Annotated in this window: 48 protein-coding genes, 2 pseudogenes, 1 CRISPR repeat array and 1 riboswitch (1 of these 52 only partly in view); of the genes and pseudogenes, 40 read left to right on the top strand and 10 right to left on the bottom strand. The window is 58.8% G+C overall.

Annotated elements, in window-relative coordinates; all coding sequences use genetic code 11:
• The 6 genes from cas8c to udk all read left to right on the top strand — a co-directional run.
• On the top strand, positions 1–1266 hold the 3' portion of the coding sequence (gene cas8c / locus VE23_RS13560; protein WP_049868269.1) for a type I-C CRISPR-associated protein Cas8c/Csd1. 648 nt of this gene lie to the left of the window's left edge; the window shows 1266 of its 1914 coding nt (coding positions 649–1914); the start codon falls outside the window, past its left edge; its stop codon occupies positions 1264–1266.
• Positions 1267–1329: 63 nt separating this feature from the next.
• Positions 1330–2199, top strand: a complete 870-nt coding sequence (gene cas7c, locus VE23_RS13555) for a type I-C CRISPR-associated protein Cas7/Csd2 (protein WP_049868268.1) — start codon at positions 1330–1332, stop codon at positions 2197–2199.
• Positions 2186–2866, top strand: a complete 681-nt coding sequence (cas4, locus tag VE23_RS13550) for a CRISPR-associated protein Cas4 (protein ID WP_049868267.1) — start codon at positions 2186–2188, stop codon at positions 2864–2866. Before cas7c ends, cas4 begins: the two co-directional genes overlap by 14 nt.
• Entirely contained in the window at positions 2863–3894 is a 1032-nt protein-coding gene (gene cas1c / locus VE23_RS13545; RefSeq protein WP_049868266.1) for a type I-C CRISPR-associated endonuclease Cas1c, read from the top strand. The genes cas4 and cas1c overlap by 4 nt, the downstream gene beginning before the upstream one ends.
• Positions 3895–3910: 16 nt before the next feature.
• Positions 3911–4201: a CRISPR-associated endonuclease Cas2 gene (gene cas2 / locus VE23_RS13540; RefSeq protein WP_049868265.1), complete on the top strand. Its 291-nt coding sequence runs from the start codon at positions 3911–3913 to the stop codon at positions 4199–4201.
• Between the two features lie 193 nt (positions 4202–4394).
• A CRISPR array of direct repeats spans positions 4395–6387; the repeat unit is 33 nt; unit sequence GTCGCTCCCCGTGTGGGGAGCGTGGATTGAAAC.
• Between the two features lie 851 nt (positions 6388–7238).
• Positions 7239–7862: a uridine kinase gene (gene udk, locus VE23_RS13535; protein ID WP_049868264.1), complete on the top strand. Its 624-nt coding sequence runs from the start codon at positions 7239–7241 to the stop codon at positions 7860–7862.
• A 214-nt stretch (positions 7863–8076) separates the two neighbouring features.
• On the opposite strand, the gene VE23_RS13530 is transcribed toward udk, so the two are convergent.
• Both VE23_RS13530 and VE23_RS13525 read right to left on the bottom strand, forming a co-directional pair.
• Complete coding sequence (locus VE23_RS13530) at positions 8077–10497, bottom strand: MMPL family transporter (RefSeq protein ID WP_049868263.1); 2421 nt, start codon at positions 10495–10497, stop codon at positions 8077–8079.
• Between the two features lie 112 nt (positions 10498–10609).
• On the bottom strand, positions 10610–11224 hold the full coding sequence (locus tag VE23_RS13525; RefSeq protein WP_048744791.1) for a TetR/AcrR family transcriptional regulator: 615 nt from the start codon (positions 11222–11224) through the stop codon (positions 10610–10612).
• 350 nt (positions 11225–11574) lie between these two features.
• On the opposite strand from VE23_RS13525, the gene VE23_RS13520 reads away from it, so the two are divergent.
• From VE23_RS13520 to VE23_RS13455, 13 genes are all read left to right on the top strand, one after another.
• Positions 11575–12492: an ABC transporter permease gene (locus VE23_RS13520; protein ID WP_048744802.1), complete on the top strand. Its 918-nt coding sequence runs from the start codon at positions 11575–11577 to the stop codon at positions 12490–12492.
• Positions 12493–12511: 19 nt separating this feature from the next.
• Positions 12512–13399 (top strand): carbohydrate ABC transporter permease, encoded by an 888-nt coding sequence (locus VE23_RS13515; RefSeq protein ID WP_048744790.1) that lies wholly within the window; start codon positions 12512–12514, stop codon positions 13397–13399.
• Between the two features lie 84 nt (positions 13400–13483).
• Positions 13484–15181, top strand: coding sequence for an extracellular solute-binding protein (locus VE23_RS13510; RefSeq protein WP_048744789.1), 1698 nt, complete (start codon positions 13484–13486; stop codon positions 15179–15181).
• 76 nt (positions 15182–15257) lie between these two features.
• A complete protein-coding gene (locus tag VE23_RS13505) occupies positions 15258–17189 on the top strand; it encodes a sensor histidine kinase (protein WP_232316931.1) in 1932 nt (643 codons plus the stop codon).
• The gene (locus VE23_RS13500; RefSeq protein WP_049868262.1) at positions 17182–18741 is read left to right on the top strand and encodes a response regulator; all 1560 of its coding nucleotides are present in this window, start codon (positions 17182–17184) and stop codon (positions 18739–18741) included. The genes VE23_RS13505 and VE23_RS13500 overlap by 8 nt, the downstream gene beginning before the upstream one ends.
• Positions 18742–18918: 177 nt before the next feature.
• On the top strand, positions 18919–20598 hold the full coding sequence (locus tag VE23_RS13495) for a cellulase family glycosylhydrolase (RefSeq protein ID WP_049868261.1): 1680 nt from the start codon (positions 18919–18921) through the stop codon (positions 20596–20598).
• A 310-nt stretch (positions 20599–20908) separates the two neighbouring features.
• A complete protein-coding gene (locus VE23_RS13490; RefSeq protein WP_157053958.1) occupies positions 20909–21160 on the top strand; it encodes a hypothetical protein in 252 nt (83 codons plus the stop codon).
• A 699-nt stretch (positions 21161–21859) separates the two neighbouring features.
• A complete protein-coding gene (locus VE23_RS13485) occupies positions 21860–22750 on the top strand; it encodes a carbohydrate ABC transporter permease (RefSeq protein WP_332310171.1) in 891 nt (296 codons plus the stop codon).
• A 4-nt stretch (positions 22751–22754) separates the two neighbouring features.
• Entirely contained in the window at positions 22755–23645 is an 891-nt protein-coding gene (locus VE23_RS13480) for a carbohydrate ABC transporter permease (protein ID WP_049868259.1), read from the top strand.
• Between the two features lie 273 nt (positions 23646–23918).
• Positions 23919–25460, top strand: a complete 1542-nt coding sequence (locus VE23_RS13475) for an ABC transporter substrate-binding protein (RefSeq protein WP_084781465.1) — start codon at positions 23919–23921, stop codon at positions 25458–25460.
• Positions 25461–25518: 58 nt separating this feature from the next.
• Positions 25519–26508, top strand: coding sequence for a LacI family DNA-binding transcriptional regulator (locus VE23_RS13470; RefSeq protein ID WP_049868258.1), 990 nt, complete (start codon positions 25519–25521; stop codon positions 26506–26508).
• Between the two features lie 178 nt (positions 26509–26686).
• A complete protein-coding gene (locus VE23_RS13465) occupies positions 26687–27931 on the top strand; it encodes a glycosyl hydrolase family 8 (RefSeq protein ID WP_232312802.1) in 1245 nt (414 codons plus the stop codon).
• Positions 27932–28554: 623 nt separating this feature from the next.
• On the top strand, positions 28555–29142 hold the full coding sequence (locus VE23_RS13455; protein ID WP_048744783.1) for a YjgB family protein: 588 nt from the start codon (positions 28555–28557) through the stop codon (positions 29140–29142).
• Between the two features lie 148 nt (positions 29143–29290).
• On the opposite strand, the gene VE23_RS13450 is transcribed toward VE23_RS13455, so the two are convergent.
• On the bottom strand, positions 29291–29797 hold the full coding sequence (locus VE23_RS13450; RefSeq protein ID WP_232317069.1) for a PCYCGC domain-containing protein: 507 nt from the start codon (positions 29795–29797) through the stop codon (positions 29291–29293).
• 208 nt (positions 29798–30005) lie between these two features.
• Between VE23_RS13450 and VE23_RS13445 the strand changes: the two genes are divergently transcribed.
• The gene (locus tag VE23_RS13445) at positions 30006–30755 is read left to right on the top strand and encodes a MerR family transcriptional regulator (protein ID WP_049868256.1); all 750 of its coding nucleotides are present in this window, start codon (positions 30006–30008) and stop codon (positions 30753–30755) included.
• Positions 30756–30823: 68 nt separating this feature from the next.
• Here the strand turns inward: VE23_RS13445 and VE23_RS13440 are convergent, their stop codons facing one another.
• Positions 30824–31810, bottom strand: a complete 987-nt coding sequence (locus tag VE23_RS13440) for a hypothetical protein (protein ID WP_048744781.1) — start codon at positions 31808–31810, stop codon at positions 30824–30826.
• A gap of 130 nt (positions 31811–31940) precedes the next feature.
• Between VE23_RS13440 and VE23_RS13435 the strand changes: the two genes are divergently transcribed.
• On the top strand, positions 31941–32726 hold the full coding sequence (locus tag VE23_RS13435; protein WP_048744780.1) for a gluconate 2-dehydrogenase subunit 3 family protein: 786 nt from the start codon (positions 31941–31943) through the stop codon (positions 32724–32726).
• Positions 32727–32744: 18 nt separating this feature from the next.
• Positions 32745–34463 (top strand): GMC family oxidoreductase, encoded by a 1719-nt coding sequence (locus VE23_RS13430; protein WP_021881517.1) that lies wholly within the window; start codon positions 32745–32747, stop codon positions 34461–34463.
• Between the two features lie 268 nt (positions 34464–34731).
• Here the strand turns inward: VE23_RS13430 and VE23_RS13425 are convergent, their stop codons facing one another.
• The gene (locus VE23_RS13425; protein WP_048744779.1) at positions 34732–34926 is read right to left on the bottom strand and encodes a twin-arginine translocase TatA/TatE family subunit; all 195 of its coding nucleotides are present in this window, start codon (positions 34924–34926) and stop codon (positions 34732–34734) included.
• A gap of 48 nt (positions 34927–34974) precedes the next feature.
• Positions 34975–35703: a twin-arginine translocase subunit TatC gene (gene tatC, locus VE23_RS13420; RefSeq protein WP_021881515.1), complete on the bottom strand. Its 729-nt coding sequence runs from the start codon at positions 35701–35703 to the stop codon at positions 34975–34977.
• A 199-nt stretch (positions 35704–35902) separates the two neighbouring features.
• On the opposite strand from tatC, the gene VE23_RS13415 reads away from it, so the two are divergent.
• The 8 genes from VE23_RS13415 to VE23_RS13380 all read left to right on the top strand — a co-directional run bounded on the left by VE23_RS13415 (position 35903) and on the right by VE23_RS13380 (position 45110).
• Positions 35903–36271: a c-type cytochrome gene (locus tag VE23_RS13415; protein WP_049868255.1), complete on the top strand. Its 369-nt coding sequence runs from the start codon at positions 35903–35905 to the stop codon at positions 36269–36271.
• Positions 36272–36672: 401 nt separating this feature from the next.
• Positions 36673–38535 carry an LTA synthase family protein gene (locus VE23_RS13410; protein WP_021881513.1) on the top strand — a complete coding sequence of 621 codons (1863 nt, stop codon included), beginning with the start codon at positions 36673–36675 and terminating at the stop codon, positions 38533–38535.
• Between the two features lie 284 nt (positions 38536–38819).
• A riboswitch (cobalamin riboswitch) is annotated at positions 38820–39018 on the top strand.
• A 161-nt stretch (positions 39019–39179) separates the two neighbouring features.
• A complete protein-coding gene (locus VE23_RS13405; protein ID WP_049868254.1) occupies positions 39180–40142 on the top strand; it encodes a DUF4430 domain-containing protein in 963 nt (320 codons plus the stop codon).
• The gene (locus tag VE23_RS13400; protein WP_048745003.1) at positions 40135–41028 is read left to right on the top strand and encodes an energy-coupling factor transporter transmembrane component T; all 894 of its coding nucleotides are present in this window, start codon (positions 40135–40137) and stop codon (positions 41026–41028) included. The genes VE23_RS13405 and VE23_RS13400 overlap by 8 nt, the downstream gene beginning before the upstream one ends.
• Positions 41001–42674 carry an ABC transporter ATP-binding protein gene (locus VE23_RS13395; RefSeq protein ID WP_049868253.1) on the top strand — a complete coding sequence of 558 codons (1674 nt, stop codon included), beginning with the start codon at positions 41001–41003 and terminating at the stop codon, positions 42672–42674. Before VE23_RS13400 ends, VE23_RS13395 begins: the two co-directional genes overlap by 28 nt.
• A complete protein-coding gene (locus VE23_RS13390; protein WP_049868252.1) occupies positions 42671–43372 on the top strand; it encodes an ECF transporter S component in 702 nt (233 codons plus the stop codon). The genes VE23_RS13395 and VE23_RS13390 overlap by 4 nt, the downstream gene beginning before the upstream one ends.
• A gap of 195 nt (positions 43373–43567) precedes the next feature.
• Positions 43568–44086, top strand: coding sequence for an RNA polymerase sigma factor (locus VE23_RS13385; protein ID WP_021879675.1), 519 nt, complete (start codon positions 43568–43570; stop codon positions 44084–44086).
• Complete coding sequence (locus VE23_RS13380) at positions 44058–45110, top strand: anti-sigma factor (protein ID WP_049868251.1); 1053 nt, start codon at positions 44058–44060, stop codon at positions 45108–45110. The genes VE23_RS13385 and VE23_RS13380 overlap by 29 nt, the downstream gene beginning before the upstream one ends.
• A gap of 129 nt (positions 45111–45239) precedes the next feature.
• Here the strand turns inward: VE23_RS13380 and VE23_RS26515 are convergent, their stop codons facing one another.
• Together VE23_RS26515 and VE23_RS13375 are read right to left on the bottom strand one after the other, a co-directional pair.
• On the bottom strand, positions 45240–45413 hold the full coding sequence (locus VE23_RS26515; RefSeq protein WP_157053957.1) for a hypothetical protein: 174 nt from the start codon (positions 45411–45413) through the stop codon (positions 45240–45242).
• 14 nt (positions 45414–45427) lie between these two features.
• Positions 45428–45805 (bottom strand): DUF948 domain-containing protein, encoded by a 378-nt coding sequence (locus VE23_RS13375; protein WP_021879678.1) that lies wholly within the window; start codon positions 45803–45805, stop codon positions 45428–45430.
• A gap of 344 nt (positions 45806–46149) precedes the next feature.
• Between VE23_RS13375 and VE23_RS13370 the strand changes: the two genes are divergently transcribed.
• Positions 46150–46716 carry a uridine kinase family protein gene (locus VE23_RS13370; protein ID WP_049868250.1) on the top strand — a complete coding sequence of 189 codons (567 nt, stop codon included), beginning with the start codon at positions 46150–46152 and terminating at the stop codon, positions 46714–46716.
• Positions 46717–46961: 245 nt separating this feature from the next.
• Here the strand turns inward: VE23_RS13370 and VE23_RS13365 are convergent, their stop codons facing one another.
• Both VE23_RS13365 and VE23_RS13355 read right to left on the bottom strand, forming a co-directional pair.
• Positions 46962–48308, bottom strand: coding sequence for a glutamate-1-semialdehyde 2,1-aminomutase (locus VE23_RS13365; protein ID WP_049868249.1), 1347 nt, complete (start codon positions 48306–48308; stop codon positions 46962–46964).
• 374 nt (positions 48309–48682) lie between these two features.
• A complete protein-coding gene (locus tag VE23_RS13355; protein WP_048744998.1) occupies positions 48683–49756 on the bottom strand; it encodes an LCP family protein in 1074 nt (357 codons plus the stop codon).
• A 325-nt stretch (positions 49757–50081) separates the two neighbouring features.
• Between VE23_RS13355 and VE23_RS13350 the strand changes: the two are divergent.
• The 9 genes and pseudogenes from VE23_RS13350 to VE23_RS27370 form a co-directional block, all read left to right on the top strand.
• Positions 50082–51098: pseudogene (locus VE23_RS13350) on the top strand (ABC transporter ATP-binding protein); the annotation flags it as partial.
• 301 nt (positions 51099–51399) lie between these two features.
• Positions 51400–52194 carry an ABC transporter permease gene (locus VE23_RS13345; protein WP_048744997.1) on the top strand — a complete coding sequence of 265 codons (795 nt, stop codon included), beginning with the start codon at positions 51400–51402 and terminating at the stop codon, positions 52192–52194.
• 3 nt (positions 52195–52197) lie between these two features.
• Positions 52198–52998, top strand: a complete 801-nt coding sequence (locus VE23_RS13340) for an ABC transporter permease (protein ID WP_021879683.1) — start codon at positions 52198–52200, stop codon at positions 52996–52998.
• 90 nt (positions 52999–53088) lie between these two features.
• Entirely contained in the window at positions 53089–53571 is a 483-nt protein-coding gene (gene bcp, locus VE23_RS13335) for a thioredoxin-dependent thiol peroxidase (protein ID WP_048744996.1), read from the top strand.
• A 157-nt stretch (positions 53572–53728) separates the two neighbouring features.
• The gene (locus VE23_RS13330; RefSeq protein WP_021879685.1) at positions 53729–54679 is read left to right on the top strand and encodes a glycerophosphodiester phosphodiesterase; all 951 of its coding nucleotides are present in this window, start codon (positions 53729–53731) and stop codon (positions 54677–54679) included.
• Positions 54680–54786: 107 nt separating this feature from the next.
• Positions 54787–56460, top strand: coding sequence for a polysaccharide deacetylase (locus VE23_RS13325; protein WP_198156168.1), 1674 nt, complete (start codon positions 54787–54789; stop codon positions 56458–56460).
• Between the two features lie 208 nt (positions 56461–56668).
• Positions 56669–57001, top strand: a complete 333-nt coding sequence (locus VE23_RS26510; RefSeq protein ID WP_157053956.1) for a hypothetical protein — start codon at positions 56669–56671, stop codon at positions 56999–57001.
• Between the two features lie 3 nt (positions 57002–57004).
• Positions 57005–57358, top strand: coding sequence for a hypothetical protein (locus VE23_RS13320; RefSeq protein ID WP_157053955.1), 354 nt, complete (start codon positions 57005–57007; stop codon positions 57356–57358).
• Between the two features lie 133 nt (positions 57359–57491).
• A pseudogene (locus tag VE23_RS27370) lies at positions 57492–57671 on the top strand (hypothetical protein); the annotation flags it as partial.

The raw sequence follows: 57671 nt of genomic DNA, 5'->3' as shown, positions 1-57671 counted from the left end.
TTTATTGACTTTTACAATACGAAGCTGCTGGATACGGAGCTCTGTTATGTAACTGGAAAGCAGCTTCCATATGCCGACAAGCATGCTTCCCGCATTCGCCATTCAGGTGACAAGTCCAAGCTGATCTCAGCCAATGACAGCTCGGGATTTACTTATCGAGGCCGATTCGGGACAAGCCGAAATGCCGCTGCGGTAAGCTATGAGGTATCACAGAAAGCACATAATGCCTTGAAATGGCTGATTGAAAAGCAATCGTTCACGATTGATGGCAAGGTTTTTGTCCTATGGGGGACGAAAAGCCTTGAGGTGCCCGATCCTTTCGCAGACACGGATGATTTGCTCGACGAGGAAGACCGTGGGGAAGCGGAGGAAGGGGATGGGACACATGAAATGTACGCCAGGCGTGTCCGGCTCGCCATCAGCGGTTATCGGCATGACCAGGAGGACTACCATTCGGATGTCATCATTATGGTTTTGGATGCGGCAACCCCTGGACGAATGTCTATGACCTACTATCGAGATGTGGAGAAAGAGCACTTTTTGCAGCGAATCGAGGAGTGGCATTTATCTTGCTGCTGGCTACAGCCTTATCGGAAAAACGGCAGGACGCTTTTGTTAATGGGAGCTCCGGCAACGAGGGACATTGCCTTTGCTGCTTATGGCCCAAGGGCGAGCGACAAGGTTGTAAAGGGGTTGATTGAGCGCATGCTTCCCTGCATTCTTGACGGTGCCCCAGTACCAAGGGATATTGTGCGCAGCGTCATCGCCCGAGCCTCGAGCCCGGTCGCGATGGAGTTATGGGAGTGGGAGAAGACGCTTGGCATTGCTTGTGCGCTTGTGAACAAAACCTATCGCAAGGAGGGACTCGAAGTGGCTGTGGACAAGGAATTGGATGATCGAAGCTATCTGTTTGGACAGATGCTGGCCGTGGCGGATGTTCTGGAAAGAAGACAGCTTGGATCAGAGGAGAAACGGGCTACCAATGCGATCCGGTATATGAATGTTTTTGCTCAGCGCCCAATGCGAACCTGGACCGTCATTCATGGGGCGATTCAGCCCTATCTCGTCAAGCTGGGTCCTAAAGCCGGCTATTACAAAAAGCTGATGGGTGACATCAGTACAAAAATGGATCCGAATGATTTTTCGGACCAGCCGTTAAACGGAAAGTACCTGCTTGGATACTACAGCCAGCGTCACGAGTTGAACAACTATAAAAAAATTGATTCATACATCGAGGACGAAAAAAGCGAAACAACAGAGGACTAACTGTTCACCTTTATAAATTGTTCACTCCAATAACTCTAAACCCGATTAAGGAGCGATATCGCCATGAAACCATTGGATCGGAAAATCGACTTTGCCGTTGTCTTGTCTGTGCACAATGCCAACCCAAACGGGGATCCGCTGAACGGCAATAGGCCGCGTCAAAACTATGATGGCAAAGGAGAAATCTCCGACGTATGCCTGAAGCGGAAAATCCGCAACCGACTGCAGGATCTGGGTGAAGCAATTTTGGTGCAGTCGGATGATCGGCGATCAGATTCGTTTCGCAGCATCAAGGATCGAGTCGACGGCAACGCCGAAGTGCAGGAATTCATCAAAGGCAAAAAGAAAAATAGCGAGCTTTTCGCGAAGGCAGCCTGCGAATCCTGGCTTGATGTACGCGGTTTTGGTCAAGTGTTTGCTTTCCCTGGCAACGATGCGGTTTCAATCGGCGTACGCGGTCCCGTATCCATTCATACGGCGGTGAGCCTGGAGCCTATTGATATTACTAGCTTGCAAATTACGAAGAGCGTCAATCTTACGACAGGCTCTGACCCTGACAAGAGGGGCTCGGATACGATGGGCATGAAGCATCGCGTTGATTTTGGCGTTTACGTGTTCAAAGGAAGCATCAACGTGCAGCTTGCGGAGCGAACCGGATTTTCGTATGAGGATGCATTGAAAATCCGCGAGGCGCTGGTCACACTATTCGAAAACGACGCCTCATCAGCGCGTCCAGACGGCAGCATGGAGGTTCACCGTGTTTATTGGTGGGAGCATAACTCCAAGCTGGGTCAATATTCCTCGGCCAAGGTGCACCGCTCCTTGCAGATTTCTTTGAAAGACGGCGTAACGTTGCCTAGAGATGTAGAAGACTATGAGATTGCCTTGCTGCCGCTTGAAGGTCTGGATGTGCAAGAGTATGCCGGAATATAAGGAAGAAGACTACCTGCTTCTTTCGGGAATCCAGCATTTTCATTTTTGCCGCAGGCAATGGGCATTGATTCATATTGAGCAGCAATGGGTGGACAATGTGCGCACGGTCGAGGGAGAGCATTTGCACCGAGTGGCGGATCAGCCGTTTACCCGCGAGAAAAGGGGGGACCGGCTGGTTGTGCGTGCGATGCCGGTTCATTCGAGAGAGCTGGGCATAACCGGAATCTGTGATGTCGTTGAGTTTGTGCGCGAAGCGGACGGAATACCACTAGCTGGCGAAGAAGGAATGTACAAGCCTTACCCGGTCGAGTACAAGCGGGGGAAGCCGAAAAAGAACGATTCCGATTTTTCCCAGCTTGTGGCTCAGTTGATTTGTCTGGAGGAGATGCTGGCCTGCGAGCTGTCGGTCGGCTTCTTTTTCTATGATGAGATCAAGCGGCGTGTCGAGGTAACGGTTACGGAAGAAGACAGGCAGCGCGTGAAAAGCTCCATCATCGAAATGCATCGTTACTACGAACGAACGCATACGCCCAAGGTGAAAACCGGACCCCATTGCGACAGCTGCTCCCTGCATTCCGTCTGTTTGCCGGAGCTGATGAGTAGACGATCGGCGACAAGCTATATCGATAGCCGTTTGAAAGAGGAAGAAGGCGGGGCCGCTCGATGAAAAAGCTGCTCAATACTTTGTTTATTACGACGCCGGATACGTACCTGTCCAAGGATGGGGAGAATATAGTCATTCGACTGGATGACAAGCCGCTCGCCCGGTACCCGCTGCATAATCTGGAGGCAGTCTGCACGTTTGGGTACGCCGGCGTCAGTCCTGCATTGATGGGTGCGTGTGCGGAGCGAGGGATCGACTTGGCGTTTATGACGAGGAACGGTCGTTTCCTGGCACGTATAGTTGGGGAGTCCAAAGGAAATGTCGTGTTGAGAAAGGAACAATATCGCGTTTCTGACGACGAGCGGCGAAGCGCATTGATGGCTCGCAATATGATCGTGGGCAAGCTCTATAATATGAAATGGGTGCTGGAGAGGGCGGCTCGGGATTATCCGCTCCGGCTGAATGTCCAAAAGCTGAAGCAGGTCAGCGCCTCCCTGACGGAAACGATGGGATTTGCCCGCAAAGCCGAGGAGCTTAATGTGCTTCGCGGATTGGAAGGCTCAGCAGCGGTGCAGTACAATTCGGTATTCGACCAGCTTATCTTGCAGCAAAAAGAGAATTTTTTCTTTCATGGACGAAACAAGCGCCCGCCGCTAGATAACGTCAATGCATTGCTTTCTTTTGCCTATTCCTTGTTAGCGAACGAGATGAGAGCCGCCCTCGAGGCGGCAGGACTGGATGCTTATGTCGGCTTTATGCACCGAGATCGACCGGGACGGGCTTCGTTGGCGCTCGACTTGATGGAGGAGCTTCGTTCCGTCTACGCAGACCGGTTTGTACTGACATTGATTAATAAGAAGATCGTCTCCGCAGATGGGTTCACCCGGAAAGAAAATGGGGCTGTTCTGATGGACGACGAAACCCGTAAAAAGGTGCTCAAAGCCTGGCAGGAGCGGAAACAGGAGAAGATCGTCCACCCTTTTTTGAACGATTCGATTTCCTGGGGACTGGTGCCCTATGCGCAAGCGATGCTGCTGGCCCGAACGATTCGTGGCGATCTGGATGAGTATCCGCCTTTACTGTGGAAATAGGGAGGAGGTCGACGGAATGCTCGTATTGATTACGTACGACGTAAGTACCATTACCAGTGAGGGACGCAGGCGTCTTTCGCAGGTAGCGAAAAAATGCCAGGATTACGGACAGCGGGTGCAGAACTCAGTGTTTGAATGTGTCGTTGATTCGACTCAGTTTCGACGTCTTCGGTTTGAGTTAGAGGAGCTGATTAACCCGGATACGGACAGCTTGAGGTTTTACAATATGGGCGACAGATATAAAACAAAGGTCGAGCATATCGGGGCAAAACCTGCTTACGATATGGATAGTCCGCTGATTCTATAGGAGCAGTACTTTGGTTCGAATGGGAAGCTCCCATAAAAACCTTGGGGGATTCGCACCTCGAAAATTGTCGAAAACAATCTATTTTCGGATGAGTGAAATGTAGTCAAGTATCGTAGCATACCTTATTTATTTGTTTTAAGGCGAAATGAACTTTTTCCATACCTTTATTAGATGGTTTTAGGTGATTTTTGCTGTCGCTCCCCGTGTGGGGAGCGTGGATTGAAACTCCGCCCTTAACCGGACGGCCCAGCGTGTCAAAAGTCGCTCCCCGTGTGGGGAGCGTGGATTGAAACTCATCCTCGTCGATGTCCCGGACCAGCACCAGGGTCGCTCCCCGTGTGGGGAGCGTGGATTGAAACCGCTCTGCCGTCAGCCGCTCTATCTCCGCCGTCGTCGCTCCCCGTGTGGGGAGCGTGGATTGAAACCTCATCCTTTCGTATCGCTAAGAATATGAACGTAGTCGCTCCCCGTGTGGGGAGCGTGGATTGAAACTGATGCAAAGTCTTCGCGCTCCAGTCCGTAACGAGTCGCTCCCCGTGTGGGGAGCGTGGATTGAAACAGTTTTGTTGAGATACTGTTGAACCTCAACAGAGTCGCTCCCCGTGTGGGGAGCGTGGATTGAAACAGGTGTGGTTATCTCTCGAAGAGACTTGGGGGCCGGTCGCTCCCCGTGTGGGGAGCGTGGATTGAAACTTTGTTGCCATGCTCAGCCAAACGCCTGTCTCCGGTCGCTCCCCGTGTGGGGAGCGTGGATTGAAACAAATTGCCGTTTGAATGTCGTGACGTATCCGCGTATGTCGCTCCCCGTGTGGGGAGCGTGGATTGAAACAGCCAAGTCCCCTGGATCAGTTCCATGGCCTCTTTGGTCGCTCCCCGTGTGGGGGGCGTGGATTGAAACCATCATCGCTATCCCTCCTTGGGAAGCCTTAGCCTCGTCGCTCCCCGTGTGGGGGGCGTGGATTGAAACCCCGAACAGTTGATTCGGCCATGCATCCTCGCCGGGGTCGCTCCCCGTGTGGGGGGCGTGGATTGAAACAAGTATGAAGCCGCAGCAATACAAGGTCATCGCCGTCGCTCCCCGTGTGGGGAGCGTGGATTGAAACTCTGCCCAAGGGATGTCTGTACCCTCTGCGTTTCGGGTCGCTCCCCGTGTGGGGAGCGTGGATTGAAACGCAATAGAACCCATCACGATCCGCGTAGATAATCGTCGCTCCCCGTGTGGTTAGCGTGGATTGAAACCTCGCCGGCCAGGTGCAGCGGATGCTGATACTGGCGTCGCTCCCCGTGTGGGGAGCGTGGATTGAAACATGATTGAAGAAAACGGATTGCCAACAGGCCTCCCGTCGCTCCCCGTGTGGGGAGCGTGGATTGAAACACGTTGTCGGCATGGATCTCGGTCACGTAGATTTTGTCGCTCCCCGTGTGGGGAGCGTGGATTGAAACTTGAAAGAAGGGTTGTAGACAGCACCCCCGTGTTAGTCGCTCCCCGTGTGGGGAGCGTGGATTGAAACCCCGTAGGTAAAGGACTGGAATACCTGCAAGCTCGGTCGCTCCCCGTGTGGGGAGCGTGGATTGAAACCGGCCACGGCCGGAGGGATGCCACCCAGCGAGGGTTGCTCCCCGTGTGGGGAGCGTGGATTGAAACACTGGACGCCCTACGCCCGCGCCGAATATTAACGGTCGCTCCCCGTGTGGGGAGCGTGGATTGAAACATCGATGCCGAGTTGGCCGGGGACACCATTGTCCGTCGCTCCCCGTGTGGGGAGCGTGGATTGAAACCAATTGGAATGTCTATCGAAGGTGATTTTGCACCGTGTCGCTCCCCGTGTGGGGAGCGTGGATTGAAACTCTTACTGCGGCGAACATTACCGGAGTTGCGAGAGGTCGCTCCCCGTGTGGGGAGCGTGGATTGAAACAGAACAAACAGGTATTCCTAAGGGTAGGATATCAGTCGCTTCCCGTGTGGGGAGCGTGGATTGAAACTGCCAGGTCAACAAAGCCGCTCACGACCGCGGATCGTCGCTCCCCGTGTGGGGAGCGTGGATTGAAACCCTTTGAACAGGTACGCTTGCTGGCGGATTTTCGTAGCTCCCTGTATGGGGAGCGTGGGTTGAAACAGCTCGTCGGAAACGTTGTACGTGTTGACGGCCATTGTCGCTCCCTGTATGGAAAGCGTGGGTTGAAACGCTTGAATTGAGAGCAATCCCGAAAGCCGTTATGTCGCTCCCTGTTAGGGGAGCGTGGGTTTGAAACTTTGGCTATTTGCCGACAGAATGGCAGCTCGTCGTCGCTCCCTGTAAGGGGGCGTGGGTTGAAACGCTCCGCTTTCGGAGCCTGGAGGGGCCATTGGTTGTCGCTCCCTGTATGGGAGCGTGCATTGAAACTTCAGAAAGTTGTATTACATCGATTAGGCCGGCGGTCGCTCCCTGTATGAGAGCGTGGATTGAAACTCACACAGATAGGCCCTTTGCGGCCGCGGCACGGTCGCTCCCTGTATGGGAGCATGGATTGAAACTGCACCATGTCCAGCAATCGCATAATCTTGTCGAGTCGCTCCCTGAATGGGAGTATGGATTGAAACTGCTACGGCATTTATGGAAAGGTTAGCAGCTTTGTGTCGCCCCCGTACGGGATCGTGAATTGAAACGACTTGGGAAGTGCCTGTTGCTGTTACACCGTAAGGGTCGCTCCCTGAATGGGGAGCGTGGATTGAAAACGAGCCTGCCGAGGGCGTGAGTCCACTCGGCACAGGTAGTTTCCCGTTTGGGAAGCTTGTGTTGGAATCACCACCTGGAAGGAGCAGGTCAGGTCATCAAGGTGGCTTCTCGTGCGGGAGTGTGGATTAAAGTAACAAACGCTACTCTTTTCATATCATCCAGTTGATCCCAGTATAGGGGCGGGATAATCGCACCGGATTTGTCCGAACCCGGAACTTGCCGCTCCGAGGCGCCAAAACATGATTTCCAACGGGTGAAAAAATCCCCCGGCTGTGCTAAACTACAGGAATTGCATGTAATTTGGGGGGTAACAAGGCTTTATGCTTATCATAGGAATCGCCGGCGGCACCGGCTCGGGCAAGACGACCGTCGCCCGCTCCGTCATCGACCGGATGGGACCGGGCAAAGTGACATTCGTATCGCAAGACAACTACTATAAGGATCACTCGGAGCTCAGCATGAGCGAGCGGGAGAAGATCAACTACGATCATCCCTTCGCATTCGACAACGAGCTGCTCATCGAGAATCTCAAAACGCTGAAGCAGGGGCTTGTCGCCCATGCGCCGGTATATGAATTTACGGTCCATGCCCGTTCCATCGAGAAATCGGTGGAGCTCAAGCCGAGCAATATCGTCATCATCGAGGGGCTGCATGTCCTCTCCGACGAGAATCTGCGCGAGCTGCTGGACATCAAGGTTTTCGTCGACACCGATCCTGACGTCCGCATCCTGCGCCGCGTGCTGCGCGACATCGAGGAGCGGGGCCGCACGATCCACTCCATCCACGACCAGTACCTCAATACGGTCAAGCCGATGCATGAAGCGTTCATCGAGCCGTCCAAAAAGTACGCCGACATCATCATTCCCGAAGGCGGCCACAACGAGGTCGGCATCGAGCTGCTGGCCGTACTGACCGAAAAATACCTGCACGGCAGCCGCAAGTAATGCGCCTGCCTGATCCGGCAGCCGGCGCGAACCGGCCCTGTCCTTTGAAGCCTCCCGGCCGGGAGGCTTTTTTTGCGCTCCTAGACCGAGCGGTTTCGTTTCGCGCCGTGATCTTTTTAGCCCATTAAAAATGCACCCCCTAAAGGTTCAAAGGCCAACACAGAGTGTTGGCCTTTGTCCTTGTACAGAAGGTGCTTTTGTCTTTTCAGCGGCCTTAATTGCGTTCGCGGCCTTGAACAGGATTCGCTTGGGCAGCCTGCTCCTTGGCGTTGAGCTGGGCGATCAGCTTGTCGCCCTCGACGTCGAGGTTCGGCAGCATGCGGTCCAGCCGCTTCGGAAGCCGCCAGGCGGAATCTCCGAAGATGGCCATGACGGCGGGCACGAGCGTCATGCGGATGATGAAGGCGTCGATGAGGATGCCTGCCGCGAGCGCAAAGCCGATCTGCTTGATCATGATATCCGGAGCGAAGATGAAGCCGGCGAATACGGACACCATGATGACGGCGGCCGCCACGACGACGCGGCTGGACTGCTCATAGCCGTGGATGACGCTGTCCGTTCCTTTGTGGCCGTGGACGTAGGATTCCCGCATGGAGCTGACGAGGAACACCTGATAGTCCATCGCCAGGCCGTACAGGATGCCGGTCACCATGATCGGCATGAAGCTGAGCAGCGGACCGCCGGTGTCGAAGCCGAACATCGAATGGAGCCAGCCCCATTGGTAGACGGCCGTGGTGATGCCGAACGTGGCGAGCACGCTGAGCAGGAAGCCGACGGTAGCTTTGATCGGAACGATGATCGAACGGAACACGAGCAGAAGGATGATCACCGAAAGAATCACGATAATGAGAATGTAGGTCGGGAATACATCGGCCAGCTTGGAGGACATGTCGATGTTGATGGCCGTGAAGCCGGTGACGCCGATCGTGACATGGTTCTCCTTGGCAACGGCGGAGTCGGGAGCGCGGAGCTCCTGGACGAGAGTCCGGGTTGCGGCGTCGGTCGGTCCCGTGGTCGGGATGACGCTGATGATGCCGATGTCGCCGGTCTTGTTGATGCCCATCGGAGAGACGAGAGCGACGCCCTCCTGGCCTTGAAGCCCTTGAACCAGCTTGTAGAGGCCCTCCGCCGTGATGGCGCCGGACTCCGAGTCAGGCTCCGCGACGAGGAGCAGCGGGCCGTTGTAGCCTTCGCCGAAGCCGTCGGAGATGGCGTCGTAGCTCTGCCTGACCGCGGTATCCAGATTGGCGGTCGCGCCGGACGGTATGCCCATCTCCATCTTGGCGACTGGAATTGCGGCGGCGCCGAGCACGGCCACGACCCCGATCACGACGAGCCAACGAGCCTTGACGACCCCTCTGGCCCAGCGATAGGCGAAGCCGTGGCTCTTTTTCGACGAAGCGGCATTTTTGGCGCGCGCCTTGGCCGAGACGATCCGTTCGCCGATCAGGCCCAGCAGCGCCGGCAGAAGCGTCAAGGAGATCAGGACGTTGACAAAGACGGTTACAGCGGCGACCAGCGCCATCGCGGACAGGAAGGCGATCCCGATGACAAGCATGCCGCACAAGGCGATGATGACGGTCAAGCCGGCGAAGAAGACCGCGCTGCCGGCCGTGCCGACGGAGCGGCTCGCCGCTTCGCGCGCGCTGAGGCCCTGATCGAGCATCATCCGCCGCTGGCGGTTGACGATGAACAGCGAATAGTCGATGCCGACGGCCAGACCGACCATGAGCGCCAGCACCGGCGTAATGTCGGTCATCGGAATGAATTTGGAGAAGGCGAACGCCGCGCCGACGCTGATTCCTACCCCGAGCAGGGCGGACAGCAGCGGCAGTCCGGCGGCGACGACCGAGCCGAGCGTTATCAGCAGGACGACGGCGGCAACCGCTACGCCGACAGCTTCCGTGGAGCCGATGGCGGGCTTGCCCGTCAGCGAGTCGCTGGGCAGCGCGGTGATGCCGGAGCCGTTCTGCTCCACGGTGTCGATGGCTGCGATGACGCTGTCCGTCACCGATTTGGGCAGCGAGGTCTGCTGCACGGTGAACTGGAACTGGAGCATCGCTACGCTGCCGTCGGCGGACAGCATGACTCCGGGCAGAGGCGCGCCGTCGACCATCATGGGGCCATAGGCCGGCGCAGCGCCTTGAGTCTGCCCGCCGGCTGCCGCTCCGGAAGCGGCGGCATCTCCTGCCTGGCTTTGTCCGCCCGCAGCGTCCGTCGTGCCCGCGGAGCCGGCTGCGCCAGCCTTTGGAGAGCCTCCGGCCTGGCCTTGCGCCGAGGCGGCGGCCGCCGCTTGCGCAGCCAGCTCGGCGGGATTGATGACATAGTCGAGGTGATAGACGTCGTTGACGGCTTTTTGGATCAGGGCCGAACGCTCCGCCGTATCCAGGCGTTCGCCTTTTGGAGCGGTGAATACGACGCTGGCTTGTCCGCCGGAAGCTTCCGGCAGCTCTTTTTGCAGCTGATCAAGCACCTTCTGCGATTCCGTGCCTTCAATTTTCATCTCGGAGGTGACGTGGATGCCGTTGATTCCGAGCAGAGCGAGGACGACGCCGAGAATCGCGACCCAGCTCAGGATGAACCGCCATGGCTTGTCGTAGGCGGATTTTCCCGCCCGATAAAGAAATGTGGACATAAGCAGCAGATCTCTCCTTTTGGTTGAACAAGATGAAGGACGCGGAATGGTTGATTATTGGTGAGGAATAAAGCGGATAAGGCTTGAGGCTGAGCGGGACGAAGGAAGCGGACTAGAAGCCGCCCCGCAAGTAACCGAAGGCCGTGTCCAGATAATGCTCGAACGACACCGCATCCGTCGCGCCGGTCTCCGGCTCGTCCGGCAGGAGAACGTCGAGGCTCCCGTCGATGAGAGGAAGCACGGCTCCGTACAAGGCTCCGGCGAGGAGATGGGAGTAGCCCTCGGGATATCTCCCGCGGGAAATATCGTTCAAGGTCGTCTGCGCCTCCAGCTGCAAGCGGCGAAGAAGGCTGAGGATATAAGGCTCCAGGGAAGGCGAGCGCTTGGACAGCGCCACGAGCGTGCGCAATCTCCGAATCAGCGTTGCCGTCAGCCGCATCGTCATGAGCCGGTACAGGACGTCCAGCGGATGAGAGCCTTCCGGCAGCGTCTTCAGCAGATCCATCGGCTCCTGCTTCTCCTTGAAGGCGAAGGCCGCCATGACGACCGCTTCCTCCTTGCAGGTGTAATAATTGGCGAACGTTCTTCTGGAGTAGCCGGCGCGCCGCGCGATGTCGTCGACGACAAAGCCGTCCAGTCCATGCTCCAGAGCAAGCTCGAAAGCCGCTTCGGCCAGCGCGTGGGCGGTAGCTTCTTTTTTCAGTTCACGCAGGGTAAGTTTGTTCATAGCTCTGCTTCTTAAGCGCGCACCTCTCTTTCCCAGGGACGTCCCGATTTACAATAAACGCCTAGTTATAGTATTGCCCACAGGGCAAACATGCACAATGGGCAAGATGTTGCGAAATCATGTCTTTTTTATGAAGGAAGGAAAGAGGGATCGCGCCAGCCGAACAGGCGAAGGAGGAGCGGAATCCGATTTTCGGCTGGCTCCCACCTGAAAAATAGTAACCTTACCTAGAATCCGGCACCTGTTCATGCCCTGCGTCAAGCGCTTACAATGAGGACAGTCAACGGAGGTGCAAGGCAATGAAGTCAGACGCGCAGGTGAAGGCGGCGGCCGTTCGGACAGCCGCAGGCATGGGAAATGGGCAGAAATGGCTGAGAAAGCTGTACAGCCAAAGGTATTTGCAGATCATGGCGCTGCTCGGCGTCGCCTGGATGATCGTTTTCAACTACATTCCGATGTACGGCATCATCATCGCATTCAAGGAATACGACATCATTTTCCCGATGTCGATGGCGCCCTGGGTCGGCCTCGACAACTTCAAGGAATTCCTGAACGACGACATGCTGCTGACCGTCATCAAGAATACGCTCGGCATCAGCTTGATCAAGCTGATCGTCGGATTTCCGCTCCCGATTATTTTCGCGCTGCTGCTGAACGAAGTCCGGTCCGTCATCTTCAAGAAATGGACGCAGACGATCACCTACCTGCCGCACTTTCTGAGCTGGGTCATCCTGGGCGGCATCCTCGCCACCTGGCTGTCGGATGTCGGCATCATCAACAAAATTCTGCTGTCGCTTCATGTAATCGATTCCCCTATTACTTATCTGGCCGAACCGAAGTATTTCTGGTCCATCATCATCGTCTCGGATATATGGAAGGAGCTCGGCTGGTCGGCAATCATCTATCTTGCGGCCATCAGCAGCGTGTCTCCCGAGCTGTACGAGGCGGCCACGATCGACGGGGCGGGGCGCTTCCAGAAGATGCGCAACATCACGCTGCCGTCCATCATGGGCACGATCACGATCCTGTTCATCCTGGCGGTCGGCAACGTCCTCAACTCCAACTTCGACCAGATTCTCGTGCTCCGCAACCAGCTCAACGCCGATGCCAGTACGGTAATCGACTATTACGTGTATCAGACCGGCCTGATCGACAACCGCTTCTCCTACTCGACGGCGGTCAACCTGATCAAGTCCGTCATCGCTCTCATCCTGCTCGTCGGGGCGAACTTCGTCACCAAGAAGCTCAACAACAACTCGCTGTTCTAAAAGGAGGTCCGTAACAACCATGTTTACCCTCAAAAGGCAAAGCCCCGGCGAAACGGCCTTCGGCATCGTCAACGGTTTCCTGATGCTCGTCATTTGCTTCCTGACGCTGTATCCCATCTGGTACGTTCTGGTCAACGCCTTCAACGACGGAGCGGACGCCATGCGCGGCGGCATCTACTGGTGGCCGCGGCAGTTCAGCCTGGACAGCTTCGGAGCCGTCTTCCGCAGCCAGGGCATCATGACCGCCATGGGCATCACGGTGGCCAAGACGCTTCTCGGGGTTCCCATCCATGTCCTGTTCACGGCGATGGTCGCCTATGCCGTGAGCCGAAGGGAACTCATCGGCCGCAATGTGTACATGATTATCGGCACGATCACGATGTTCTTCGGAGGCGGCCTGATTCCGTACTACCTGCTTATCCGCGACCTCCACATGCTGGACAACTTCCTTGTCTACATCATTCCGGCGGCGTTCAGCTTTTTCGACCTCATCATCTTCCTCAGCTTCTTCCGGGAAATTCCGGCCGGGCTGGAGGAGGCGGCGAAGATCGACGGAGCCAACGACTTCACGATCTTCCTGAGAGTGGTCATTCCGGTCTCGATGCCGGTCGTCGTCACCATCGCCCTGTTCCACGGGGTTTACCAGTGGAACGACTACTTTACCGGAATGATCTACATGAACAACATGGACCTGCAGCCGATCCAGACGTTCCTGTACCGGGTCGTCGCCCAGTCCAGCTCGAATCAGATGCTGGGGGCCATGCCGAGCGGAGTTACCCAGACCGTAACGAGCCAGTCGCTGAAGCTGGCGACGATGGTCGTCACGACCGCTCCGATCGTGTGCGTGTATCCGTTCCTGCAGAAGTACTTCGTCAAAGGCTTCATGGTCGGTTCCCTCAAGGGCTGACGTCAAAGGGGTTATCCGTTCCGCGCCGAGCGGGATTGATAATATAGATGGCACTCATCAACCATAGAAAAGGGGCAACTTTCAATGGGAACAACGCGTAAGGTGGCAACAACGCTTCTGGCGCTGGCCATGACCTTCTCCGTCGCGGCCTGCTCCGGCGGCGGCAATAATGCCGGCAGCAACAAGGGAGCCGACGGGTCCGCATCGCCGGCACCGTCGGCACCGGCGGCCAACACGGAAGCTTCGGCATCCCCGGCTCCGGCAGGTAGCGACGAGCCGGCCTGGAAGCAGGACACCTCTCCGATCACGTTCGACTGGTACATGAACTTCAGCTGGTTCAACAAGAAATGGGGCGGAGACGCCACGGCCGAGTACATCACGAAGAAAACCGGCGTCAAGCTGAACTTCATCGTGCCGGCCGGCAACGAGAACGAGAAGCTGAATACGCTGATGGCTTCCGGCTCGCTGCCTGACTTCATCACGCTCGGCTGGTACGAGGAAGGCGTCCGCAAGATGATCGAGGGCAAGCTGGTGCTGCCTCTCAACGAGCTGGCCAAGGAATACGATCCGTACTTCTTCAAGGTTGCCGACCCGGCCAAGCTGGGCTGGTATACGAAGGATGACGGCAATGTGTACGGCTACCCGAACGCATCGTCCTCTCCGGCCGACTACGAGAAATACGGGGAGAATTTCACTTCCAACCAGACATTCGCCGTCCGCAAGGACATGTACGAGGCGCTGGGCAAGCCGGATATGAGCACGCCGGAAGGATTCCTGAATGCGCTTAAATTGGCCAAGGAGAAATTCCCGGATGTGAACGGCCAGCCGCTCATCCCGCTCGGCCTGCATGAATTTACGGAGACGGGCAACTACTCGCTCGAAGGCTATCTGCAGAACTTCCTGGCCATCCCTCAGGTGAAGGACGGCAAGCTGTACGACCGCCGCCAGGATCCCGAATACCTCAAATGGCTGAAAGTATTCCGCCAAGCGAACCAGGACGGACTGCTGGCGAAGGACATCTTCATCGACAAGCGTCCGCAAATGGAAGAGAAGATCGCGCAAGGCCGCTACTTCGCGATGCTCTACCAGCGCTCCGACTTCGCGGCGCAGAATACGCAGCTGTTCCAGAAAGATCCGAACATGGTCTACATCGCCGTAGACGGACCGAAGAACGCTGCCGGCGACCAGCCGACGCTGTCCGGTCCTGGCATCTCCGGCTGGACGGTCACGCTGATCTCCAAAAACGTCAAGGACAAAAAACGCGCCATCGCGTTCCTCAGCTACCTGATGAGCGAAGAAGGAAATAAAGATATGTATCTTGGTGAGAAAGGCGTCACCTATGATACAATCGACGGAAAAGACCAGTTCAAGCCGGAAGTGCTGGACCTGCTCAACAAGGACCGCACGGCGTTCGACCAGAAATACGGCGCTTCGTATACGTACTGGATGCTCATGGATACGAACATGAACCTGCAGTGGGCGCCTCCTAGCGTCGAGCCTTCCAAGCAGATGGAAGACTGGACGAAGGGCAAGTCGATCAGCATGGCTGAATACGACAACCTGGATCCGGCCGCGACCAGCAAGGAAGGCGTAGCTGGAAGCAAGAACGCCCGTGCATGGGGCAAGGCTCTGCCGAAGATGCTGCTGGCGAAGTCCGATGCCGAATTCGACGAAATCTTCAATAAATACTTGAAGGACCGCAGCGAACAGGAAGCGATCGATGCCTACCGTCAAAGCGCATTCGAGTCCAACCTGAAAAAGCTCGAATCCTTCAGCAAGTAATCCATCCGGCTCTGGCCGATAGAGATCAATCCATCAAGCCTGGCCGTCCGCTTCCTTCCGAGGCGGATGTCCGGGCTTGTACCATCATGAGGCGGGATGTGAAGGCGGCGTGGCGAGAGCGGGCAGGCAGTTGACGGCAACAGTTCGGGATTATGCGGGAAGTCTTCCCCTGCAGGTGAAGCTGATCGCTTCTTTCGTGCTCATCATCATCGTGCCGGTGGTGCTGTTCGCCTGGTATACGCTTCACGGGGTGTCCGACTACTCGATCCGGGAGCTGACCAAGAAGAACGAGAGCATCCTGGATATCGAGAAGACGAATATCCGCAACAATATGGAGCTGATGGAATGGACGGGCCAGATGGCGTTGTCCAACCGGGAGATGGTCGATTACCTCCAGACGCAGGAGGACCTGGATACCGCCTGGCTGCTGGAGTTCAAGACCAAGACGTTCAGCATGTTCCAGAACTTCCTGTTCAACAACCCGCGCATCGCCAATATCCGTCTGTTCAACAACAATCCGTACGTGCATGAATTTTGGCCGGTCATCCTCAACGAGAGCCGAATCAAGAATAAGTACTGGTACGATACGGTCAAGCAGCAGAAGGGCATGGTCTGGTGGGAGCTTCAGAACGACCGTTCCGTCCTTTCCAATTCGACGGCCGGTCCTTTTGTGGAAATTCCGTACGTGTCCCTGCTCCGGGAATTCAAATACCCCGACGACACGACCCACAACGGCATCCTGGAAGTCAGCATGGAGCTGGAGAATTTCTTCAACAAGACGTTCGGCAGCGTTCAGGATCCGACCTCGCGGCTGCTTGTAGTGGGGCGCAACGGCATTGTGTACACCGACCGTGGAGCGCCGATCTACGAGAGCAATACGGCGGAGAGCCTGCTGAGGCATGTGAAGCTGACGAATTCGGAAGCCAATGCCATCTCCGCCTTTTCCGAGGGAGGCCAATCCTATCTGGCTATCCACACGTATGTCCCGATGCTGGACATTCATCTCGTCAATCTCGTCAACCGGACGGACACTCTGGCCGACATCCAGCGAACCCGCGGCAACCTCGTCATCATGATCGTCGTGCTCGTCGCCGTCCTCAGCCTGCTTTCCTATTTCATGCAGTCGATCATTCTGAAGCGTCTGCGCGTCCTGAGAGATTCCATGAAGAAGGTGCGCCGCGGCGACTTTCACGTGGATGTGCCCGTGACGGGCAACGACGAGGTCGGCGAGCTCGGCCATCACTACCGGCAGCTGCTCAAGAAGATCAATGAGCTGATCGTCGATCAGGTCAACCGGCAGGCGGCATCCAAGGAGGCGGAGCTGCGCTCGCTCAAAAACCAGATCGATTCGCATTTTCTCTACAACACGCTGGAGAATCTCAAAATGCTGGCGGAGATCGAGGGGCAGTACACGATATCCGATTCCCTGACGTCGCTCGGCGGCATGATGCGCTACAGCCTTCAATGGACCAAGGGGCATGTGCGCTTGCGGGACGAGATCCAGCATATCCAGAATTACATGGCGATCATGAATGTCCGCTATGACGGCCGACTCGAGCTGAAGCTGGACATTCCCCCGGAATGCATGGACCAGGAGGTGCTCAAGATGTCGCTCCAGCCGATCGTGGAGAATGCCGTCAAGCATGGGATGGACGGCGAATCGGGCACCTCCCGTCTGACGGTTACGGTGTCCGCCGCGATTCGGATGAACGAATGCATCATTGAAGTGACCGACTCCGGCGCCGGCATTCCCGAAGAGAAGCTGCGCATGCTCTCCGGCATGCTGCGGATGGAGGAAGCGGACTATCAGGAGCTGAGGAGCCGCGAGCAAGGAGGCAGGCGGGAGGGGAGCGGCATCGGACTGCGCAATGTGGACCATAGACTTGTCATGAGCTACGGCCGCGAGTACGGCATCCGGATCGAGAGCATCGAAGGAAGCTTTACAAAAGTGGTCATGACCTTGCCGCAACTGATTCTAACACGGGGGGAGAACATCGCTGATGCTTAGTCTGCTCATCGTCGACGACGAGAAGAACATCAGGCTCGGCCTGCAGGCCATGATCGACCGGCAATTCGCGGGCAAGTATTCGTATTTGTTTGCCGAGAACGGCCGTGAGGCCATGGAGCTGCTCGCCAGGGAATCGATCGACATCATGATCACGGACATACGGATGCCGGTTATGGACGGTATCGGCCTGCTGGAGCGAATGCAGGAGCTGCCGTCTATTCCTGCGGTCATCATCCTGAGCGGCCATGATGATTTCCCGTATGCCCGGGCAGCCATCCGATATCAAGCGAAGGAATATCTGCTGAAGCCGATCGTCAGGGAGGAATTGTTTGCCGTGCTCGAGAGGCTGGAGGAAGAAGCCGAGCGCCGCAAGGGACGGGAAGAAGCGGCGGCTTCATCTCCTGCCGGCAATGGAGACGAGGCCGGCGGACAGCTCGCCTATATGTTGTCCCAGGACCGCATTGATGTCGAGGAAATACGCGGCAGGCTGACTGGCGCCGGACTCGGCTGGCTGGATGAGGGCTACTCCGTCGGGCTGCTGAAGATTCCCGACTCTGCCGGGGCCGATGCGCTTTCCCTGATCGTGAGGGCGGTGAAAATGCTTGGCGGAGAAGAAGAACGCTGGACGGCATGCCGGGACCGGGAAGGTCTGCTGGTGATCGCGGCAGCGGCTGAAGGGCTGCTGCGGCGGCTGTCGGAGCAGCTGTCCGGCAACGCTCTGCTGGCGGCCCGGATGGCGCTCAGCTCCCGAGCTTCGGGAATCGCCCAGCTGCGCCGCTCCTACAGCCAGGCCAGGCAGGTATTGAAATACTTCCTGCTGTATCCGGAGTCGGAGCTGCTCTCCTATGCCGGGCTTGGCGACCGAAGTTCCGGCTGTCCGGTTCCTGTCGATGCCGTCCGAAGACTATCCAACATTCTCGGGACGGGCAAGCTGCAGGAGATGAAGCGGCTGCTGCAGCAGATTTTGGATATCCGGACGGTGAGCCGCTGCGAGATCGGGTATTTGGAGGCGATCAGCCGCGTCCTGAACGAAGAGGTGTTCGACAGCGTCTTCCGCCATTACGGCGAGGAGTCCATCGAGATTCTGAGGCTGTACCGCCGCGCTGGCCATATCGAGAACTTCGACCGCTTCGACGACTACTACCGTCTGGTGGAGCAGCTGCTGGAGCGCCTCGACGAATATGTCGCCGGCGTCCGGGGCGCCCATGGCGAGCGCAAGGATATGCAGAAGGCGGTCGAATATTTGCATGAGCATTTCGCCAGCGATGTGAACATGGCCGTAGTGTCCAACCATATCTCGCTCAACTACACCTATTTCAGCCAAGCATTCAAGGAATACACCGGGGAGAGCTTCTCGGTGTACCTGCGCAGGCTCCGGCTGGCCAAGGCCAAGGAGCTGCTGGGCACCTCCGATCGGAAGGTGTACGAAATCAGCACGATGTCGGGCTTCGACAACGTGAAGCATTTTACGCGAGTGTTCAAGGAAGTGGAGGGCATCACGCCGCTGGAGTACCGGAGCCGCCAGCTGGCGCATGGAGCGGGACGCTCCTGACCTGGCGGCAGCTGAAGCTTGTGAAGCATGGATTTAAATAGCACCAGTCTATTTTAGGATATGACCTGGCGGCGGCAGAAGCATGATTTCGCCGTCGCTCCTGAAGATGCCGGGACAAAGACGGAACCGATTGATTTCATATGTAACCGATTACTTTATTCCAGGGAGGAACCGGAAATGGAGAGCCGTCAGCAGGAAGTGGAAGGCTGGGTAAAAGCGGAAGGAAAGCGGCTGGTCAATGGCCGGGGCGAGGATCTGATCCTGCGCGGAACGGGTCTTGGAAGCTGGCTGCTTCCGGAAGGGTATATGTGGAAGCTGCCTGAGGGAGGCGACCGGCCGCGGCGCATCGAGCGGATGGTGGCGGACCTGATCGGGGAAGAGGATGCGCAGGCATTCTGGCGGACGTATCATGACCGCTACACGGCGGAGGCCGATATCCGGCAGATGGCTCTGGAGGGGTTCAATTCCGTGAGGGTTCCCTTCAATGCGAGGATGCTGCTGGAAGGGGAGCGGAATGCCCAAGGCTACAATGAGGAAGCGCTGAAGCTGCTCGATGACGTCATCGGCTGGTGCCGCAAATGGAAGCTGTACGTCATTCTGGATATGCACGGAGCGCCGGGCGGCCAGACGGGAGCCAATATCGACGATTCCGAGAAGGATCTGCCCGAGCTCTACATCTCTCCGGAGCATCGGCAGGCGGCCATCGACATGTGGCGCATGCTGGCCGGGCGCTACCGCGACGAGTGGATCGTGGCGGGCTACGACCTGTTGAACGAGCCGCTGCCGGAGTATCACGGACAGTACAACGGAGAAGCAGAGCCGCTGTACCGGGACATGATCGCCGCCATCCGCGAAGTCGACGAGCGCCATATGATCATCCTGGAGGGCGTCCATTGGTCGACCGACTGGTCGATTTTCACCGAGAAGCTGGACGGCAACGTACTCTATCAGTTCCACAAATACTGGAACAACCCGGATACGGAAAGCATCCGGAAGTACCTCGATTTCCGCGAGGAATGGAACGTGCCGATCTTCATGGGAGAGGGCGGCGAGAACGATCTGGATTGGTATGCGGGAGCGTTCCGGCTGTTCGAGGACCACGGCATCAGCTGGAACTTCTGGACGTGGAAGAAGATGGACACGATCAACTCCCCATGCTCGGTAATCAAGCCGGAGGGCTGGGAGAAGCTCGGCGCCTATCTGGACGGCGGAGAGAAGCCGGATGTGTCGGAGGCCCGTGTTATTCTGAACGCTTATCTGGATGGCCTTCCGCTGGAGGCATGCGACTATCATCCGGAGGTCGTGAACGCCCTGTTCCGCAGGCTGCCGGTCCGCATCCCGGCCATCCATTACGGCTACGACGGAGCGGGCCGCAGCTTTGGAAGCACGGGCGCCAAGGAATGGGAGAGCGGCTACCGCAAGGAAGACGGCATGGAAATCCGCTATCTCGACGGCCGGCCGAAGCTGCCTCCTACGGAGCCGGGCTGGCATCGCTGGGATACCGAGGGAGGGCTCTGCCTTGAGCTGAAGGATGGCGAATGGGCGGCCTATGACTTTACCGTCCGCGGCGGGTCCGGGGCTGCGGAGCGGGATGAGGTGGACGAGGCGCATTCGGCTGACCAGGCGGAAGCTTCGCGGTATCGCCTTAAGCTTCAGGCGGTGACGCTCGATCCGGCAGGCAAAGCGTTGATCGAGCTGGACGGGCATCCGCTTGCGGAGCTGTCTCCGGGAGGAGGCTGGGACGCGGCCGTCCAGGACGCTGAGCTGCCGGCGCTGGAGGAAGGCACGCACCGGATCGTCGTCAAGGCGCGGGGAGCATCTCTGCGGCTGGAGTATCTGTTGTTCGAGCGGATTTGATCTCCGGCAAGAAGTGTGGGACGGTTGGGAATTCAGCCGGGTAGATAAAAGATTTGCCTGAAAGACATGCCGAAAGGCATGTCTTTCATTTTGTTTGTCTGCTGCCCGGCAGAAATGCCGGCTAGGCTTGGGGAACATGTATGGCAGGCATTTCAGAAAAAATCGCGCCAGCAATAGGAAACTCCCGAAAGATGTGTATGAAAAACGCCGGGCGTACCATTCGTGCAGGAATCAGGAGCTTAACAAAAAATGAAGCAGGCAGCGTCACAGCAGGCAAGTGAAGGCAGCGGAAACGGAGCAGGAAACGGAAATGGAGCAGGAAACGGAAATGGAGCAGGAATCGGAAACGGAGCAGGAATCGGAAATGGAGCAGGAGATGGAACAGGAAATGGAGCAGGAAACGGAAATGGAGCAGGAATCGGAAACGGAGCAGGAAACGGAAAAGGAGCAGGAAACGGAAATGGAGCAGGGAACGGAAATGGAGCAGGAGATGGAACAGGAATCGGAAGAAGAAAAGTGGAGAGAACGCGGGAAGGAAGCAATTAGAGCTGCTGCGGCATGAAACCTGCAACACTCTTTCGGCATGTAGCTGGAATGAGGCAGAATGGAATTGAAAACGACAACTTTTCTATTTTAGCGGACATAGGATCCGTTATTTAGGGAAAATAGACGAATTTCAAGTCCTATCGGACATAGGATCCGTTATTCCTGCAAAACGTATCGGTATGGGAGTAAGAATGGAGAAATAGCGGAACGTATGTCCGATAAATCCTCTTTTTCGTCTAAATGAGTCAAATAGCGGAACGTATGTCCGATAAATCCTCTTTTTCCGTCTAATAAGCCAAATAGCGAATCGTATGTCCGATCCGCATTCCATCAATGCCTTACTCTGTAATCCGCGGCCATGAAGTTTAGCAGCAGGCGCCTTAAATTTGAGTCGACCAAAGGCGAAAACAGCTGCCTCGATGGAAGGGCGATCCCGTCTGCCTTGATCGGCGTCCTATCTAACTTGCCATCGCCAACGCCAAACCGAAGCATAGAGCAGTCCCACTCGTTCCTCCAGAAGCCGGCTCGATTTTGGTTGTTGACAAAAATTACAGCTGTGAAATATACTGACATCAATCAAATAAATTAAACCGGTTTAACTTTCGTTGGCCGGTGCCCCCGATCCTGTCCCGGGGAAGAAGGTACCCTCGGCTGCGATCCATTTTTTTGCCGTAAAAGTTAAACCGCTTTAACTTTTGTCGAAGAGAGGGTCCCCATGATGAAAAAAACGATTGGAGCCTCACAGAGCCGAGCCTTTTACGCGTTCATATCGCCTTGGCTGATCGGCTTTGCAGTGCTCACCCTGCTGCCCATCCTCGCCTCGCTGTACTACAGCTTCACCGATTACGACGTCATCCACGCCCCCGCATGGGTCGGACTGGGCAACTTCCGCGAGCTGTTCCATGACGAGCAGTTCTGGAATTCAATCGCCGTCACGCTCAAGTACACCTTCATCAGCGTTCCGCTCACCTTGCTCCTTTCCTTGCTGCTTGCCATCCTCATCAACCAGAAGGTTCCTTTCCAAGGCTTTTTCCGCACCGCAATCTATTTCCCGAGCATGATCTCCGGCGTCGCCATGTCGCTGCTGTTCACCTGGATCTTCAATCCTCAGGCGGGTCCGTTCAACTATGTGCTGTCCCTGTTCGGGATGGACCCGATTCCTTGGCTGCTCGACGAGCGCTTCGCCCTATGGGCGCTGATTGTCATGTCGTTCTGGGGAATGGGAGCGGGCATGCTGATCTTCCTCGCCGGCCTGCAGGGCGTTCCGGCCTCGCTGCTCGAAGCGGCGCGCCTCGACGGGGCGGGCCGGCTGAGATCGTTCTGGCATGTGACGCTGCCGATGATTTCTCCCGTATTCCTGTTCCAGCTCATCGTCGGCATCATCGATTCGTTCCAGGTGTTCACGCAGGCCTACACGATCACTCAGGGGGGCCCCAATTACACGACCTGGTTCTACGTCTACAACATATATATAAGCGCTTTCAAAAACTTCCGCTACGGCTATGCATCGGCTATGGCCTGGCTCCTGCTCGCGGCGGTGCTGCTCATTACCTGGTTCATCCTCAAGGCGTCGAACCGGTTTGTCTATTACGAAGGGAGCCGCTGATCCGATGAGTCCATCCGCAACTGCCGGCCTGCAGGCTAAGCCTGCTTCCCGCGCCGGACGAAGAGAGCAGGCTTGGAGCAAGGCCGTCAGCCTGATCCTGCTGCTGCTGGTCACCGCGGCGATGCTGTCGCCTCTCGCCTTCATGGTGTCGACATCGTTGAAGACGAGCAAGGAGCTGCTCGTCTATCCGCCTCAGCTGTTCCCGAAAGCCCCCGCATGGGGCAACTACGCGGAGCTGTTCCGCAATGGAGAGATCAAGTTCGGCCAGCAGTATGCCAACAGCCTGATCGTCGCCGTGTCGGCCGTCGTCGGCACCGTCCTGAGCTCGGCGCTGGTCGCCTTCGGCTTTGCCCGATACCGGACAAAGGCCAGCGGGCTTCTCTTCCTGCTCGTGCTCAGCACGATGATGCTTCCCTATCCGGCCATCATGATTCCGCAGTTCCTGCTTTTCACGAAGCTCGGCCTTCACGATTCGCTGCTGCCGCTCATTCTGCCGAACTTCTTCGGTTCCGCGTACATGATTTTCCTGCTCAAGCAGTTCTTCTCGACCATGCCGTCGGAGTTGTACGAGGCGGGGCGGATCGACGGCTGCGGCGAGTTCCGGCTGTTCTGGAACCTGACGCTGCCGCTGGCCGGGCCTGCCATGGCGACAGTGGCCATCTTCACCTTCATCGGCAGCTGGAACGATCTGCTCACGCCGGTGCTCTACCTGGACTCCCAGGAGAACTTCACGCTGCCGATCGGCCTCGCTTCGATGATGTCCTCCAAGTTCCGGCTCGCTCCGTGGAATCTGCTCATGGCCGCGTCGATGCTGACAGCGGTGCCGATCATCCTCCTGTTCGCCGTCGCGCAGCGAAGATTCGTGGAAGGAATCGTCCTTACCGGCATCAAGTAAACCTCGCTTGCCGGCCGTTGCCCGCCAAGCAATGCCTCACATTCCGCCAATCCTTCACATTCCGCCAATGCCGATCATGCGGCGCGTTGAGGCGCTAGAAGGAACGGCCGTTGCCGCAGCCAGGCTTTGCTCCAATCCCGATCATGCGGCGCATGGAGGCATTAGAAGGAACGGCCGCAGCCGCAGCCCGGCTTCTGCGGAGGAATGCCGTCAGACTTTAGAACGGTTCACCGCTCTTCATCCATCTACCACCATCCAGGGAGGACGATATCCATGAACGAAACCAAACCAGGACAGCTCGCCAAAAGTGCAGAACAGCTCGCCAAGAGTGAAACCAAGCCATCAGAACAGCTCGCCAAGAGTGAAACCAAGCCCGCAGCACAGCTTGCCAAACGGGACGCAGCACAGCTCGCCAAAAGTGCAGAACAGCTCGCCAAAAGGGAACCCAAGCCAGCAGGACAGCTCGCCGAGCGAGCGGCCAAGCCTGCACGAAAGCTCGCCAAATCGGCGGCCGCAGCCGCGCTCCTGACAGCGGTCTTGTCCGGCTGCTCCGGCAGCGGCAGCTCGGCAGGGGATACGGTCACCATTACGCATTACACGATCGATTCCCCGGACCGGACCTTCGTGGAGAAGCTCATTCCCGACTTTGAAGCCAAGCATCCCGGCATCAAGATCAAGGTGACCAAGGCGCCTTACGAGCAGTTCGATTCCAAGCTGCAGTCCGCCATCGCGGCGAAGAATTCGCCTGACGTCACCTCCCAGTGGGGCTACGGCGGCTTCATGGAATATTACAACAAGGGCATGCTGATGGATCTCTCGCCGTATCTCGGGGACTTCAAGGCTTCGGACTACCATATTCCGGACAACGTGATGAAGATCTACGAGGTCGGCGGCAAGACGTACGGTATCCCGCTGAACAGCTATGTGTCCGTCCTGCTGTACAACAAGGATATGTTCGACAAGGCCGGCCTCTCTTACCCGCCGACGGATTATGAGGACAAGAGCTGGACGTTTGATAAAATGGTGGAGGACGCCAAGGCGATGACGGTCGACTCCAAAAACCTGGCGGAGGCCCAGTACGGGCTCGACTTCGGCTTCGGGGAGCGGGACCAGCGCCCTCAATACTTTGGCGCCAATGTCTACTCGGACGACACCTGGACCAATGGCGGCAAGCCGTCCCAGGTCAATCTCGACAAGCCGGAGGTCATCGACGCCTACAAAAAGATATACGGCCTGATCTGGGATCAGCATGTATCGCCTTCGCCGGCATTCAGCAAATCCGTCGCGGGCCAATTCGGCGACCCGTTCCTCTCCGGCAAGATTGGCATGTCCGTCGTCGGCTCGTGGAGCCTGGCCGCATCGAGCGACTTCAACTTCAAGGTCGGCGTGGCGGCCGTTCCGCAGGGCCCGAATCCGAAGGTGCGCAGCGTCCTCTATATCGATCCGCTGTTCGTGCTCAAGGATTCCAAGCATCCGAAGGAAGCGCTGGAATGGATCAAATATCTCGTATCCACCGAGGTGCAGAAGAAGTCCATCGACCTGTCCGGCGGCAATCCGCCCGTCAACCAGGAGGCGGCGGAGACGTACTACGCCCACTTCGACGGCATCGATGCGGCGCAGATCAAGCAAGTATACGAGGGCGCATACAAATACGGCTTCGAATCGTACAACCATCTGATCGACAACTATTCCCAAATCAACGAGCTGTTCATCAACGAGCTGGCGAGCGTCGAGAACGGCGACAAAAAGCCGGAGGAAGTGCTGCCGGGACTTCAGCAAAAACTGCAGAAGCTGCTCGGCCGGGTCAACAAGTAGGCCGGGCCGGGTCCGCCAGCCTGCAGACATCCTACGCCGCAAGGAGCCATACGCAATCATGAAAGCAAGCATTTACGATGTCGCCAAAAAATCCGGACTCTCGGTCGTCACCGTCTCCCGCGTCCTCAACCACGATCCTTCCGTGCGGGAGAAAAACCGGGAGAAGGTGCTGCAGGTCATGCAGGAGCTGGACTACCGGCCCAAGGCTGCTGCCCGCAGCCTGGCCAAGGGCAAAACGAGCCTGATCGGAATGAAGCTCTCGACGCTGGACGACTCCTTTTTCGACGCCGTCGTGAAGGTCATCAGCGAGAGGCTTGCCGAACGCGGCTACTTTCTCACCCTGTCGGTCTCCACGGACAAGGAGCCGGCCGGCTCTCCGCTGCTGTTCCAGGAGGAGCATGTGGACGGCGTCATCCTGCTCTCTCCGATGAGGGAGGAGGAGGACCGCAAGGAGCTGGAAAAGCGGGGCATTCCCTATGTCATGATCGACCATCAGCATCCGGCGCCGGACGTGCCGGCCATCGTCGTGGACAACTACGCCGGGGCGCTGATGGCGACGAACCACCTCATCGGCCTCGGGCATCGGCAGATCGCCCATATCGCCGGCCCGGAGCTGTTCCTCAGCAGCCGCGAGCGGGAGAGGGGATTCAGGCAGGCGATGCTCGAGGCGGGCTTGGAGCCGTTCTCGATCGAACCGGGCCAGTTCCAGATCTCTTCGGGGCTGGAAGCCGCCGACAGGTGGATATCGGCGGGAAGGCTGCCGACGGCGGTATTCGCAGCCGACGACTATACCGCGCTGGGCATGATGGACGCCCTCAAGACGGCGGGCATCCGCATTCCGCAGGATGTGTCGGTCGTCGGCTTCGACGACCAGATCATCGCCTCGCAGTTCCGGCCGAAGCTGACGACGGTGCGGCAGCCGGCGGAGGAGATCGGACGCCGGGCGGTGGAGCTGCTGCTCGCCTCGCTCGGGGGCGGCGGAGCGGAGCAGCTCGAGCTGAAGCCGGAGCTGGTCGTGCGCGAATCGACGTCGCCACCCGGCGGATAGACATGAATGAGCTTGGAAGCATTCCGGCGATCCTGCCTTTCCATGCAGGCGCCGGGGCTGTCCATGCCGGACCCTTTTGAAGGAGGTGAGGCAGGCAAACGGGCATCGCAGAGGCAGTTCGCCATGGAACCGAGGTTGACCGCTGGCAAGAAGATCTTGAATGAGGAGGAATGATGTAATGGGAATCAAAGGAATGGCAAAAGGAAAAATCCAACCGAAAATGAGAACGCTTATCGCCATGGGGCTGTGCGTCGTCATGCTGCCGGCAGGAATCGCCTTCGGCGCCGGGGAAAGCCGGCCGTTCCCGCAGCATACCGCCTATACGGCGGGCACCATCAAGCCGACCAACGTCACGCAGAGCGCCATGGACAGCTCCGTCCAGAGCAAGTGGAATACCTGGAAGAGCAATTACCTGAAGACGGCGGGCAGCGGCAAATATTACGTAAAATACAACGACGCCGGCGAAACGGTATCCGAGGCCCATGGCTACGGCATGCTGCTGACGGTGCTCATGGCGGGTGCGGACAGCAGCGCCAAAACGTATTTCGACGGCCTGTACGCCTACTACAAAGCCCATCCGAGCACGAACAATTCCGCGCTCATGGCCTGGAAGCAGAACAGCAGCTTCCAGAACATCGAAGGCGCCGATTCCGCCACGGACGGGGATATGGACATCGCCTACTCGCTGCTGCTGGCCGACCGCCAGTGGGGCAGCGCGGGAACGATCAACTATCTGTCCGCGGCCAAGTCGGTCATCAATGCGATCATGCAGAGCGACGTGAACCAGTCGCGCTGGACGCTGCGCCTCGGCGACTGGGCGACGAGCGGCACGGAAGCGACGGCGACGCGGCCTTCCGACTTCATGCTGAACCATCTCAAGGCGTTCAAGGCCGCGACGGGCGACACCCGCTGGGACCAGGTGGCGAACCAGACTTATTCCATCATCAATACGATCTTTGCGAACAACAGCTCCACGACAGGCCTGCTTCCCGACTTCGTCGTCTATTCCGGCGGCACCTACAAGCCGGCTCCGGCCAACTTCCTGGAGAGCGACCAGGACGGCAATTACAACTACAACTCCTGCCGGACGCCATGGCGGATCACGACCGACTATCTCCTCAGCGGGGACAGCCGGGCACTGAGCCAGCTCAAGAAAATGAACAGCTGGATCCAGTCGAAGACGTCGAGCAATCCATCCTCCATCAAGGACGGCTACACGCTCACGGGCGGCGTCAAAGGAGATTACAACAGCGGAGCCTTCTTCGCCCCGTTCGGTGTCAGCGCCATGACGGATTCCTCCAACCAAGCCTGGCTGAACTCCGTGTGGACCAAGACGGCGGGCAGCGCGGCCGAAGGCTATTACGAGGACAGCATCAAGCTGTTCTCCATGATCGTCATGTCGGGGAACTGGTGGACGTACTGAGACAAGGCTTCGAGCGGAGAAGAGCATTATGAATGTCAAGGTCCGGCGGGCTGCTGAGCAGCCTGCCGGGCTTTTTTTGTCCGTCAACCAGGATCGGCGGACCCGGGCGCCGGGGACAGTGTGGTTATCGGGCCTAATCGGGAGCCCGCTCATTCTAGGTAGGGACAGACCGGGTTTGGAGCAGCATGCAGATCCTGGACCTGCTACGGAAGGAGAGTTTATGAATATTCTTCTTGCCGACGACGATTCGGACATGCTCGCCATCGTCGCCGCTTCTTTTCGGAGCGAAGGCTTTCGCATTTTTGCTGTGCAAGGCTTTTGCACTTTTGCCGGATTACGCCGCCTGGCACGGCAAGGTCGAGTATTCGGCAGCCGATCTCAACCAGCTCTACGCGGAGAGGGTCCAGGCGGTCCGGGAGCGTCGCCAAGGAGAGTCCGATTATCGTGGATTCTTGAGCGGGTTCGGAATCCGAGGGATAAATTGCCTGCTCGCCTACGGGGGAATTCGTGCAACAATTCTCCCGGCAGGGACGTCGGGTAGCTATGAATCCATTACGAGGTAAATAGTTTATCTCTAAAATGGGTAAGGGTATCCATACCCCAATTTACAGGAGGTCTTCATCATGAACATGCATTGGACGAAAAAAACCGCCTTCGCCGTTCTCGCCGCCGGGGTTCTGGCCAGCGCCGGATCCGCGCTGCCCTTCTCATCCGCCCATGCGGCTGCTTCCACCGCTGCCGTATCGGCGCATGACCAGGCCGCTGCCAAGCTGAACAGCTTTTATAAACCGGCTCTCAAGGGCCAGTTCCCTGATTTCAATTCCTTCACGGTCGGAAAGACCACCCGCCAGACTGTCGTCAAGACGATCGGAGCGCCAATGGTGCCGATGAAGGACTCGGACGGGTTCGACGTATATACGGCGGACATGGGCCATCCCGGCTACGCCTTCAATTACAAGCTGAATAAAATCCGCGAGATGCGCTACTTCGGCACGAACGTGGAGCGCCAGACGAATATCGGCGGCATTACGGTCAAGCTTCTCGTGCAGCAGTGGGGAGCGCCGGACGCGTCCGTCATCTTCAAGACGGGCAAGACGCAGCAGAAGAAAATCAGCTATGTGCGCGGCGATTACCAGCTTGATTTCATCTTCAACAACATCAACGGCACGGATTGCGCGCATATCAACCTGAAAGCCAAAACGTTGAAATAAGGCCTGGCAGACTGAATCATGGGCGAAAAGGTTCATGACAGGCCATGCTCATGCCGCGAATAGAGAAGAGGCTGCCCGGGAACGTCCCGGACAGCCTCTTTTTGTTTGCTGGATCCTGCCCACAATCCGGCATCCGGCATTCCTTGGATCAGGAAGCCTTGTACTGCGCTTCGATGGACTCCCGGATCTGCTCAGGAGTTTTGCCTTCGGCAAGCATGCTGATGGACTGGGCCGCGATCTGCAGGCAGACGCCGCAGCGGGTGCCGTGGTCGTCCCAGACGACGGAGCCGTCCTCCTTCACTTCATGGACGAAGCAGTTCATGTTGCTCTTGTGGCCGGCGGAGCTTTCCATGCACCCGCAGTAGCACGGCATGCCCGAGAGCAGCTCCGTCGCCTGGCCGGCAGCCTGATAGACGAGCCGAACCTGCTCCGGCTGTCCGTCCAGGAACTTCGGCAGCGCGGAAGCCGAAGCCGTCGTCTCCTGCAGGTCGCCGCTGACAGTATGGACCTCGCCGTCCCCATGGTTGGAATGGCCCCCGCCGCCGGATGGAGCGTCCTTGTCCCCGCTTCCGCTGCCGCAAGCGGCGGCCAGCAGCAGCAGGGAGAGGGAGCCGAGCAGCGTAATCCTTCGAATTTTTCCGCCAAACGCCATCATCATGTCGCACAGCCTTTCCGGGAACTCTCTATGCAAGCCTGCGGCCTTGCCCGCGCCAATGCGGAAAGAGGCTTGTCCTGCCCTTTCCGGCGCCAACGATGGCCGGCTTGTCCCCGCGTATTCTTTTTCTTACTATAACATAGGAAGATGCTGTTGACTCTCACGCAGCGTGAGGCCTTATCCTGAGGCAGAAGGGAGAGACGCGAACATGCTCAAGGTGAAGGAAGCGGCGGAGCTGGCCGGCATCAGCGTGCGCACGCTGCATCATTACGACGAGATCGGGCTGCTTCATCCGGAGGAAGCGACGGAATCCGGCTACCGGCTGTATTCCGACCGGAATCTCGCGATGCTGCAGCAGATCCTGTTCTTTCGCGAGCTCGGATTCCCTTTGAAGCAGATCAAGTCGATCCTCCAGGATCCGGACTTCTCGGAGGCCGAAGCGCTGCGGCTGCACCGGGATATGCTGCTGGAGAAGCGGAGGAGGCTCGATGCCATGATCCGCACCGTCGACAAGACGCTGCGGCATGCCGAAGGAGAGATGAAGATGAGCGGCAAGGAAAGGTTTGAAGGATTCGACTTCTCGTCCAATCCTTATGAGAAGGAAGCGCGCGAGCGCTGGGGAGACCTGAAGGTCGACGAGGCGATGGCAGCCGCGCAGGGCATGACGAAGCAGGACCGGGAAGCGTTCAACGAGGTTTATCGGCGGCTGGCGGCTGTCCGGCATTTGCAGCCGGATTCCGCCGAGGCGCAGGAGGCGATCGGGGAGTGGTGCCGCATGCTCCAGACCTTCGGCGTGTATACGCCGGAGATGTTCCGCGGACTCGGCCGGATGTACGTCGACGATGCGCGCTTCACCGCCAGCATCGACAGGTTCGGCGACGGTCTGGCCGTCTTTATGCGCGATGCGATGGCCGCGTATGCGGATAGAGTCCAGGCAGCGGAATCCGGCGGGAACTGACGGCGAATAAGAAAGGAAAAGGCAGCTCCGGACCACGGTCCGGGCTGCCTTTTGCCAGTTGCGGAAGCTTAACGCTGCTGCTGTCCGACCATCTTCAGCAGCTCGGCGAGCAGATCGCCGGCCTTGGCAGCATCCTTGTTGGAGACAGTGGCGGAACCGGCGTTGCCGCTTGCCGTCGTTCCCTCGGAAGCTTCTCCTGTCGTTTCTCCGGCTGTTCCTTCTTCCGATCCTGTCGTGGAGCCGCCTGCCGTGCCGGCGGAGGCGCCATTCTGATCGAGCAGGCTCCGGAGCTTGTCGATCAGCTCGATCGCCTTGGAGCTTTCGATGCTGTCCACGTCCACTTGGTCGCCGAGGTATTCCTTGAGCTTCGCCTTGGCTTCCTCCAGGGTGCTGGCGTCCACGCTTTTGACGCCGTAAGTGCCCGCGGATTTTGTGTTCTCGGCTCCGTGGCCGCTGAAGCCGGCCGTTCCGCTGAGCAGCTTCTTCTGCATCGGATCGTAGCTTGCGGACGTCATGCCGCGCTTCGAGGAAGCGAGAATGACGTGGTCGTCAAATACGAATACCTTCACGCCCTCGATCCCGTCGGCCTTGAGCCGGGACTGCAGATGCGACGAGAAGCCGCCGCTGTGCAGGCCGGAGCTGCCGATGAGGCTGTAGGTCGACGTGCCGAGTCCATGCGTCGTTCCGGCATGCTCGTAAGTCGTCGTTTTTTTGTTCCGGTCGATGCTCGGAATCTCCGTCGTGCCGTCCGCCATTCCATACCCTGAAGCTCCGTAAGGATGGTGGCCGTCTACGCCCATGCCGTAGCCCGTTATCCGCTCCCCCGTGCGCTCCAGCGCGCGGGTGCCGCTGCGCGCCGATTGGCTTACGCCGCGCCCGGCGTTTTCGACACCTCTGACCGTTTCCTGGCCCGCTCTCTCCAAGCCCCGCACGGCCGATTGGCCGGCTCCATGCATCTGGTTTCCCTTTTCCTTGGCCGGGCCCGCGCATGCTCCCAGTGCAGCCATGCTGCTGACCAGCACGCCGGCGGCCGCAATCCGTATCGCTTTTCTCATCCGTCTTAACCTCCATCCGCATAATGACAAGCGCACATAGGTTATCCTTTTGATTTCAAATGTATAATGCTTTCTTCTTGGAAAATAATACGGGCATTACCATCTTGCAATCAGGGAGGAATCTATCCGCATGGATACAGACAAGCAGGGCTCCGGCGCGGACCGGAAGGATCCCGTCCAGGAGCCGTCGAGAAGGCGGTTTCTCATTCGGTCGGGCTATGCGCTGGGGGGACTCGTTGTCGGGGGAGCCGTAGGCGCGCTCATCAACCGCAAGCCGAAAGCCGAGGCGAATACGGGCAAGGAGGGAGAGGGAACCGCCGCCAAGGTTCCCGCCAACTTCAACCGGGCGCTCATGTTCTTCACCCAATCCCAGTTCGCGATCGTGCAAGCCGCCATGGAGCGGATCTATCCGGAGGACGACCATGGGCCTGGAGCCGCTTCCTTGGGATCCGCCTTCTTCATCGATCACCAGCTCGCGGGCGATTACGGCTTCAACTCCCGCGATTATATGTCTCCGCCCTTCTATAAGGGCGAGAAGGTCCAAGGCTACCAGGGCAGGCTGCTGCGCCGGGACATGTATCTCATCGGGCTTCAGGAAATGGACAATTACAGCCAGACGAAATACCAGAAGGGCTTCGCGTCCCTCGAGCCCGCGCAGCAGGACGAGGTGCTGGCTGCGTTCCAGGCCGACGAGGTGAAGCTGACGACGATCTCGGCCAGCGGCTTCTTCAACATGCTGCGCGCGAACACGATCGAGGGCGCCTACAGCGATCCGCTGTACGGCGGCAACGCCGACATGGCGGGCTGGAAGATGAGGAATTACCCCGGCAACCAGATGAGCTACACCAACATTATCGAGAAGGAATTCACGAAGATCGCTCCGCAAAGCCTGCAGGAGCATATGGCGATCCATTAGCCGGAAGGAGCTGTCAGTATGGCAAGGAAATTACCGAAAACCGATGTCGTCATCGTCGGGGTCGGCTGGGCAGGCGGCATCATCGCCTCCGAGCTGACCAAGCAAGGTCTGGGCGTCGTCGGACTGGAGCGAGGAAAAGAGCGCAAGACCGAAGACTACTTCATGGTGCATGACGAGCTTCGCTACGGCGTGCGGTACGATTTGATGCAGGATTTGTCCAAGGAGACGATCACCTTCCGCAGCAAGGAGCAGGTCAGGGCGCTGCCGATGCGGCAGTACGGCTCCTTCCTGCTCGGCGACGGGCTCGGGGGCTCCGGCGTGCACTGGAACGGACAGACGTTCCGCTTTTTGCCCTATGATTTCCAGATCAGGACCAAGACGATCGAGCGCTACGGCAAGGCGAAAATTCCGGACGGCATGACGCTCCAGGATTGGGGCATCACGTACGACGAGCTGGAGCCTTACTACGACAAGTTCGAGAAGCTGATCGGGCTGTCCGGCGAGGAAAATCCGCTTGGAGGCAAGCGGTCGAATCCGTATCCGACGCCGCCGATGAAAAAAACGCCCGCCATGCAGAAATTCATCGAAGCCGCCAAAAAGCTGAACCTGAATCCCTATATGCAGCCTTCCGCCAACCTGTCGGAAAACTACACGAATCCGGACGGAGTGTCGCGCGCGGCTTGCCAGTACTGCGGCTACTGCGAACGGTTCGGCTGCGAGTACGGAGCCAAGGCGGATCCTGTCGTGACCGTCATTCCGGTCGCCAAAAAAACGGGGAAATTCGAAATCCGCACCCATTCCCATGTTCGCCGCATCTTACATACCGGGGGCAAGGCGACAGGAGTGCTCTATACCGACGTCACGACCGGCGAGGAGATCGAGCAGCCGGCGGATATCGTCGTCGTCACGAGCTACGTGTTCAACAATGCGCGCCTGATGCTGATGTCGGGCATCGGCAAGCCGTATGATCCCGCCACCGGCAAGGGCGTCATCGGCCGCAACTATGCCTATCAGGTCATCAAGGGCAATGCGGCGGGATTTTTCGAGAACGAGGAATTCAACAACTTCGCGGGCGCGGGCGCTCTCGGCGTCAATCTCGACAACTACAACGGGGACAACTTCGACCATAGCGACCTGAAGTTCATCCACGGCGGCTCCATCAGCATCGGCCAGACCGGCCAGCGCCCGATTCTGAACAACCCGGTCCCATCGGGAACGCCGGCATGGGGAGCCGAATTCAAGAAGAATTCCCTGAAATACGCCAACCGGGTGCTCTCTGTCGGAGGCCAGGGCTCGTCGATGCCGTTCCGCCATCACTTCCTCGATCTCGACCCGACCTACAAGGACACGTTCGGCGACCCGCTCGTGCGGATCACGTTCGACTTCGAGGAGCAGGACCGCGAGCTGGCGGTGTTCCTGGCCAACAAATCGGCCGAGATCGTCAAGGAGATGGGAGCCAGCCATGTCGACCAGCTCAAGGAGCTGGGGCCGTACGACATCGTGACCTACCAGTCTACGCATAATACGGGCGGCGTCGTCATGGGCGACTCCCCGGAAACGTCGGCGGTGAACAGCTACTCCCAAAGCTGGGACGTCGACAACCTGTTCGTCGTGGGCGCAAGCTCGTTCCCGATGAACTCGGGCTACAATCCGACCGGAACGGTCGGGGCGCTCGCTTACCGGGCCGCGGAGGGGATATTGGAATATCGCAAGAAGGGCGGCAGCCTGGCGAAATAAAGCTTCAAGGGCCAACCGAACCGGTTGGCCCTTTTCCTTGCGCATTTGCGTGCGGCTACCGCGCGGCGCCTCTGGCGCATGAGAGGAGGAATCAGATCCGGAAACGAGCCTTAAAGGTACCCTGGCGTCATCGGAACCGGAATAAGGTCTGGCACCAGCCTTTTCCCGGCCTGGGCCAGCTGAACCTAAACATGGCAAAGAGGCTGCCTCTCGCCGAAGCGGCGCTTGAGACAGCCCCATTCAAAATATATCTGCCCGAAGCGACAGGCTAGTTCAGCTGCTTGCGCTCTTCCTTCGACGGTTCGATGACATCGTCGTCGACGATGCCTTTGGTCGAGTTGCGGAACTCGCGCAGCGTATCGCCGAAGGCGCGCCCGAGCTGAGGAAGCTTGGCCGGGCCGAACACGATCAGGGCAATGGCGAAAATGATGACCAGCCCGGAAATGCCGATATTGTTGAACATGATGTTGGTCTCCTTTCAGATCAGATCGGCCGGCGCGGCTGCGGCGCTTCACGGGGAGGCGACGGGCTGCGCTCGGCGGTTATAGAGCCTGACGGACAGGAACGCGCTGATCTCGTACAGCACGACGAGCGGAATCGTCACCGACAGATGGGAGACGAAATCCGGCGGCGAGATGCAGGACCCGACAACGGCGAGCCCGAGATAGGCATATTTGCGCGTCTGCTTGAGCCTGGCCGGAGTCAGCATGCCGATCCGGGTAAGGAACAGAATGACGAGCGGCATCTCGAAGGCAAGCGCGAGCGGGAACACGACGCTGAACAGGAAAGAGAAGTAGCGGTCGATGCCGTACGTTTCAACGGCGCCTACCGTCCGGTTCATTTTTTGCATGAACTCCAGCATCATCGGGAACACGACCCAATAGCTGAAGGCCAGTCCCGTCAGGAAGAGCAGGAAGGAGGCCGGAACGTACATCAGCGTCCCCTTGGCTTCCCTCTCGGTGAGCCCGGGCTTGACGAAAGCCCACAGCTGGAACAGGACGACCGGCAGCACAAGTACGAGGGCGAACAGCGTCGCGCAGCGCAAGTAGACGAACAATCCATCCGTGTAGGCGAACACATTCCATTGAACGTCTGTTCCGGCATGCGAACGGATCAGCTTCAGCAAATGGGGGGAGGCGTACATGCCGCCGCAAAATGCGGTGACAAAGCAAGCTCCGACCACGATCAACCGCCGCCGCAGCTCCTCCAGATGGCGGATCCATTCCTCCTGCGCGGACATTGGGCAGCACCTCCTTTACCGGTTCGGGCCGCCGGCAGAACGTTTGCCTCAGCGGTTTCCAGGTACAGGAATAGATTCTCCGAATGGAGGAGGCCTTATGCACCCAATGAAACGGCGGTATGCGAAAAGCAGGCATGAGGAAGGAAAATTAGGGGATTCTACATGTATCCGAAAGGATAATTGAAGGAGGCATGTACCGATGGATTCCAAGAAAAAATGGCTGCTTGCGGCCGTGCTGGCTCTGTTCGTGCTTGCGGCTGCCGCCTGCGGCGGAGGCAGCAAGAACAACGGCGGGACAGGCAACGCCGGTGAATCGACGCCGGCAGGCAATGGCGGAACGACGACCGCTCAGGCGGAGGAAGTGTACAAGTCCAACTGCATCAGCTGCCATGCGGCCGATCTGGGGGGAGGCGTCGGCCCGAACCTGCAGAAGATCGGCGCCAGCGAGTCGGCCGAGAATATCCGCCATCAGATCGAGAACGGAGGAGGAGGCATGCCGGCCTACAAAGGAACGCTCAGCGACGCGGATATTACCGCGCTGACCGACTGGCTTGCCTCCAAGAAGTAAACAGCCGCGAAAATCCCCGCAGCCTCGCGATGAGGAGCGGGGATTTTTTGCGTTCAGGCTTGCCGCTCCGAGGCCCATGTCGCAAGCGCATTTTTTCATGACATGCACAGGTGCTTCATGGCCAGCGTATTTTTTCATGACGTGCATCCCGTTTCATGCCATGCGCCCCGTTCCATAGCCGACCATCCTGCCTCATTCCTCAGCGCCCCCTGTTTCATGCCATGGCCTCCTAGTTTATGGGTCTATATCCATTTCCAAAAGATCCCTGACGAGGAGCCATGATTTAATTGACTACTTAAATAACCGGATGTATGATAAATGGCGTTGGCGGCGTCCGATGCGAATCCGTCCGATTTCACGTTCTCATTCCATCATTCTACAGGTAAGGAAGTCATGTCGAAATGAAGATCATTCTACGGCTGGGCAACCTCCGTTTTTTGCTGTTTACCCTTATTCTGCTGGCCAAGAGCGCTCTGGCCTGGTATATCGTGTTCGAAGACGGCCCCAGCTGGACCATGCTGCTGACGGAAATTCCGTTCATGTGGGCCGTATTCTGCCTGATCGAGTGGCTGGCTTCCAAGCGCAAGCTGCTGTATTACACCTTGGCGGATCTGGCGTTCACTTTCCTGTATTTCGCCGTCCTGATGTACTTCAAGTATTACGGCGTCATCGTCACCTACCACCAGCTCAACCAGGCGGGCAAAGTGACCGAGGTCGGGGAAAGCACGTATTCCTTGATGGATCCTTACTATCTGCTCGTCTTCGCCGACATCGTCATCCTGCTGTTCCTGCATGTGCGCCTGCGGATGAAAAAGAAATCCGGCTATGTCGCGAGCAGGCTGCTTCCGTACCGGAAGCCTGCGGTGCTCGGCATTCTCGTTCTTTCCGTGGCGCTCTGCGTCTTCGATATCTGGCCGAACCGGGCCAGCATGAACGAGAGCAAGCAGGCGGAGGAAATGGGCATCCTCAATTATGAATTCTACACGCTGCTGTCCGACGGCATCGAGAATTCCTCGGTCGAGACGGTTCCGGTCACCCAGGCGGCGATCGACGAGCTCAAGGGCGTCCATCCGGATGCAAGTCCGGTTGCCTTCGGGGCAGCGAAGGGCAAGAACGTCATCATCATCCAGATGGAATCGTTCCAGAACTTCCTGATCGGACTCAAGGTGGACGGCCAGGAAATTACGCCGAATATCAACAAGCTCGCCGATGAGAATTACTATTACAAGAACTTTTACAGCTCTGCTGGCTCCGGCACGACCTCCGACGCCGAGTATGTGGTCAACACGTCGCTGTACGTTCCCGCTCATGAGCCTGCGGTGCAGGCGCTTCCGAAGAACGGCCTTCCGAGCCTGCCCAAGCTGCTCCAGAAGAGCGGCTACGAGACGGCGACCTTCCATACGAACGACGTCCAGTTCTGGAACCGCTCCGAGCTGTACCCGGCTCTCGGATGGCAGCATTATTATGACAAAAGCTATTTCGGAGACGGAGATCATGTGGCGTTCGGCGCCTCGGACAGCGTCCTCTTCTCCAAAACGATGCCGAAGCTGGAGGAGATGAGCGCATCCGGCAAGCCGTTCTACGCGCAGATCATTACGATGAGCGCCCACCATCCGTACAATATCCCGGAATCCAAGATGACGCTGGATCTGCCGGACAATCTGGACGGCACGCTGCTTGGCCGTTATTTGCAGGCGCAGCACTTCGCGGACCAGGCGCTTGGCCAGTTCATCGACGAGATGAAGAGCAGCGGCATGTGGGACAACAGCATGGTCATGTTTTACGGCGACCATCAAGGTCTGCCCGTCTATACGCTCGACAAGAATGAAAAGACATCCATCGATGCGATGATCGGCCATGAATACAGCTATGCCGACATGTTCAATATTCCGTTTATCCTTCATGCTCCGGGCGTTACGGGACCTTCGGTCATTACCGAAACAGGCGGACAGATCGACATTTTGCCGACTGTGGCGAATCTGGCGGGAGTTTCGCTTGCGGACCAGATCCACTTCGGCACCGACCTGCTGAATCTCAAGGGACGTCCGAACATGCTGCCGGTGCGGCATTTCCTTCCTACCGGCTCGGTCATTACGGATTCCGACGTGTTCGTTCCCGGCAATGCGTTCGAGGACGGCACCAATTACCCTCTCGTGGGCAAGGACACCGGCGGACGCAAGACGACCGAGGATGAATTCAACCGCACCCTTGAGCTGCTGAAGCTGTCCGACAGCTACAGCCAGACGCTGCGGGATGAGCCTTGATTCATCCGGAAATGCTGAAGACAGCCATGCTCGGGAGCATGGCTGTCTTCCTTTGTTTCATGGCAGGCCGGGCTCTCCCGGGCGATTGGACGCCGCGCTCTTGAAGTCGTGACCGGCAAAACCTGAAATGTCCGGGCCGCGGAGATCTAGTTGTTTTCCAAGTATCGAAGGAAGCGGAGCTGATCGGGGAAACCGGCTCCGATCCGTCGCAGGGTTTGGAGCCGCAAACTGGGTACTGTGTTTTGGAGCGGAGTCTGCTACAATGAGGGATGACTTTCAACAATTTCATAGCTGCTTTTATGGTGCCTGCGCGGGTATTTCGGCCTGCGGGGCTTAATAGGGAAGTTCGATACAAATTCGACGCGGTCCCGCCACTGTGAAGCCGAGCGGCTGCCCGAGGCATCCACTGTCCCTGCCGGGATGGGAAGGAAGGGCGGCGCGATGAAGCGAAGCCAGGAGACCTGCCATAAAAAGCTTGTATCATAGCTTCCCGCGAGGATGGGAGGGAGAGCTGCGGGCAGCGGCTGTTTGCCTGTATGCCTGCCTGCGGCGAGGCATCCCTTTCGGACATCTTTCACGTGAAAGATGTCTTTTTTGGCTTGTCCGCTCCGGGGAGGACGCGGGCATAGAGGAGGCTTCGGAACATGAACGGAAAAAACGGCTTGAATAAAGCTGTCGGAATTATCGCCGCGATAATGATTTTGGCAGGGACCGCATGGCTGTACGGTGCCGGACCGCTGGCGAAGCCGGCGGAGCGGCAGGAAGCCTCGCAGCCGGGAGCGTCCGCTGCCGGGATGAATTCGGAATCCGGCGCCGCTGGAGGACTTGCATCGCCGCAGGCGGAAGAGGGGCAGTTGCCGGCGGCCGGAAGCCCCATGCCGTCCCCGGCAGCAGCGGCAACGCCCTCCGCCGGTCCGGAGGGCTCGTCAGGAGCTGCCGGCGCCGGCGCAGCAGCCGCAGGAGCGGAAGCGTCTACGCCGCCGATCAAGGACGGTTCAGCGGGACAGGGAGGAGACGGTTCCCCGGCGCCGTCAGAGCCGCCTGATCCCCAGACGTCTGGCGGAACCGCAGCCGGCACGGCCAAGCCGCCGGTCTCTGGCGCAAATGCAGCCGGTACAGGCGCAACGAAGCCTCCCGCCGGTGAACCATCGTCTGCGCCCAAGCCTACAGCTCCCGCGGCATCGCCTGCGCCCAAGCCGAAGCCTTCCGCGCCGGCGGCCAAGCCGCCGCAGGCTCAGGCCGTCACGATATCGGTAACCGGCTCGGCCAAGACGGGCGTCATTCTCAAGGCGACCCGGGTCGAGGCCGAGGAAGGCGATACGGTGCTGGATGTGCTGAAGAAGGCCGCGCGGAGCCGGAAGATGGTCGTCGATTACAGCGGCAAGGGAGCGGCCGCCTATGTAAGCGGAATCGGCAATCTGTATGAATTCGACGAGGGAGCGGGCAGCGGCTGGCTGTTCAGCGTGAACGGCACCTTCTCCAGCCGCAGCGCCGGCGCGTCGAAGATCAAGCCGGGCGACGAGATCCGCTGGGTGTACACGACCGATTACGGCAAGGATGTCGGAGCCTCGGAGGGCGACGGCGGCGGGAAGGGCTCCGATGAGTAGAGGACTTGGGTTCAACGGCCTCCATCCCGCCGTAGGCATGCTTTATTTTCTGGTGCTGCTCGTCTCCTGCATGATGTTCACCGATCCCGTCATGTCGGGATTGACGCTGCTGGCGCTCGTCGCGCTCCATCTGAGTCTCGACGGAGGAAGGACGATGCGGCGCGGCTTGAAGCTGTATGCCGTTCTGGCTTTATTCATCTTCATAACCAATCCGCTGTTCTCCAGCAGGGGAGCGACGATCCTGTTCTACTTCCGCGACCGGCCGGTCACGCAGGAATCCGTCGTCTACGGGGCCTTGTTCGCCCTCTCCCTGGTCAATGTCCTGCTCGCCTTCGCTGCGTACAGCCTGGTCATCACCTCGGATAAATTCCTGCTGCTGGCCGCTCCGATCGCGCCCCAAACGGCGTTCGCCATCACCGTGACGCTGCGCTTCATTCCGCTGCTGACGCGCAGGCTGAAGCAGATCATGACGGTTCAGCGGGCATTCGGCTACATCTACCCCGGCATGCGCAAGAAGCTGCTCATGCGGGAAGGGATGGAGACGATGCACACCCTCGTCGCCTGGTCGCTGGAGGAGTCGATGCAATCCGCCGCTTCGATGCGCTCGCGCGGCTACGGGAGCGGCAAGCGGAGCAGCGCCGTCCGGTACCGGATGGAAGCGAGGGATTGGGCCTGCCTATGGCTGATCGTGCTCCTTGGGAGCCAGATCGTCATCGGACGGCTGTACGGCGTCCACGACTACGAAGTGTTTCCCAGGCTTCAGCCGCTGGACGGATCGCTCTCGGCATGGGTCCATTTGGGCTGTTATGCGGTCTTTCTGGCGATTCCGCCGGTTATGAACGGAAAGGAGCGTCTGCATTGGCGCATTATCAGATCCAGAATGTAAGCTTCCGGTATGCGGGCTCCGACGCCCCGATATTGGACGGTATTTCAGTCGATATCGACGATGGCGATTTCGTCCTCCTATGCGGCCCGTCCGGCTGCGGCAAGACGACGCTGCTGCGCCAGCTGAAAAACGAGGTGCGGCCGGCCGGCAAGCGGGAAGGAAGCATCCGTTATGACGGAGCCTCGATCGAGGAGCTGCCGGCGCGGAGGTCTGTGGAAGAGATCGGCATGGTGTTCCAGCATCCCGACAGCCAGATCGTCATGAACACGGTCTGGCAGGAGCTTGTCTTCGCCATGGAGAATCTCGGCTATCCGTCCGACCAGATTCAGCGCCGGATCGGCGAGCTCGTGCCGTTCTTCGGCATGGAGGAATGGCTGCATCGGCAAGTCCATGAGCTGTCAGGCGGCCAGAAGCAGCTGCTCAGCCTGGCATCGGTCATGTCGCTGCGTCCGAAGGCGCTGCTGCTCGACGAGCCGACAGCGCAGCTGGATCCCATCGCGGCGAGGGAATTCATCGGTCTGCTGGCCCGCATCAACGAAGAAATGTCGATTACGGTCATCATCAGCGAGCATCGGCTCGAGGATCTGTTCCCGCTCGTCACGAAGGCTCTCGTCCTGAGGGAAGGACGCATCGCCTACGCGGGCTCTCCCAGCGAGGCCGCCCGGCAGATCGGCCGTTCCGGCAGCAGGGACGATGCGGCCTTCCTGCCTTCGGCGACCCGGCTCTATTTGCAGGGCGGAGGATTCGGAGAAGAAGGAGCGGTGCCGCTGACGGTCAGGGACGGCAAGCGATGGCTGCAGGCGCGGACAGGCAAGCTTAACGGGGCTGACGGTCAGCATGGCGAAACGTTCATGGCGGAAGGAAAGCCGGCATCGGCTGCCGCGCCGCCCGGCAAGCCGCTGCTGACGGGCAAAGGACTTTATTTCGCTTATGAGAAGGATGCCCCCATGGTGCTCGGAGGGCTTGATCTGGACATTCGCGAAGGCGAGCTGTTCGCCCTGTTCGGCAGCAACGGCAGCGGCAAGTCGACGCTGCTGCAGGTCATCGCGGGGGCGATCAAGCCGCTGCGGGGCAGCCTGTTCCTGGAAGGCGTGAGCCTGCTCAAGAAACGCCGCGCGGGCTCGGTCGGCTATGTCGCTCAAAATCCGCTGCTGTACTTCACGCGCGATACGGTCGGGGCGCAGCTGGACGACAGGCTGGAGCGGCTCGGCCTGGAAAAGCGGGAAAGCCGTCTCCAGGAGCTGCTGGAGCGGTTCGGGCTGGAGGGGCTGGAGTCCCGCCATCCGTTCGATCTCAGCGGCGGCCAGCAGCAGAAGCTGGCCCTGCTCATCGTGCTGCTCGGCAATCCGCGCCTGCTGCTGCTCGACGAGCCGACCAAAGGGCTGGATCCGCTCTTCAAGGGAAAGCTTGCCGAGCTGCTTGCCGATCTTCGGAGGCGGGGGACGACCATTCTGATGGTCAGCCATGATGTCGAATTCGCCGCCTCCCATGCGGACCGCTGCGGACTGCTGTTCGACGGCCGCATGGCGGCGGCCGAGGATACCCGTTCCTTCATGCGGGAGAATTACTTCTATACGACTGCCGTGCAGCGGGCGGCCGGCAGCCTCTATCCGGAAGCCGTCGTCCTGGAGGACGTGCCGTTATGAGCGAATCTCTGCGCAAGGGACTGTACGTTCTCAGCTTCGGCGGAATCGCCGCGCTTCTCGTGCTCGTGCTGTGGAGGAGGGAGCTCTATCTGCCGCTCAGCCTCCTCATGATCGGGCTGGTCATGCTGCCGTTCTTCATCCGCTTCGAGCGCCGGCGGCTGCGGGCCGAGGAGCTGCTGCTGGTCGCCATGCTTGGAGCCATCGCTGCGGTGAGCCGCGTGCCGTTCGCGGCGCTGCCGAGCGTGCAGCCCGTTTCGTTCGTCGTCATCATGGCAGCGCTCGTTTTTGGAGCGGAGACGGGCTTCCTGGTCGGAAGCATCGCTGCGGTCGCCTCCAACCTGATGCTCGGCCAGGGCCCATGGACGCCGTGGCAGATGTTCAGCTGGGGCATGATCGGCTTCACAGCGGGACTGCTGAGGCATACCCGCTTCATGGCAAGCCGCTGGGGCCGCGCGGCGTTCGGCTTCGGCTGGGGCTTTCTGTTCGGCTGGATCATGAATCTATGGTCCCTGCTCGGATTTTACGACCGGCTGAGCTGGCCGGCTTTCGCGTCGGTTTATGCGGCCAGCTTTTATTTCGATCTCGCCCATGCGCTCTCCAACGTGTTCTTTCTGACGCTGTTTTCCGGCATCTGGCTGAACATATTGGGCCGGGTGAAGCAAAAGTACGGCCTGCTGGAAAACGGACGGGCCGGATAACTTGGAGCCGGAAGCATGAATCTCCGGTCTTATTCAATTCCTTCGATAAGAAGCCCGAGGCGCAAGGCAGCCAAGCTGCCCTGCGCCTTTTGCCTTTTCCTTTGCCGCCGCCAAGGAAGAAAAAATGCCGGACCGAAGGCGGCGTTGTATACAAGCGGGCAGGGAGATCCGTTATAGGGCAAGGAAGGGAGGCGCATGGTGGAGCAGAGGATGCGCGAAGCGCTTAGCAGGAAGGCAAGGCAAATCCAAGGGTATTTGATCCGTCTTGGCGCCGAACGGACGCTCGCGGAGGATATCGTTCAGGAAACCGTCTACAAGGGACTTGTCCATATGGACGCCATCCATCCGGACAAGTTTTCAGCTTGGCTGTACAAGGTCGCCTTGAATCATTATTACGACATATGCCGCAGGCAGAAGCGCATTCTGGTTCCTTATGAGGAAAGCCCGGCGGATGATGCCGGAGGAGACCCGGAACTGAGCATGCTGCGGAAAGAAAAGCGGGAAGAGATCGAGCGCGTGCTGGACCGGCTGAATCCGGTTTATAAGCAGCTGCTGATCATGAAGTATGAGCTGGACCTGAGCTACCAGGAAATCGCGGGTCTGCTCGGCATTCGAGCGGAGAAGGTGAAAACCTATCTGTTCCGGGCGCGAAAGCAATTCCAAAAGGGTTACGGAGGGATGAACGATGACGGAGGAAAAGAAGAACGATCGTGAAATGGAGTCTGACCACGGCGGGATGGGGCAGGAGAATGACGGATGGAGAGCGGATGGAGACCTTTCAGGACTTGTGCGCAAGGCGAAAAGGAAATCGCTGCTTCGCAGCGCGGTCATCTCCGCCTCTGCCGCTGTCCTCGTACTGGGGGGAGCGCTCATTGCCAATCTGCAGCTGCTTTACAAGAGCTCGGATAACGCGCTGCGCGATATTTCCCTGTTCAAGCAGATCAGCGGACCGAACTCGTACGAAGGGGGCTACCGGGTGGATTTCGGCCTGCTTACAGGGAAGCTGGACATCCAGACCTACAAGCTGATCGAGGGCGTGCCGGTCGTCCAAGGCGCCGAGCCCTATGAATACAATGTACTCGGCCATTTCTCCAAGCCGGCGGGAGGATACAATCTGGGCCTGCCGGATGCATTCATGAAGGAAGAGAAGCTGGACTACATGCGTCCTTACAATCCGAATACGGGTGAGCGCGAGATGCTCTTCTATCTCCCTGACATTTCCTACCCGCGGACGCTGAACGAGCTCCCTCAGCTGGAGGCCATGGATCCGGACAAACTGGTCGAGCTTGCCGTTTCATTCGACAAAGCCTACACGGTCAAGGAAATCGGGGCCATGCTGCCTCCCGATGCCCATCCCGTATGGTATTGGGTGGACACCTACTCCAACCGCTACCCGTATGAAGCGAAAAAAATGCCGGATGGGAGCTCGGTCAGCCCGTTTCCGGACAGCGAAGCGGGCGTGTATGGCTTTGGCATGCACCCCGATACCGCGACGAATACGGCGGCAGAAGAGGATTTCCTGAAGCTGATTCAAGCCGGTCTCAGCCAGAAGGGGAAGTATGAGGGCGAGTACAAGCGGATTTACGATTATTTGCGCAAGGACAAGCCTGCTCCCCTGACGAGCGATGTGCGCATTTGGGGTGTAGTCGTGACGGGCACGGCAGAGAATCTCAAGGCGCTGAACGGAAAGCCTTATTTGAAAGCTGCCGTATTCGGGGCGATTGCGGACCGGTATTAGGCGGGCGTATAGTCATTTGCCCCATCCTTTTCCAGTCAGCCGCCGCAGGGCAAAAAGGTCTGGGACGACAGCGTCCCAGACCTTTTGCTGTATGCCAGTGAACGATTAAAGGCATAGATGTTCTGCCTGCTAAAACGAATAGTTGATGGAGTGGAGAAACCAGTTCAAGGTGATGATGGCTACCGCGAGATGGAGCAGGATGGGAAGCCAGGCTTTGCGCGGCAGCTGCAGATCCTGGACGAGGCTGATGACGGCCCAGATGAATATGACCAGATAGGACAGCTGAATTAGAAGCGTGGGCATACCGGATCTCCCCTTTACTTCAAGTTGATTTGAATCGCTTTTTTCTTCGGCGCTTCCGTCTCCGGCGCGGGGTGGAGCACGTCCCCGATTGCGGCGGCTGCTTGCTTGACGGTTCTCGTTACGCTGTGAAGCGCTTCTCCGACGTCATGCGCGGATTCGAAGATCGGTTCTACCGTACGGATTTTGCCTTTGACGTCGGCCGTGATCAGGTTGGCGGTATGAATCAGCTTCTTGGATTCGTCGGTCAGCCCGTGAATGGCGTTGCGGACTTCCGAGAGGGTGCGGTTGGTCTCGCCGAGAGTGCTCATGCCTTTATTGAGAATGCGGATGACGAAGAACACCAGAACGACGAAAGCGGCGGCGCTGGCCGCTATGCTCAGCGGTATGATCATGTCTCCTCCTCCTTACTAGGTAACCTATGTGCAAGCCCGGCAGATATGCCTCTCCCTTGATATCCCGGCTGCTCCCTCACGTTGCAGGAACGAGCGCAGACAGGCTTTTTGCGCCGCTTGCGGAAGCTCTATTCTTCGCAGCTATGCTGGCTTGGATGGGGAAAGACGAGGCTGAGCATTCTTGGTTTCCTGACGTATTATCTTCTGCCGGCGGAGAGCTGGGTAGGACTGCAGGGGCGGAATGTAGAATGGAATGAATTAGTCGACGGAAAGAGCAGGCGGGGACAGGATGAGCAAAGACAAGATGGATGCGGGTCACAGTGCAATCGGCAGGAGGAGAGAGCATGGCATTATGCGTTGGCATCGCGGGAGGTACAGGCAGCGGGAAAACGACCTTGAGCCGTTATTTGGCGGAAAATCTAGCGGAGTTCCGCGTCCGGGTGATTCCTATGGACAAGTTCTACAGGGATCAGCGCCCCCGGACGATCGCCCCGCTCAGCGGCCAAGAGTATGAGGACTTCAACCATCCGGACGCTCTGGATCTGGACGCGGTCGGACGGGAGCTTCGGGAGGCGCTGGAGGAAGAAGACATCGTCCTGATCGAGGGATTCTTGCTGTTTGCCGTCAAGGAATTGGCGGACATGCTGGAGTATAAAGTTTTTGTCGATTGTCCTTCCGACGAGCGGCTGGCCCGCAGGCTCGGCAAGTTCAAGAGCGGCAAATACACGCAGGAGGAAACGGTCAGGGAGTATCTGGAGCTGGTGCGGCCGCGGCATGACCGCTACGTGGAGCCGACCCGCTGGCAAGCGGATCTCGTGCTCAACGGCTCTCTTCCATCCGCGAAAGGCGGAGAGATGCTGCTGGAATGGATCCGGTTCAAAGCTTCTATGCCGATGCCGCGTTGCATTTGAGCCTGAAGCAGGGTTTAAGACTCCAAACAAGCCTTATGGGCGCTTTGGGGAAGCTTGTCTAGCCGGACCGGAGCTTTAAGCATTCTCTCGACACGAGACTCGGCAGACTGCGCTGGGTCCGGTTCGGTAAGCACACTATGCAGCACCCTAGAACAAATAAACGATCTCCACATAAAAAGAGCGGTCCCAGAAGTCAAAAAACGACTTCCGGAGACCGCTCTTTTTTGGCAGCTATGCTTGGACTTCTAGCTGGACATGGCTGCAAACGATTCTGCCGCCATCTCCAGAGTCCAGGCGATGTCGGCTTCCGCATGCGCCGTCGTCAGGAACCAGGCTTCGTACTTGGATGGCGCGAGGCAGATGCCGCGCTCCAGCATGAGGCGGAAGAAGCGGGCAAACTGCTCGCCGTCCGTATCCTGCGCCTGGTCGTAATTGGTGACCGGATGGTCGCAGAAGTGGGTGGAGAAAGCGCCGCGGATCCGGTTGACCGTCAGCGGAATGCCGTGGCGGGCCGCAAGATCGGCCAGTCCGTCCGCCAGTCCTGCGGCGAGGCGGTCCATGCGCTCATAGACGCCGGGCTCCTGCAGAACCTCCAGGCAGGCGATGCCGGAGGCGATGGAGGCCGGATTGCCGGCCATCGTGCCCGCCTGATAGGCGGGGCCGAGCGGAGCGACCTGCTCCATGATGATTTTGCGGCCGCCGTAGGCGCCGATCGGCAGCCCGCCGCCGATGATTTTGCCCAGCGCGGTCAGATCCGGCTCGATGGCGGCGTGATCCGGGAATGCGGCGAACGTCTGGGCGCTGCCGTAGTGGAAGCGGAACGCCGTAATGACCTCGTCATAGATAACGAGAGCTCCGGCTTCGCGCGTCAAGCGGCACAGCTCCTCAAGGAAGCCGGGCTCTGGCATGACCATGCCGAAGTTGCCTACGATCGGCTCCACCATGACGGCGGCCGTTTCGCCGCCCCAACGCTCCAAAGCCGCCTTCAGCGCCGGAATATCGTTGAACGGCACCGTGATGACTTCGCTGGCGATGCTCTGCGGAATGCCCGCGCTGTCCGGAATGCCGAGCGTGGACGGGCCGGAGCCGGCGGCGACGAGCACGAGATCGGAGTGGCCGTGGTAACAGCCGGCGAACTTGATGATCTTGTTGCGGCCGGTGTATGCCCGGGCGACGCGGATCGTCGTCATGACGGCCTCTGTGCCGGAATTGACGAAGCGGACCTTGTCCATGGACGGAATGGCGTCTTTCAGCATGCGCGCCAGCTTGATCTCAAGCTCCGTCGGCGTGCCGTAGAGCGTGCCGTTGGCCGCTGCCCGGCTGATCGCTTCCGTAAGATGCGGATGGGCGTGTCCTGTAATGATCGGACCATAAGCACACAGGTAATCGATATATTTATTGCCGTCGACATCCCAGAAATAAGGGCCTTCGGCACGCTTCATGAACACGGGAGCGCCGCCGCCGACCGCCTTGAAGGAGCGGCTCGGACTGTTGACGCCGCCGACGATATGCTGGAGAGCTTCGCCGTACAGCTCCTCGGAGCGCGCGCGGGAAGAGCCGGGGACGGCGAAGGGATCGGTTGAAAGGGACATGATAGGCCTCCTGGAAAGTAAGGGTTGGAATGGAGTGATAAGGGCGGCTCGGCAATTCGGAAATATCGGCCAGAGCCGCGAAAGAATGGCGGAAAGCGGGCTGCAGGCATTGGCCGGCAGGAAGCATTCGGATCCAGCCGGGGAGCCGCCTGCCGCGCAGCCGTCAAGAAAGGAGGGCAAGACGCATCCTCGGGGGATGGTCCTGCCCTAATGGGTCCAGGCTTCAGTTCAGACGGTCGGTCGGAGATAGCCTGCTTGCAGGCAAAGGTTGATTGAGCCTTGCAGGAAAGGATGATTCAGCTTTGCAGGAAAGGTTGGTTCAGCCTTGCAGGTTAAAGGCAATCCAGGCCGGCTGCCAGCCGCAAACTTCGCGGCTACGGACTGCCTGTCCCGGCATTCGAAGCATTGTCCGCGCCGGCATTCGAAGCAGGATCCGGCTGGGAATCATCCTCCGTCAATACCTCCTGCACATAGTCGCGCAGCTTGGCTTCGTTGCGGACGGTGAGCACGGATGCGCCGCCGATCTTCTCGTCGGCCAGCAGATCGCTCGGCGGCAGCTGGGCGGTGCCCGCATTGCGGAGGCCGAAGCCGAGCTGGCCGAGCTTGAACATGTCGTCCGACGACAGATTCGTTTCGACATACGGGCTGACGCTGCGGATGATCGAGCTCAGCTTGGTGATGTTGCCGAGATCCTGCATCTTGACGGCGACCGCGCTGAGGAACTTGCGCTGGCGCTCGGTGCGGGTGAAGTCGCTCGTCGCATCGTGGCGGAACCGGACATATTGGAGCGCCTGGTCGCCGTTCAGATGCTGGTAGCCCTTCTGCAGGTCGATGTCGTAGCGGTTGCCGTCGGCGTTGTCGGTGTATTTCATCCTCTTCTCGACATCGATGTCGATGCCGCCGATGGCGTCGACAAGCGACTTGAAGCCTTCGAATTCCGTATAGATGTAATACTGGATCTCCAGCCCTGTCAGCTCGCTGATCATCTGCATCGACAGCTTGTAGCCGCCCTGCACGATCGCTTCGTTGGCGCGGCCCTTGCCGTGGCCGGGAATGCTGACGTACGTGTCGCGAAGCAGGGAGAAGAGATGGGCTTTCTTGGTGACGGGATCGATCGACAGCACCATCATGGAATCGGAGCGGGCCGGTTCATTCGGGCTCTTGTTTTCGCGTCCGTCCCCGCCCATGAACAGGATGTTCACGCGCTCCTTGCCTTCCCACTCGGGAGGCTGCTCCAGAGAGGCATTGTTCTCGAACTGGGTGAATTTGGACTTGTCCGGCGGCTTCTGGAGCTCATCCAGCGCTCTGACATTGTCGACAATATAATAGGCTATGGCAGCGGCCATAATAAGCAGGACGCTGAAGAGCACCCATAACCAAGTCCGGCGCTTTCGTTTTGGCGGCTTCGGCTTGGATGAGCCCTGCTGCCGACTTTTTCTGCTTTCCATTCGGCGGTGTAACTCCCTTCGCATGTTGAGGCTGAAATGGATTCTAACGGAACAAATCGGCAGAAAAGTCGGGATATTGAACCCCGAGGCGGCAATTGGAGCCTGTCCGACACGTTGGAGCAAGGCGGCCATGCAGCCGGCCGCCGGGTTATGGGCTCTGCTGGCCGATCCTGGGGAATGCTGTCCGGCTTGCTTCCCCTGGCTGTCGTAACATATCATAAAATTATAAATCCGGGGTCGGTTGGACGCAAGTTTTAACCGCGGGAGAGGAAATCACTCCCAATTTCCCGGGAAATGTCGAGTCGCCTTACGAGAGGAGCTACGCATGAGCAAGAAGCCGGCTATAGAGGTGCGGGATCTGCGCAAGGAATTCCGCGTGCAGAAAAACCGCGAGGGGCTGTCCGGGGCCCTCAAGGATCTATTCAAACGCGAATACCGCGAGGTAGCCGCCGTGAAGGACATCTCCTTCGAGATTCCCCAAGGGGAAATCTGCGGATATATCGGAGAGAACGGGGCTGGGAAATCGACCACGATCAAGATGCTGACCGGCATCCTCGTGCCGACATCCGGCCATTTGAGGGTCAACGGCTACGTGCCGCATAAGGACAGAGAGAAGTTTGTCGGAGGGATCGGCGTCGTGTTCGGCCAAAGATCCCAGCTATGGTGGGACATCGGCGTCGTCGAGTCGTTCCAGCTGCTGCGCAAGGTGTACCGGGTGCCGGAAGCGGACTACCGCAAGCGGCTGGATGAGCTGGTGGAGCGGCTGCAACTGGGCGAGCTGCTGAACCGTCCCGTGCGCAAGCTGAGCCTCGGCCAGCGGATGCGCTGCGAGATCGTCGCCAGCCTGCTGCATAATCCGTCCATCCTGTTCTTGGACGAGCCTACGATCGGGCTTGATATCGTCGTCAAGACGGAAATCCGGGATTTCCTGAAAACGATGAATCGCGAACATGGCACGACCATTCTGCTTACGACCCATGATCTTCAGGATATCGAAGCGCTCTGTTCCAGAGTCATCATGCTGGACGACGGGCGCATTATTTATGACGGCGGCCTGGAAGAGCTGAAGAGCCGCTGGAGCCGCGGGCGCGAGATCGTGTTCCAGTTCGCTTCCCGGGTGCAGGCGGACCGTCTGAGGGCGCTGACCTCCGGCCTGGAAGGCGTGGAGTGGAGGCTGGACAACGATGTGACGGCCGCAATGTGGCTGCCGCATGAGGTCAACGTGTCCGAAGCGCTCGCCCGAGTCGTCGGCGACGCGGGCCTGGAAATCCGCGACATGAAGATCATCGAGACGAATACCGACGAGATCGTGCGCGAAATCTACCAGTCCGGCGATGCCCAGTCTCCGGGCAAGGCGAGGGCGGCGGAGCTTGCCGGAGAAACACCGGACGATTCCGGCCGGGATGACGAAGGACGCTCGATGCATGCGCCGGCCGCCGCGGATAGCGTGAATGCGGAAGCCTTGGGCGGAGGATCGCCGTCCATGCAACTGGAGGAGGCATCCGCCTCCGCGGCCGGACCTCTGCAGCCGGCGGGGCGGGACGCCCTGGATCCGGACGACCGGGACGGCGGGGACGCCTTGGGCGATGCCGATGCCGGAACGCCTGTCCTCGCAGGGGCGAAAGGGAAGGGGCCGGTGAACCGTGGCTAGCGCCTATCTGGACCTGATCCGGATCCGCTTCCTGATGATGCTCGCTTACCGCGTTAACTATTACAGCGGCATCATTATTTATGCGATTAACATCGGGGCCTACTACTTCCTGTGGGGGGCCATCTACGGGGCGCAGGAAACGCTGGGCGGATTCACGGTCAGCCAAATGACCACCTACGTCGCCGTATCCTGGATGGCCCGGGCCTTTTATTTCAATAATCTGGACCGGGAGATCGGCAACGAAATCCGCGACGGCAGCGTGGCGATCCAGATGATCCGGCCCTACAACTACCTGGTCGTCAAGATGATGCAGGGGTTCGGGGAAGGCATCTTCCGCTTCCTGCTGTTCATGATTCCCGGCATGGCTCTGGCCTGCCTGCTGTTCCCGGTGAAGCTTCCGTCCGATCCCGGCATCTGGGCGGTGTATCTGGTCATGCTGTTCTTCAGCTTCCTGATCAACTCGCAGATCAACATCCTGACCGGCCTGGCGGCGTTCTTCGTCGAAAGCAGCGAAGGCATGATGCGGCTGAAGAGGGTGGCGGTCGATCTGTTCTCGGGCGTCATCGTCCCGATCAGCTTTTTTCCCGGCTGGCTGGAGGGCGCCATGAGATGGCTGCCTTTCCAGGCGATCACCTATCTGCCCAGCTCGGTGTTCACGGGCAGGACTCCCGCCGGCGAGATCGGCGGCGTCCTGGGCCTGCAGCTGCTCTGGTTTCTCATTCTGCTGCTGCCGATCGCGCTCGTATGGCGTTCAGCGCGAACCCGGCTGTTCGTACAGGGGGGCTGAGCGATGAAGCTGCGTTTCTATTTGTCGCTGCTGATGGACTACTTCAAAAACTACGCCAAAACAAAGCTGACGTACCGGGCCGACTTCTGGATCGAGGTGCTGTCGGATCTCAGCTTCCAGGCGGCCAACCTCATCTTCATCCTGGTCGTCTTCCAGCATACGCCGACGCTCGGCGGCTGGAGCGAGGCGGAAGTCATTTTCGTCTACGGGTTTTTCATGGTGCCGTTCGGCATCTTCGGAACGTTCTTCAATCTGTGGAATTTCAGCGACCGCTACATTACCAAGGGCGAGATGGACCGGGTGCTGACCCGCCCCGCCCACAACTGGTTCCAGGTGACGCTGGAGAATATGGATCCGCCTTCGCTCATCGGTTCCCTGGCGGGCATCGCCATCATGGTCTCCTGCTGGCTGAAGCTGGGCTTGCCCCTGGAGTGGTGGGACATTCCCGTCATGATTGTGCTTGTGCTCGGGGCGGTGCTCGTGTATGGAGGCATCTATACGGCCTTGACGGCCATCTCGTTCTACTCGGATGCGCCGACCGGTATTCTGCCGCTGATGTTCAATATCCAGAACTACGGACGCTATCCTGTCAATATCTACAATAAAGTCATCCGCTTTCTGCTCACCTGGCTCATCCCTTTCGCCTTCGTGGGCGTCATCCCGGCTTCGTATTTCCTCGGAGATCATGGAGACGGATTGTCGCAGCTCGCGCTGCTGACGCCGGTTGTCGGCATCGTCTTCATGACGATCGGCATGGCCGTATGGAACCACGGGGTCAAGAGATACCGGGGCGCAGGCTCGTAGCCTTGAGAGCCGCCTTGCATGAGGCGGCAGGCTGCCGCAACGGAACGGATGTCACGCAAAGGGACGAGAGTCCGCCAAGGAGGAACCATCATGTCAGCCACGCTAGCGCCGGGACAGCCGGCGCCTGATTTCACGCTGCCCGCTGCGGGAGGAGAGCAGGAGACCGTCACCCTGAGCCAATACCGCGGACGAAAGGTCATTCTGTATTTCTATCCCAAGGATCTGACTTCGAGCTGCACGCAGGAGGCTTGCGATTTCCGCGACGCCTGGCCGGATTTTGACGGCCAGAGAGCCGTCATTCTCGGCATCAGTCCGGATCCCGTCAAGTCCCATCACCGATTCCGGGACAAGCACGGGCTCCCGTTCCCGCTGCTGTCGGATCCGGAGCATGCCGCCTGCGAAGCCTATGGCGTCTGGCAGCTCAAGAAGCTGTACGGCCGGGAATATATGGGCGTGGTCCGGTCGACCTTCCTCATCGACGAGGAAGGCCGTCTCGTCAAGGAATGGCGGGGCGTCAAGGTGAAGGGACACGCCGCCGACGTGCTGGCAAGCCTTGCGCCGGATCCCGGCTGAAGGGAATGAATTCCCGGAGCTTCGGCTCTTGAACATCTATAAGGCCGCGTTTGCGGGCAGATCTCGTCTGCCGCAAACGCGGCTTTTGTGCTGCAGTGGTAAATAACTCCTTTTTGGGACATAGTAGACATAAAGGGAACTCCAAGGGGGATAAGGCATGAGGAGCGGATGGAAGAGAATCGGGCCGGGTGCGGCAAAAATGGGGATCGGCCTCTGCGCGGCGCTGCTTCTCTTGCAAGCGCTGCCTGCGCGCGCAGACGCCTTCAAAGCGAAGGTGCCGGTCCGGACAGCTTCAGCCGAGGCCCCGGCCCGCCCGCTCATTCTCGCGCACAGGGGAGCTTCGGCTTATGCGCCGGAGAACACGCTGGCGGCTTTCGATCTGGCTGTCCGCCAGGGAGCCGATTATATCGAGCTGGATGTCCAGCTGTCCGCAGACGGAATCCCGTTTGTGCTCCACGACGAAAACCTGGAACGGACGACCGGCGGCAAGGGAAGGGCCTCGCTCCGCACGGCGGATGAGCTGATGCGGCTTGACGCCGGAGCCTGGTTCTCTCCCCGCTTCGCCGGACAGCGGATTCCGCTGCTCGAGGATGTGCTGCTGCGTTATTACAACCGCATCGGCCTGCTCATCGAGCTGAAGGATGCCGATCGGCAGCCGGGCCTCGTGCAGGCGGTAGCGGAACTCATGAGACGCTGCGGCATCAACGGCGAAATCCGGCTGCAGGATGCGGTGAACGGCCCGCCCTGGAAGAAAGAGCCTGTCATGATCCAGTCGTTCCACATTCCCGCGCTCAAGCAGGTCCATGCCTTGCTGCCGTCGATCCCGCTGGGCGTGCTGATCTCGGAAGACAAGGAGCTGACTCCTGCAGCGCTGCACGCCATGGCGGAATGGGCCGATTATGCCAATATCCGCAAGCAGCTCGCCAAGCCGCTCAAGGTGAAGATGATCCACGACAGCGGCCTGCATACGTTCATCTGGACGGTGGACAGCAAGCGGCAGGCGCTCAAGGCGGCGGCGGCGGGGGCGGACGGCATCCTCACGGACGACCCGGAGGCTTTGGGGTCGTTCTGGTCGCAGAGAAGGCCGAAGCCGGGCTTGAAGAAGTAGCGGCAGCGGGCGGGAAATGGATGGGACAAGCTTGTCATAGAGCCGGACCCTCTCACATAGAATCTAGCAAAGAGGATTCGTTTTTCATAGAAAGGGTGCATCCATTCATGGGAAAAAGTACGCTTCGATTGATGGCAGCCGCTGCGGCGCTGCTGACAGGATTGACGGGATTCGGCAGCGAGTGGACTTCTCTCGCTCCAGGCAGGGCGCTGACAGCGGAACCGCCTGCAGCGATGGCCGCGGCTTCAGTACCGCCCGCTTCGGATGGAGCAGCCGCTCAAGCGGGCCAGGCGCTTCCGCCGGGAGCGGCCTCCGCTGCTGCGGGACAAGCCGGGTCCGGCAATTCAGGCGGAGCGGCCGCAGGATGGAACAGCATCGCCTTGTCCGGCATGACGGAGAAGCAGCTGATCGCGGCATTGGAGCGGGCTTCCGGCGCCGGACAGGACGGGGGGACAGCAGACGCGGCTCAGGCAGGCCAGGGTGATTCCGGCACGGCGCCTGAAGCGGACAAGGAAGCTACGGCAGAGGCTGGCGGAACGGCCGGGACGAGCGCCGCGGCTTCTGCTGCAGGCACGGGCAAGAGCGCAGCTCCGGAGCGTCCCGCCAAGCCGACCGTTTACCTGACCTTTGACGACGGGCCGAGCATCTACACGCCTCAAGTGCTGGATATATTGAAGAAAAATGGAATCAAGGCGACCTTCTTCATGGTCGGCCGCCATGTCGAGGAGCGTCCGGATCTGGTGCGCAAGGTCAAGGCGGCCGGCCATTCCATCGGCAACCATTCCTACGATCATGTCTACTCCGAGATTTACGGCAGCTTCGCCGGTTATGCGGAGCAGACGGTGCGGACGGAGAAAGCGCTGCTGGAAGCGGGAGTGGCGACGGATCTGGTGCGGGCTCCAGGGGGCACGTACAGCAACTTCGACTCGGGTTATTTCGAGGCGATGAAAAATGCGGGCTACAAGATGGTGGACTGGAATGTGGACAGCGGCGACTCCAAGCGGGCCGGAGTGCCGGCCAAGGAAATCGTCGCCGGCGCGACTTCGGCGCCGTTGAAGCATGAGATGACGATCCTGCTGCATGACGGCACCGGCCATGCCGAGTCGGTCAAAGCTCTTCCGGCCATTATCGCTTACTACAAAGACAAGGGCTACAGCTTCGCTGCCGTCACTCCTTCCGCCGAAGTTCCTTTGTTCCCGCTGGCAAAGCAGCTCAAATGGCAGCGGCCCGCGCCGCTTCCAGGCGAAGCGGCCGCCTTCGCGGCGGAGAGCGGCAAGCTGAGGGCGAGCCAGTCCTGGCTGGCCGCAGACGACGGGGACAAAATCTCGGTGCCGGCGATAGCTCCTGTCGGCCAGACGCAGCCGCACAGCCTTCCTGCAAATTCTGCCGGCAGCGGTAAAACGGAAAAGGGAAAGGCGTACGGCACTCTCGATGCGGATCTTCTCCTTCATACTCCGCTCGGAGATCTGAAGCTTGCTTACGGCGACTATTCGCTGCATGGAGACAAGCTGTCCGTACCGGTCCGCCGCGTCGTCGAAGGGCTCGGAGGCTCGGTGCAATGGGATTCCGCGTCAGGAACCGCCGCCATCACCGCCGGCAGCGGCGCAAGCGGCAGCCTGCAGCGGGAGCTCGTGTTCCAGCAGCCGGCCGGCACGCTGCGGGCGCCGCTGACCGACCTGCTGGAGCTGCTCGGACAGCGTGCCGTGCAGATGAGCAGCTCGGCCGGGCTTGTCGAGGTGTGGACGGACGTGGCTCTGGATTCCGGCAAGGCGGCCGCTTAAAGGATAGTGAAGAAGCCGGGCTGATAGCGGCGGCTTATAGCAGAGGCCGCAGCAGAGGGGAAAGCAAAGGTTGATTGCAAAGATGGATTGCAAAGGCTGATTGCAAAGATGACAGAGAGGGAAAGCAGATGCTGATTGCAAAGACGGATTGCAGATGCCGATAGAGGCTGATAAAAGAGGGGACATCAAGAGGCCGGAAGCAGAGGCCATGTGCAAAAGCAAATTGCAAATGCCATCGCAAAAACGATCGCAAAGCCATCGCAAAAACGATCGCCAATGCCATCGCAAAAACGATCGCAAAGCCATCGCAAAAACGATCGCCAATGCCATCGCAAAAACGATCGCAAAGCCATCGCAAAAACGATCGCCAATGCCATCGCAAAAACGATCGCAAAGCCATCGCAAAAACGATCGCCAATGCCATCGCAAAAACGATCGCAAAGCCATCATTAAAATCTCAAAAGCAAAGGCCAACCGGATTTCCGGTCGGCCTATTTGCCGTATTCCTTTCTTTTTCAAATCCGGCTGTGCATTGGGATGAAAAGTGCTTGAAAACGGATTGATGGAGAAGGCTCGTTCCATCCCCGATTGCAGCCGGGACCCTTCCGGGCCTTGCTCGGAGGCGGAAGGCAGCCATACGACGGCAAGCGGAAAAGCATCCCATGCGGAAGGGAGCGGCACGACCGCTGCCGGCAAGGCGGCCCATTCCTCGGGCTGCGGCACCCAGTCCATTGCGGACATCGCTCACGCGGAAACGGTCGGGAACGTGGCGAGCGGCTCGGCGACCCATGCCGAAAAAAGGCCAAGACCGGCGGCGGTCCCGGCTTTTTTTTGCATTTCGTTAGAACTCCAGCAACCGATAGAGCTCGGCGTCGGCCAGCCCGGTTCTGCAAGCTGAAGCTGAGAGGAAGAAAGAGGAGGGATCCGTTCTATTCCGCGATCCTGGGCTTCGGGGTCTATTTCTTCCTTGCGGTGGAGAGACTGATAGCATGAAAGATTCATAGAATCCGGAAAAAGCAGGAGGAATCGAAATGCTGAACAGGGAACCGCAGCCGCAGGAGACGCCCGGTCATCGTCCGAACGGGACGGAGGAGTGGCCGGAGCCGAAGCAGGCGCTCATCGCGCGCTTGGAGGCTCGCGCCGAGAGCGTGCTGCTGGGCAAAAGGGAGACGATCGGACTCGCTGCCGCGGCGATGCTGGCGGGGGGGCCA

Source organism: Paenibacillus sp. D9, assembly GCF_001188365.1.
GTDB classification, from domain to species: Bacteria; Bacillota; Bacilli; order Paenibacillales; family Paenibacillaceae; genus Paenibacillus_O; species Paenibacillus_O humicus.
This window is presented reverse-complemented; position numbering and strand designations above follow the sequence as displayed.

Excerpts from the sequence above, each read along its gene's own strand:
- VE23_RS13355 (WP_048744998.1), bottom strand. The coding sequence starts at position 49,756 with ATGGAAAGCAGAAAAAGTCGGCAGCAGGGCTCATCCAAGCCGAAGCCG.
- VE23_RS13525 (WP_048744791.1), bottom strand. The coding sequence starts at position 11,224 with ATGAACAAACTTACCCTGCGTGAACTGAAAAAAGAAGCTACCGCCCAC.
- VE23_RS13475 (WP_084781465.1), top strand. The coding sequence starts at position 23,919 with ATGAACGAAACCAAACCAGGACAGCTCGCCAAAAGTGCAGAACAGCTC.
- cas1c (WP_049868266.1), top strand. The coding sequence starts at position 2,863 with ATGAAAAAGCTGCTCAATACTTTGTTTATTACGACGCCGGATACGTAC.
- VE23_RS13380 (WP_049868251.1), top strand. The coding sequence starts at position 44,058 with ATGACGGAGGAAAAGAAGAACGATCGTGAAATGGAGTCTGACCACGGC.
- VE23_RS26510 (WP_157053956.1), top strand. The coding sequence starts at position 56,669 with ATGTGCAAAAGCAAATTGCAAATGCCATCGCAAAAACGATCGCAAAGC.
- VE23_RS13340 (WP_021879683.1), top strand. The coding sequence starts at position 52,198 with ATGAAGCTGCGTTTCTATTTGTCGCTGCTGATGGACTACTTCAAAAAC.
- VE23_RS13445 (WP_049868256.1), top strand. The coding sequence starts at position 30,006 with ATGCTCAAGGTGAAGGAAGCGGCGGAGCTGGCCGGCATCAGCGTGCGC.
- VE23_RS13425 (WP_048744779.1), bottom strand. The coding sequence starts at position 34,926 with ATGTTCAACAATATCGGCATTTCCGGGCTGGTCATCATTTTCGCCATT.
- VE23_RS13390 (WP_049868252.1), top strand. The coding sequence starts at position 42,671 with ATGAGCGAATCTCTGCGCAAGGGACTGTACGTTCTCAGCTTCGGCGGA.
- VE23_RS13510 (WP_048744789.1), top strand. The coding sequence starts at position 13,484 with ATGGGAACAACGCGTAAGGTGGCAACAACGCTTCTGGCGCTGGCCATG.
- VE23_RS13365 (WP_049868249.1), bottom strand. The coding sequence starts at position 48,308 with ATGTCCCTTTCAACCGATCCCTTCGCCGTCCCCGGCTCTTCCCGCGCG.
- VE23_RS13325 (WP_198156168.1), top strand. The coding sequence starts at position 54,787 with ATGGGAAAAAGTACGCTTCGATTGATGGCAGCCGCTGCGGCGCTGCTG.
- VE23_RS26515 (WP_157053957.1), bottom strand. The coding sequence starts at position 45,413 with ATGCCCACGCTTCTAATTCAGCTGTCCTATCTGGTCATATTCATCTGG.
- VE23_RS13435 (WP_048744780.1), top strand. The coding sequence starts at position 31,941 with ATGGATACAGACAAGCAGGGCTCCGGCGCGGACCGGAAGGATCCCGTC.
- cas4 (WP_049868267.1), top strand. The coding sequence starts at position 2,186 with ATGCCGGAATATAAGGAAGAAGACTACCTGCTTCTTTCGGGAATCCAG.
- VE23_RS13480 (WP_049868259.1), top strand. The coding sequence starts at position 22,755 with ATGAGTCCATCCGCAACTGCCGGCCTGCAGGCTAAGCCTGCTTCCCGC.
- VE23_RS13400 (WP_048745003.1), top strand. The coding sequence starts at position 40,135 with ATGAGTAGAGGACTTGGGTTCAACGGCCTCCATCCCGCCGTAGGCATG.
- VE23_RS13415 (WP_049868255.1), top strand. The coding sequence starts at position 35,903 with ATGGATTCCAAGAAAAAATGGCTGCTTGCGGCCGTGCTGGCTCTGTTC.
- VE23_RS13485 (WP_332310171.1), top strand. The coding sequence starts at position 21,860 with ATGATGAAAAAAACGATTGGAGCCTCACAGAGCCGAGCCTTTTACGCG.
- bcp (WP_048744996.1), top strand. The coding sequence starts at position 53,089 with ATGTCAGCCACGCTAGCGCCGGGACAGCCGGCGCCTGATTTCACGCTG.
- VE23_RS13455 (WP_048744783.1), top strand. The coding sequence starts at position 28,555 with ATGAACATGCATTGGACGAAAAAAACCGCCTTCGCCGTTCTCGCCGCC.
- udk (WP_049868264.1), top strand. The coding sequence starts at position 7,239 with ATGCTTATCATAGGAATCGCCGGCGGCACCGGCTCGGGCAAGACGACC.
- VE23_RS13515 (WP_048744790.1), top strand. The coding sequence starts at position 12,512 with ATGTTTACCCTCAAAAGGCAAAGCCCCGGCGAAACGGCCTTCGGCATC.
- VE23_RS13500 (WP_049868262.1), top strand. The coding sequence starts at position 17,182 with ATGCTTAGTCTGCTCATCGTCGACGACGAGAAGAACATCAGGCTCGGC.
- VE23_RS13520 (WP_048744802.1), top strand. The coding sequence starts at position 11,575 with ATGGGAAATGGGCAGAAATGGCTGAGAAAGCTGTACAGCCAAAGGTAT.
- VE23_RS13440 (WP_048744781.1), bottom strand. The coding sequence starts at position 31,810 with ATGAGAAAAGCGATACGGATTGCGGCCGCCGGCGTGCTGGTCAGCAGC.
- VE23_RS13530 (WP_049868263.1), bottom strand. The coding sequence starts at position 10,497 with ATGTCCACATTTCTTTATCGGGCGGGAAAATCCGCCTACGACAAGCCA.
- VE23_RS13490 (WP_157053958.1), top strand. The coding sequence starts at position 20,909 with ATGGAGCAGGAAACGGAAATGGAGCAGGAATCGGAAACGGAGCAGGAA.
- VE23_RS13470 (WP_049868258.1), top strand. The coding sequence starts at position 25,519 with ATGAAAGCAAGCATTTACGATGTCGCCAAAAAATCCGGACTCTCGGTC.
- VE23_RS13495 (WP_049868261.1), top strand. The coding sequence starts at position 18,919 with ATGGAGAGCCGTCAGCAGGAAGTGGAAGGCTGGGTAAAAGCGGAAGGA.
- VE23_RS13330 (WP_021879685.1), top strand. The coding sequence starts at position 53,729 with ATGAGGAGCGGATGGAAGAGAATCGGGCCGGGTGCGGCAAAAATGGGG.
- tatC (WP_021881515.1), bottom strand. The coding sequence starts at position 35,703 with ATGTCCGCGCAGGAGGAATGGATCCGCCATCTGGAGGAGCTGCGGCGG.
- VE23_RS13375 (WP_021879678.1), bottom strand. The coding sequence starts at position 45,805 with ATGATCATACCGCTGAGCATAGCGGCCAGCGCCGCCGCTTTCGTCGTT.
- cas2 (WP_049868265.1), top strand. The coding sequence starts at position 3,911 with ATGCTCGTATTGATTACGTACGACGTAAGTACCATTACCAGTGAGGGA.
- VE23_RS13410 (WP_021881513.1), top strand. The coding sequence starts at position 36,673 with ATGAAGATCATTCTACGGCTGGGCAACCTCCGTTTTTTGCTGTTTACC.
- VE23_RS13430 (WP_021881517.1), top strand. The coding sequence starts at position 32,745 with ATGGCAAGGAAATTACCGAAAACCGATGTCGTCATCGTCGGGGTCGGC.
- VE23_RS13450 (WP_232317069.1), bottom strand. The coding sequence starts at position 29,797 with ATGATGGCGTTTGGCGGAAAAATTCGAAGGATTACGCTGCTCGGCTCC.
- VE23_RS13405 (WP_049868254.1), top strand. The coding sequence starts at position 39,180 with ATGAACGGAAAAAACGGCTTGAATAAAGCTGTCGGAATTATCGCCGCG.
- cas7c (WP_049868268.1), top strand. The coding sequence starts at position 1,330 with ATGAAACCATTGGATCGGAAAATCGACTTTGCCGTTGTCTTGTCTGTG.
- VE23_RS13385 (WP_021879675.1), top strand. The coding sequence starts at position 43,568 with ATGGTGGAGCAGAGGATGCGCGAAGCGCTTAGCAGGAAGGCAAGGCAA.
- VE23_RS13370 (WP_049868250.1), top strand. The coding sequence starts at position 46,150 with ATGGCATTATGCGTTGGCATCGCGGGAGGTACAGGCAGCGGGAAAACG.
- VE23_RS13465 (WP_232312802.1), top strand. The coding sequence starts at position 26,687 with ATGGGAATCAAAGGAATGGCAAAAGGAAAAATCCAACCGAAAATGAGA.